This window comes from Streptomyces sp. NPDC006602, from assembly GCF_042870385.1.
Taxonomy (GTDB): Bacteria; Actinomycetota; Actinomycetes; order Streptomycetales; family Streptomycetaceae; genus Streptomyces.
Window position 1 is genome coordinate 57,341 of the sequence record NZ_JBIAHG010000019.1, and the last position, 57,332, is coordinate 114,672.

At 69.7% G+C, this 57,332-nt stretch carries 48 protein-coding genes (1 of these 48 cut by a window edge); 21 read left to right on the top strand and 27 right to left on the bottom strand.

From position 1 onward, the window contains the following. The 6 genes from ACFYO2_RS34070 to ACFYO2_RS34095 all read right to left on the bottom strand — a co-directional run. Positions 1 to 356 carry the 5' end (the start) of a transglycosylase domain-containing protein gene (locus tag ACFYO2_RS34070; protein ID WP_388356837.1) on the bottom strand. 2,089 nt of this gene lie to the left of the window's left edge, so only the first 356 of its 2,445 coding nucleotides appear in the window; the start codon lies at positions 354 to 356; its stop codon lies off the left edge, out of view. A 415-nt stretch (positions 357 to 771) separates the two neighbouring features. Further along, a complete protein-coding gene (locus ACFYO2_RS34075; protein ID WP_388356839.1) occupies positions 772 to 2,169 on the bottom strand; it encodes a glycoside hydrolase family 16 protein in 1,398 nt (465 codons plus the stop codon). Between the two features lie 371 nt (positions 2,170 to 2,540). Continuing rightward, a complete protein-coding gene (locus tag ACFYO2_RS34080; protein WP_388356840.1) occupies positions 2,541 to 3,299 on the bottom strand; it encodes an IclR family transcriptional regulator in 759 nt (252 codons plus the stop codon). Further along, positions 3,296 to 4,696, bottom strand: a complete 1,401-nt coding sequence (locus ACFYO2_RS34085) for an alpha/beta hydrolase family protein (RefSeq protein WP_388356843.1) — start codon at positions 4,694 to 4,696, stop codon at positions 3,296 to 3,298. Before ACFYO2_RS34085 ends, ACFYO2_RS34080 begins: the two co-directional genes overlap by 4 nt. Continuing rightward, complete coding sequence (locus ACFYO2_RS34090; RefSeq protein WP_388356846.1) at positions 4,693 to 6,051, bottom strand: MFS transporter; 1,359 nt, start codon at positions 6,049 to 6,051, stop codon at positions 4,693 to 4,695. Before ACFYO2_RS34090 ends, ACFYO2_RS34085 begins: the two co-directional genes overlap by 4 nt. Positions 6,052 to 6,163: 112 nt before the next feature. Next, positions 6,164 to 6,589: a MarR family winged helix-turn-helix transcriptional regulator gene (locus ACFYO2_RS34095; protein ID WP_388356849.1), complete on the bottom strand. Its 426-nt coding sequence runs from the start codon at positions 6,587 to 6,589 to the stop codon at positions 6,164 to 6,166. A gap of 276 nt (positions 6,590 to 6,865) precedes the next feature. Between ACFYO2_RS34095 and ACFYO2_RS34100 the strand changes: the two genes are divergently transcribed. The 4 genes from ACFYO2_RS34100 to ACFYO2_RS34115 all read left to right on the top strand — a co-directional run bounded on the left by ACFYO2_RS34100 (position 6,866) and on the right by ACFYO2_RS34115 (position 10,705). Further along, positions 6,866 to 7,783 carry an SDR family NAD(P)-dependent oxidoreductase gene (locus tag ACFYO2_RS34100; RefSeq protein ID WP_388356852.1) on the top strand — a complete coding sequence of 306 codons (918 nt, stop codon included), beginning with the start codon at positions 6,866 to 6,868 and terminating at the stop codon, positions 7,781 to 7,783. A 2-nt stretch (positions 7,784 to 7,785) separates the two neighbouring features. Then, complete coding sequence (locus ACFYO2_RS34105) at positions 7,786 to 8,670, top strand: amidohydrolase family protein (RefSeq protein ID WP_388356855.1); 885 nt, start codon at positions 7,786 to 7,788, stop codon at positions 8,668 to 8,670. A 10-nt stretch (positions 8,671 to 8,680) separates the two neighbouring features. Continuing rightward, positions 8,681 to 10,186 (top strand): long-chain fatty acid--CoA ligase, encoded by a 1,506-nt coding sequence (locus ACFYO2_RS34110; RefSeq protein WP_388356857.1) that lies wholly within the window; start codon positions 8,681 to 8,683, stop codon positions 10,184 to 10,186. A gap of 63 nt (positions 10,187 to 10,249) precedes the next feature. Further along, positions 10,250 to 10,705, top strand: a complete 456-nt coding sequence (locus ACFYO2_RS34115; RefSeq protein ID WP_388356860.1) for a MaoC family dehydratase — start codon at positions 10,250 to 10,252, stop codon at positions 10,703 to 10,705. A 22-nt stretch (positions 10,706 to 10,727) separates the two neighbouring features. On the opposite strand, the gene ACFYO2_RS34120 is transcribed toward ACFYO2_RS34115, so the two are convergent. The 8 genes from ACFYO2_RS34120 to ACFYO2_RS34155 form a co-directional block, all read right to left on the bottom strand. Then, positions 10,728 to 11,576, bottom strand: coding sequence for a hypothetical protein (locus ACFYO2_RS34120; RefSeq protein ID WP_388356863.1), 849 nt, complete (start codon positions 11,574 to 11,576; stop codon positions 10,728 to 10,730). Beyond that, positions 11,576 to 13,243 carry a PHP domain-containing protein gene (locus ACFYO2_RS34125; protein ID WP_388356866.1) on the bottom strand — a complete coding sequence of 556 codons (1,668 nt, stop codon included), beginning with the start codon at positions 13,241 to 13,243 and terminating at the stop codon, positions 11,576 to 11,578. Before ACFYO2_RS34125 ends, ACFYO2_RS34120 begins: the two co-directional genes overlap by 1 nt. Positions 13,244 to 13,340: 97 nt before the next feature. Continuing rightward, a complete protein-coding gene (locus tag ACFYO2_RS34130) occupies positions 13,341 to 15,185 on the bottom strand; it encodes a LamG-like jellyroll fold domain-containing protein (protein WP_388356868.1) in 1,845 nt (614 codons plus the stop codon). 54 nt (positions 15,186 to 15,239) lie between these two features. Beyond that, positions 15,240 to 18,206 (bottom strand): glycoside hydrolase family 2 TIM barrel-domain containing protein, encoded by a 2,967-nt coding sequence (locus ACFYO2_RS34135; RefSeq protein ID WP_388356871.1) that lies wholly within the window; start codon positions 18,204 to 18,206, stop codon positions 15,240 to 15,242. Continuing rightward, positions 18,206 to 19,069 (bottom strand): carbohydrate ABC transporter permease, encoded by an 864-nt coding sequence (locus ACFYO2_RS34140; protein WP_388356874.1) that lies wholly within the window; start codon positions 19,067 to 19,069, stop codon positions 18,206 to 18,208. The genes ACFYO2_RS34135 and ACFYO2_RS34140 overlap by 1 nt, the downstream gene beginning before the upstream one ends. A 15-nt stretch (positions 19,070 to 19,084) precedes the next feature. Then, positions 19,085 to 20,047, bottom strand: a complete 963-nt coding sequence (locus tag ACFYO2_RS34145; protein WP_388356877.1) for a carbohydrate ABC transporter permease — start codon at positions 20,045 to 20,047, stop codon at positions 19,085 to 19,087. Further along, entirely contained in the window at positions 20,047 to 21,333 is a 1,287-nt protein-coding gene (locus ACFYO2_RS34150) for an ABC transporter substrate-binding protein (RefSeq protein ID WP_388356880.1), read from the bottom strand. Before ACFYO2_RS34150 ends, ACFYO2_RS34145 begins: the two co-directional genes overlap by 1 nt. Before the next feature lie 55 nt (positions 21,334 to 21,388). After that, positions 21,389 to 22,444: a carbohydrate kinase family protein gene (locus ACFYO2_RS34155; RefSeq protein WP_388356883.1), complete on the bottom strand. Its 1,056-nt coding sequence runs from the start codon at positions 22,442 to 22,444 to the stop codon at positions 21,389 to 21,391. A gap of 139 nt (positions 22,445 to 22,583) precedes the next feature. Here ACFYO2_RS34155 and ACFYO2_RS34160 point away from each other — a divergent pair, with 139 nt between their 5' ends. From ACFYO2_RS34160 to ACFYO2_RS34175, 4 genes are all read left to right on the top strand, one after another. Further along, the gene (locus tag ACFYO2_RS34160; RefSeq protein WP_388357040.1) at positions 22,584 to 23,351 is read left to right on the top strand and encodes a DeoR/GlpR family DNA-binding transcription regulator; all 768 of its coding nucleotides are present in this window, start codon (positions 22,584 to 22,586) and stop codon (positions 23,349 to 23,351) included. Beyond that, the gene (locus tag ACFYO2_RS34165) at positions 23,348 to 24,685 is read left to right on the top strand and encodes a 6-phospho-beta-glucosidase (RefSeq protein ID WP_388356886.1); all 1,338 of its coding nucleotides are present in this window, start codon (positions 23,348 to 23,350) and stop codon (positions 24,683 to 24,685) included. Before ACFYO2_RS34160 ends, ACFYO2_RS34165 begins: the two co-directional genes overlap by 4 nt. A 56-nt stretch (positions 24,686 to 24,741) precedes the next feature. Next, positions 24,742 to 27,804 (top strand): alpha-mannosidase, encoded by a 3,063-nt coding sequence (locus tag ACFYO2_RS34170; protein ID WP_388356889.1) that lies wholly within the window; start codon positions 24,742 to 24,744, stop codon positions 27,802 to 27,804. A gap of 89 nt (positions 27,805 to 27,893) precedes the next feature. Beyond that, the gene (locus tag ACFYO2_RS34175; RefSeq protein WP_388356890.1) at positions 27,894 to 29,144 is read left to right on the top strand and encodes an alpha-L-fucosidase; all 1,251 of its coding nucleotides are present in this window, start codon (positions 27,894 to 27,896) and stop codon (positions 29,142 to 29,144) included. Between the two features lie 73 nt (positions 29,145 to 29,217). Here the strand turns inward: ACFYO2_RS34175 and ACFYO2_RS34180 are convergent, their stop codons facing one another. After that, complete coding sequence (locus ACFYO2_RS34180; protein ID WP_388356892.1) at positions 29,218 to 30,402, bottom strand: ATP-grasp domain-containing protein; 1,185 nt, start codon at positions 30,400 to 30,402, stop codon at positions 29,218 to 29,220. A 312-nt stretch (positions 30,403 to 30,714) separates the two neighbouring features. Between ACFYO2_RS34180 and ACFYO2_RS34185 the strand changes: the two genes are divergently transcribed. Together ACFYO2_RS34185 and ACFYO2_RS34190 are read left to right on the top strand one after the other, a co-directional pair. Next, a complete protein-coding gene (locus ACFYO2_RS34185; protein ID WP_388356895.1) occupies positions 30,715 to 31,575 on the top strand; it encodes a metallophosphoesterase family protein in 861 nt (286 codons plus the stop codon). Beyond that, positions 31,572 to 32,252: a 4'-phosphopantetheinyl transferase gene (locus ACFYO2_RS34190; RefSeq protein WP_388356897.1), complete on the top strand. Its 681-nt coding sequence runs from the start codon at positions 31,572 to 31,574 to the stop codon at positions 32,250 to 32,252. Before ACFYO2_RS34185 ends, ACFYO2_RS34190 begins: the two co-directional genes overlap by 4 nt. A gap of 34 nt (positions 32,253 to 32,286) precedes the next feature. Here the strand turns inward: ACFYO2_RS34190 and ACFYO2_RS34195 are convergent, their stop codons facing one another. After that, complete coding sequence (locus ACFYO2_RS34195; RefSeq protein ID WP_388356900.1) at positions 32,287 to 32,526, bottom strand: hypothetical protein; 240 nt, start codon at positions 32,524 to 32,526, stop codon at positions 32,287 to 32,289. A 221-nt stretch (positions 32,527 to 32,747) separates the two neighbouring features. Here ACFYO2_RS34195 and ACFYO2_RS34200 point away from each other — a divergent pair, with 221 nt between their 5' ends. Then, the gene (locus tag ACFYO2_RS34200) at positions 32,748 to 33,791 is read left to right on the top strand and encodes an alpha/beta fold hydrolase (RefSeq protein ID WP_388356902.1); all 1,044 of its coding nucleotides are present in this window, start codon (positions 32,748 to 32,750) and stop codon (positions 33,789 to 33,791) included. Between the two features lie 14 nt (positions 33,792 to 33,805). On the opposite strand, the gene ACFYO2_RS34205 is transcribed toward ACFYO2_RS34200, so the two are convergent. Both ACFYO2_RS34205 and ACFYO2_RS34210 read right to left on the bottom strand, forming a co-directional pair. Further along, positions 33,806 to 34,336, bottom strand: a complete 531-nt coding sequence (locus ACFYO2_RS34205) for a toxin-antitoxin system, toxin component (protein WP_388357043.1) — start codon at positions 34,334 to 34,336, stop codon at positions 33,806 to 33,808. 32 nt (positions 34,337 to 34,368) lie between these two features. Then, the gene (locus ACFYO2_RS34210) at positions 34,369 to 35,025 is read right to left on the bottom strand and encodes a helix-turn-helix domain-containing protein (protein ID WP_388356905.1); all 657 of its coding nucleotides are present in this window, start codon (positions 35,023 to 35,025) and stop codon (positions 34,369 to 34,371) included. A gap of 224 nt (positions 35,026 to 35,249) precedes the next feature. Between ACFYO2_RS34210 and ACFYO2_RS34215 the strand changes: the two genes are divergently transcribed. The 7 genes from ACFYO2_RS34215 (at position 35,250) to ACFYO2_RS34245 (ending at position 41,752) form a co-directional block, all read left to right on the top strand. After that, a complete protein-coding gene (locus ACFYO2_RS34215) occupies positions 35,250 to 35,924 on the top strand; it encodes a hypothetical protein (protein WP_388356907.1) in 675 nt (224 codons plus the stop codon). Positions 35,925 to 36,053: 129 nt separating this feature from the next. After that, the gene (locus ACFYO2_RS34220; RefSeq protein ID WP_388356909.1) at positions 36,054 to 37,205 is read left to right on the top strand and encodes an NAD(P)/FAD-dependent oxidoreductase; all 1,152 of its coding nucleotides are present in this window, start codon (positions 36,054 to 36,056) and stop codon (positions 37,203 to 37,205) included. Further along, positions 37,202 to 37,504 carry a (2Fe-2S)-binding protein gene (locus ACFYO2_RS34225; protein ID WP_388356912.1) on the top strand — a complete coding sequence of 101 codons (303 nt, stop codon included), beginning with the start codon at positions 37,202 to 37,204 and terminating at the stop codon, positions 37,502 to 37,504. The genes ACFYO2_RS34220 and ACFYO2_RS34225 overlap by 4 nt, the downstream gene beginning before the upstream one ends. Continuing rightward, positions 37,497 to 38,912 carry an FAD-dependent oxidoreductase gene (locus tag ACFYO2_RS34230; RefSeq protein ID WP_388356914.1) on the top strand — a complete coding sequence of 472 codons (1,416 nt, stop codon included), beginning with the start codon at positions 37,497 to 37,499 and terminating at the stop codon, positions 38,910 to 38,912. The genes ACFYO2_RS34225 and ACFYO2_RS34230 overlap by 8 nt, the downstream gene beginning before the upstream one ends. Before the next feature lie 126 nt (positions 38,913 to 39,038). Next, on the top strand, positions 39,039 to 39,935 hold the full coding sequence (locus ACFYO2_RS34235; RefSeq protein WP_388356915.1) for a dihydrodipicolinate synthase family protein: 897 nt from the start codon (positions 39,039 to 39,041) through the stop codon (positions 39,933 to 39,935). A 44-nt stretch (positions 39,936 to 39,979) separates the two neighbouring features. Then, complete coding sequence (locus ACFYO2_RS34240) at positions 39,980 to 40,981, top strand: proline racemase family protein (RefSeq protein WP_388356917.1); 1,002 nt, start codon at positions 39,980 to 39,982, stop codon at positions 40,979 to 40,981. Positions 40,982 to 41,044: 63 nt separating this feature from the next. Then, on the top strand, positions 41,045 to 41,752 hold the full coding sequence (locus ACFYO2_RS34245) for a GntR family transcriptional regulator (protein ID WP_388356919.1): 708 nt from the start codon (positions 41,045 to 41,047) through the stop codon (positions 41,750 to 41,752). On the opposite strand, the gene ACFYO2_RS34250 is transcribed toward ACFYO2_RS34245, so the two are convergent. Genes ACFYO2_RS34250 through ACFYO2_RS34265 form a run of 4 tightly spaced genes read right to left on the bottom strand, consistent with a single transcriptional unit; the run spans position 41,746 to position 45,096 of the window. Next, positions 41,746 to 42,561: an ABC transporter ATP-binding protein gene (locus ACFYO2_RS34250; RefSeq protein WP_388356921.1), complete on the bottom strand. Its 816-nt coding sequence runs from the start codon at positions 42,559 to 42,561 to the stop codon at positions 41,746 to 41,748. The genes ACFYO2_RS34245 and ACFYO2_RS34250 overlap by 7 nt on opposite strands. A 20-nt stretch (positions 42,562 to 42,581) precedes the next feature. After that, positions 42,582 to 43,361 carry an ABC transporter permease gene (locus ACFYO2_RS34255; RefSeq protein WP_388356923.1) on the bottom strand — a complete coding sequence of 260 codons (780 nt, stop codon included), beginning with the start codon at positions 43,359 to 43,361 and terminating at the stop codon, positions 42,582 to 42,584. After that, the gene (locus ACFYO2_RS34260; protein ID WP_388356924.1) at positions 43,358 to 44,131 is read right to left on the bottom strand and encodes an ABC transporter permease; all 774 of its coding nucleotides are present in this window, start codon (positions 44,129 to 44,131) and stop codon (positions 43,358 to 43,360) included. The genes ACFYO2_RS34255 and ACFYO2_RS34260 overlap by 4 nt, the downstream gene beginning before the upstream one ends. Next, on the bottom strand, positions 44,128 to 45,096 hold the full coding sequence (locus ACFYO2_RS34265; protein WP_388356927.1) for an ABC transporter substrate-binding protein: 969 nt from the start codon (positions 45,094 to 45,096) through the stop codon (positions 44,128 to 44,130). The genes ACFYO2_RS34260 and ACFYO2_RS34265 overlap by 4 nt, the downstream gene beginning before the upstream one ends. 157 nt (positions 45,097 to 45,253) lie before the next feature. On the opposite strand from ACFYO2_RS34265, the gene ACFYO2_RS34270 reads away from it, so the two are divergent. After that, the gene (locus ACFYO2_RS34270) at positions 45,254 to 46,072 is read left to right on the top strand and encodes an IclR family transcriptional regulator C-terminal domain-containing protein (RefSeq protein WP_388356930.1); all 819 of its coding nucleotides are present in this window, start codon (positions 45,254 to 45,256) and stop codon (positions 46,070 to 46,072) included. Here the strand turns inward: ACFYO2_RS34270 and ACFYO2_RS34275 are convergent. Genes ACFYO2_RS34275 through ACFYO2_RS34285 form a run of 3 tightly spaced genes read right to left on the bottom strand, consistent with a single transcriptional unit; the run spans position 46,023 to position 48,204 of the window. Beyond that, positions 46,023 to 46,958: a PDR/VanB family oxidoreductase gene (locus ACFYO2_RS34275; protein WP_388356934.1), complete on the bottom strand. Its 936-nt coding sequence runs from the start codon at positions 46,956 to 46,958 to the stop codon at positions 46,023 to 46,025. The two genes, ACFYO2_RS34270 and ACFYO2_RS34275, sit on opposite strands and share 50 nt — an antisense overlap. After that, positions 46,955 to 47,140 (bottom strand): hypothetical protein, encoded by a 186-nt coding sequence (locus ACFYO2_RS34280; protein ID WP_388356936.1) that lies wholly within the window; start codon positions 47,138 to 47,140, stop codon positions 46,955 to 46,957. Before ACFYO2_RS34280 ends, ACFYO2_RS34275 begins: the two co-directional genes overlap by 4 nt. Next, a complete protein-coding gene (locus ACFYO2_RS34285) occupies positions 47,137 to 48,204 on the bottom strand; it encodes a Rieske 2Fe-2S domain-containing protein (RefSeq protein WP_388356939.1) in 1,068 nt (355 codons plus the stop codon). Before ACFYO2_RS34285 ends, ACFYO2_RS34280 begins: the two co-directional genes overlap by 4 nt. An 824-nt stretch (positions 48,205 to 49,028) precedes the next feature. Between ACFYO2_RS34285 and ACFYO2_RS34290 the strand changes: the two genes are divergently transcribed. Then, on the top strand, positions 49,029 to 49,316 hold the full coding sequence (locus ACFYO2_RS34290; protein ID WP_388356942.1) for a hypothetical protein: 288 nt from the start codon (positions 49,029 to 49,031) through the stop codon (positions 49,314 to 49,316). A 655-nt stretch (positions 49,317 to 49,971) separates the two neighbouring features. Next, positions 49,972 to 56,163 carry a hypothetical protein gene (locus ACFYO2_RS34295; RefSeq protein WP_388356944.1) on the top strand — a complete coding sequence of 2,064 codons (6,192 nt, stop codon included), beginning with the start codon at positions 49,972 to 49,974 and terminating at the stop codon, positions 56,161 to 56,163. Positions 56,164 to 56,191: 28 nt separating this feature from the next. Here ACFYO2_RS34295 and ACFYO2_RS34300 read toward each other — a convergent pair whose 3' ends face one another. Further along, entirely contained in the window at positions 56,192 to 56,716 is a 525-nt protein-coding gene (locus ACFYO2_RS34300) for a hypothetical protein (protein ID WP_388356946.1), read from the bottom strand. A gap of 29 nt (positions 56,717 to 56,745) precedes the next feature. Further along, positions 56,746 to 57,123, bottom strand: coding sequence for a transposase (locus ACFYO2_RS34305; protein ID WP_388356947.1), 378 nt, complete (start codon positions 57,121 to 57,123; stop codon positions 56,746 to 56,748). Between the last annotated feature and the right edge of the window lie 209 nt (positions 57,124 to 57,332).

Sequence of the window (57,332 nt, forward strand, 5' to 3'; positions counted from 1 at the left end):
TTGATCGAGATCTCGGACAGGGGCAGCGCTGCGCGGTTGACCCTTCCGGTGCGGCCCATTTCGGTGCCGTCGGCGTAGTAATAGATGTTGCTCTGGCTGACGGCGGCGGCGTTGGGGCTGGGGATCTGGACGGTCACGTAGAGGGCGACGAAGGCGGTGACTCCGATCACGAGCACGGTGAGCAGGCCGCTGAGAACCATCCTCCAGGTGGGAAACACCCGGCGCCACCACGGCATCGCACGGCGCACCGCCCTGCGGTTGCGCTGTGCGGCCTTGCAGGCCTGCCTCGCGGCCCGCACCTGCTCACGCCAGGTGGGTTGCGCCGTGGTGTCCGGTTGTCTCGGCCCGTTGTTCATGCGTCCGCCCCTCTGCCTGGCACCGTCGGGTTGCGCCGTAGAGGTAACGCACCGGGGCCGGACGCGGTCGCGGCTCCGAAAAATCCGTGTACGTGCCTAGTGATGCAGCTTCTTCCCTTTTGGGACCGGATCACACCTTCGAGTAGCTGGTGACGGGATCCGCCGCCCGAGCCGTCGAGATCCACACGAGCCCCCGCCGGACAGGTCCTGCGACCAGACGGAACTCGCACACCTGCGGGCCTTGTGCATCACCAACACCGAGGACGATCCGACCGTTCTCGTCGAGCCGGCCGACGCAGGCCCTTGGCTGTGGTTCCCGGGCGTACCCGAGGCCGGTTCTGCCTGATCCCGGCGGACTGGCCGCACGACGACGCCCCACGAGGTCTTCCTCGCGGGGCATCGGTCAACGGCCCGGTCAGTGACCGAAGTCGAACCAGTTCACGTTCACGAAGTCCTGTGACTGGCCGCTGGTGAAGGTCAGATAGACGTCGTGGGTGCCCGTCACCGAGGTGATGTTGGCCGGGACCGTCCTCCAGGACTGCCAGCCGCCGGTGCCCGCGAGCGCGAAGCTGCCGATCGGGGTGCTGGTACGGCTGTCCAGGCGCACCTCGACCAGGCCGCTGACGCCGGACGCGGCGCCGCTCGCCACGCGCGCGTAGAACTGTGTGGCCGCCGTGGAGCCGAAGTCGACGCCCTTGTAGAGGGCCCAGTCTCCATTGGCGAGGGAGCCGATGTTCTGGCCGCCGCCGATGTCGGAGGTGGTCTCCGTGCTCGTGCCGGACTGGCTGTCGTACGACTCGGCCTGGATGGCGCTGTAGGCGTCACGGTTGCCGGTCGGCGGCGGTGTGGTACCTCCCCCACCGGACTGCAGCACCTGGACGTAGTCGACGGCCATCGGGACGCCGGACCGTGTGTCGCCGTCCAGGCCGCCGCCGAACGCGTCCGGGAAGGCGCCGCCCATCGCCACGTTCAGGATGATGAAGAAGCCGTGGTTGGTGGCGTTGGTCCAGGTCGTCGCGTCGACCTGACTCGCCGTCACGGTGTGGTAGTTGACGCCGTCGACGTAGAAGCGGATCGCCTCCGGGCTCACCGAGCGGTCCCACTCCATGGTGTAGGTGTGGAAGCCGGACTGACAGGTCGTGTTGGGGCACGCCGCGGAGTTGCCGATCCCGGTCGTCTCGTTGCACGGGCCGCCGGGGTTGGTGCCGCAGTGCATGGTGGCCCACACGGTGTTACGGCCCTGGACGTTCTCCATGATGTCCAGCTCGCCGACGCTCGGCCAGTTCTGGTAGTTGCCCCGGTAGGGCGCGCCCAGCATCCAGAACGCGGGCCAGTAGCCCTCCGCGGCGGTGCCGGTGACGTTCGGCATCTGGATGCGGGCCTCGACGCGCAGTTTGCCGCCCGACGGAGGCTGGAAGTCGGTGCGGTTGGTCTCGATGCGGCCCGAGGTCCAACCGCCGGCTGCGTCGCGCAGCGGGGTGATGCGCAGGTTGCCGTTGCCGTCGAGCGAGACGTTGTTCGTGCTGTTCGTCATCCTCTCGACCTCGCCGGTGCCCCAGTTGGCGGGGCCGCCGGGATACGAAGTTCCGGTCGTGTACTGCCAGTTGGAGGTGTTGACCCCGGCGCCGGCGGCACCGGTGAAGTCGTCGAGGAAGACCTGCGACCAGCCCGTCGGGGGAGTGGGCGCGGAGGCGTTCGCGGAGGGGGAGGCGACCGTGGCGGCGGCCGCCGCGAGGCCCAGCGTGCTGACGACGGCGACGAGCGCCCGACGCAACGGGCGCCGTCTGCGGGGTATGCCGGAGGAATCACTCATGGGGGTGCCTCTCGGGTACGGAAGGGGAAGCGCGGGTGCCTTGGGAGACACTTCGAGATCCGCTCAGACCGCTTTGAGAGCGCTCTCAAGGTGCGCCCAATGTGCTCCCGGCCACTCCGGTCGTCAAGAGGTGTAACAGCGAAAGTGCTTATGGCCCAGGTGAGTTAACCCGATGAAGACATGAATGTGCTAAGGCGGGCTGCTCGTCTTCCGGGCTGCGGGCTACTGGCGACCGTGGGCCTGATGTCTGCGGGCTACTGCCGACCGTCGGCCTGATGTCTGCGGGCTACTGCCGACCGTCGGCCCGATGTCTGCGGGCTACTGCATACCGTCGGCTTGATGCCCGCGGTCTGCTTTATACCGTCGACCGCCTACGCTCGGCTCTTCTGCGGCTGCCACCCCAACGCCCGCGAGATCCCGCGTGCGGCCAGCCGCACCGCCGGGATCAGCGCCGGTACCTGAGCACCCTCCTGGGGAACGACGACCGACACGGCCGCGACCAGTGTCCCGTCCGGCCCGCGTACCGGGGCGGCCACGGAGAGGGCGTCCTCGGTGACCTGGCGGTCGCTGACCGCGACGCCCGAGCGGCGTACCTCGGCCAGGACGCGGCGCAGCCGGCTGGGGTCGGTGATCGTGTGCGGGGTGTAGGAGGCGAGCGGGCGGGCGCAGTACTCCTCCTGGAGGTCCGGGTCGCCGTACGCCAGCAGGGCGAGTCCGACGCCGGTGACGTGCAGCGGCCAGCGGGCTCCGACGCGGATGTGGACGCCGACCGCCGAGCGGCCGGAGATCCACTCGATGTAGACGACCTCGGCGCCGTCGCGTACCGCCAACTGCACGTTCTCGTGCGTGGCCTCGTACAGGTCCTCCAGGTAGGGCAGGGCGACCTGCCGCAGTGCGAGGGCGCGGGGTGCGAGCGCCGCGACCTCCCACAGGCGCAGTCCGACGTGGTAGGTGCCGGACTCGTCGCGCTCCAGGGCGCCCCACTCGGTCAGCGCGCCGACGAGCCGGTGCGCCGTGGTCAGGGTCAGCCCGGCCCGCCGGCTGATGTCCGTCAGGCCCAGTGCCGGGTGTTCGTGGTCGAACGCGGCGAGGACGGACAGCAGCCGGTCGGGCGCGGAGCGGGTGGTCATGGCCGGGCGTCTCCGGGGTGGGCGAGGTCGTAGGGGCGGGGGTAGGCGGTCGGCCGGTACGCGAGGTAGCGGCCCGGGGTGGCCGGGTCCTCCTGCTGCGCGCGGGAGTTGAGGGTGGCGGGCGAGGTGTCCCAGCGGCCGGTGTCCAGTCGGTGCTCCAGGGTGTGCAGGGCGCCGACCATCTCGCCGGTGGTGAAGGTGCAGTGGCCGGGACCGTCGACGTAGGCCTGGCTGAGCAGTGGGCCCGCGCCGGCGGCGGTGGCGGCCCGCCGGTAGGCGCTCTCGGACTGTACGGGGATCAGCGCGTCGCCGGTGGTGTGGATGTTCAGCTGGGGATCGGTGAGGCGGCCCGTGAAGGTGCTGGTGTGTCGCATCCAGCGTACGGCGGCGGGGTCGGCGGAGACACGCGGCGACCGGGCGAGGGTCGTGAGGTCGTCCCGCAGCGACACGCCTGCCTCCTTGTAGAGCTCCGTCACCTCTTTGTACAGCGGGGAGCGCCCGAGCAGGGCGGTGTAGTCGACGCCGGTGTTCCAGGACGGGTTGCCGCCGGCGCGGCTCTCCGCCTCCTGCCGCCAGGAGAAGGCGGGGCGGCCCAGGAGACCGGTGACGGCCGCGTACTGGTTGGCCTGCTGCCCGTCCCAGTCGGACGGGCCGGGCTTGGTCTGTGCGGGGTCGTTGTAGCCGGGGATGTTGTGCAGGGCGGCGGTCAGGGCGATCCGGGCGCGGCCCGCCGGCGTCTGCTGGGCCGAGGCCACCTTCGAGGTGAGGGCCTTCGACGCGTCGACCGCGGACGCCTGGTCGGCGAAGTCGGTGAGCGGGATGTCGGTGTCCGGCGCGAGGAGGGTCTTCAGCGCGAACACCGGATCCAGGGTGCTGTTCCAGTTGGCGACGCCGCCCTGTACGAGCCCGCACATCGACAGCGATCCGTCGAAGCGGTCGGCGTGCCGCTCGGCCAGGGCCGTCGTCACGAGGCCGCCGTACGACCTGCCCCAGGCGAGTGTCCGCCGGGCCGGGCCGAACTTCTGCGTGAACAGGTCCAGCGTGGCGAGCTGGTCGGGCACCGCGTCGGTGACGGCCCAGCCGTTCGTCGCGTAGGAGGAGCCGATGAGGGCGTAGCCCTCGGCCAGGAGGCGGGCGGTCGTCGCCCCGCCGGAGTCCGAATCGGGCGAGTTCTGGGCCTGGTTGGGCAGGCCGGCGGGGCGGTAGCCGTGGCTGAAGAGGAGGACCGTGCCGTTCCAGTCGGCCGGTACGTCCATCAAGTAGGCCGCACCCGAAGGGAGTTTGCCTTCGATGTGGGCGTCCGTCGCGGCCTGCTGTGCCGGTTGTGCCTGTGCGGGCAGTGAGGTCGTGGCGCACAGGGCGACGGTCAGTAACGCGACGCGGGTGGGTGTCCTCATCGGGGTGACCTTTCCGGGGTGGGGGTGGTGGTGCGGGTGGGGGACGAGTCGAGCGTGTCGGTGTGGGTCTCGCGCATCCGCCAGACGGTGAGCGCGGTGATCGCCGCGCCGCCGCACAACAGCAGCGAGACGGGCGTGCTGCCGCCGCCGTTGGAGGCGAGGAGGCTGCTCGCGATCAGTGGCGAGAACCCGGCGCCGACGAGGGTGGCCGCCTGGTAGCCGAGGGAGGCGCCGGTGTAGCGGACGCGGGTGCCGAACATCTCGGTGAGCAGGGCGCCGAGCGGGCCGTACATCGTGGACTGGGCGATGCCGTGGCCGAGGACGAGGGCGAGGATCAGCAGGCCGGGGGAGCCCGAGTCGACCAGGGCCAGCACCGGGAAGGCGAGGGCGGCCGAGGCGACGGCGCCGGCCAGGACCACCGGGCGGCGGCCGATCCGGTCGGACAGCGCGGACGCGGTGGGCAGCACCAGCAGCGCGACACAGGAGGCGACCGTCACGGCGGTCAGCACCTGCGGACGGCTGTACCCGTGGTCGACCGCATACGAAATCATGAATCCGGTCAGCAAGGACTGGGCAGTGAACGCGCCGATGCCGACACTGGCGGCCAGCAGCACCGGCTTCGGCCGCCGCAGTACCTCCACGACCGGGGGCTTCGCCGACGGCTCCTGCTTCACCTCGGCGAACAGCGGGCTCTCCGCGACCTTGAGGCGGACGAACATGCCGACGGCCAGCAGCAGGATGCTCAGCAGGAACGGCACCCGCCAGCCCCAGGAGCGGAAGTCGTCGTCGGGCAGGGCGGAGACCAGCGTGACCACGCCGGCCGACAGCACGGAGCCGAGCGGGGCGCCGAGCTGGGTGAAGCTGGACCACAGGCCGCGCCGGGAGCCCTGGACGCGTTCGGCGTGTTCGACGACCATCAGGGTCGCGCCGCCCCACTCGCCGCCGATCGCGAGGCCCTGCACGACGCGCAGGGCGACCAGGAGGACGGGGGCCCAGACGCCGATCGTGTCGTACGTCGGCAGGACACCGATCAGGAAACTGCCGGCGCCCATCAGGGCCATGGTCAGCAGCATCATCGACTTGCGGCCGAGGCGGTCGCCGAAGTGGCCGAAGACGATGCCGCCGAGCGGGCGGGCCACATAGCCCGCGGCGAAGGTGCCGAAGGCCGCGATGGTGCCGACCGCGGGGTCGGCGCCGGGGAAGAACAGGTCGCCGAAGACCAGTGCGGCGACCGTGCCGTAGACGAGGAAGTCGTAGAACTCCACTGCCGTGCCGAGCAGGCCGGACAGGGCGACGCGGCGCAACTGCCGCTGGTCCGGGGACGGTTGACGTGCGGACGTGCGGGGTGGCTGCACGATGAGCTCCCTGATGCCGATGCCGTGGGGGTGTCACCGGTGGGGGACTTCACCGGTGTGCCCCGGTGAAGTTAGGCATCAATCATGCGGCCGTCAATCAGTTGCACAACATTCAGTTGAGTCCGTCCTCGGCGATCCGCAGCAGCATCGCGTGCAGCGTGTCCCGCTCCGCCGCGTCGAGCGGGCCGAGGAGTTCGTTGGTCACGCGCAGGCCGGCCTCGTCGGTGTCGCGCAGGAAGCCGCGGCCCGCCTCGGTGAGGACGACGATGCGGCTGCGGCGGTCGTCCGGGGAGGGGCGGCGCTCGGCGAAGCCCAGTTTCTCCAGGTCGTCGACCAGGCCGACGATCGCGCTCGGGTCGTATCCGAGGGTCGTGCTCAGTTCGCGCTGGAGGGCGCCCCCGGAGGTGGCGAGGAGGCGGAGCAGCGCGTAGTGGCGCAGGCGCAGGCCGGACTCCTGGAGGAAGCCGTTGAACAGCTGCCCGGAGCGCAGGCCCAGCCGGTACAGCAGATAGCCGGTGTCCGCGTGCAGCCCGCGCATCCACGGCTCGGCGGCGTCGATCGGGGCGGGGCCTGCGGCGTGGTCGGTGACATGTGGCTGGCGGGCGATGGCGGGCTCCCTGGGAGAGGCCCCGGGCGGGGCGGTTCGGCGTGCTGAGCAGTGGCTGAGTCGTTTCCGGATCGGTGCTGGGTCCAGTCTGACGTACGGGACGGGTGGCAACAACTATTGACGTCACCAATTATTGCTCTTAGCTTCGATCCAGAGCCGCACAGCCGCGGCCGCATCACCCGTGTCACGTTGTGAAGGGACCCGCCCGTGCCCAGCATCGATCTCACCGGCAAGGCCGCCGTCGTCACCGGCAGCGGCCGAGGCCTCGGCCTCGCCTACGCGCACGCCCTGGCCGCCCACGGCGCCTCCGTGGTCGTCAACGACATCGACGAGGCGGTGGCCGAGCAGGCCGTGAAGTCCATCACCGCGGCGGGCGGCACCGCCGTCGCCGAGGTGGTTCCGGTCGGCACGTCCGAGGCCGCCGACCGGCTCGTCGGCCGCGCGGTCGAGGAGTTCGGGCGCCTCGACATCCTGGTCACCAACGCGGGCATCCTGCGCGACAAGGTGCTGTGGAAGATGACCGACGAGGACTTCGACGCGGTGATCACCACTCACCTCAAGGGCACCTTCACCTGCGCCCGGGCCGCCGCCGTGCGCATGCGCGAGCAGGGCGAGGGTGGCAGCCTGATCCTGGTCGGCTCCCCGGCCGGACAGCGCGGCAACTTCGGGCAGACCAACTACGCCGCCGCCAAGGCCGGCATCGCCGCGATGGCCCGCACCTGGTCGATGGAGCTCGGCCGCGCCGGCATCACCGTCAACGCGATCGTGCCGGTCGCCGCCACCGCGATGACCGAGACGATCCCCGCCTTCGCCCCGTACATCGAGGCCATGAAGAACGGCGAGCCGCTGCCGGACTTCCTCCGCAAGGGCGAGGGCTTCGGCACCCCCGAGGACTGCGCGGCCCTCGTCCCCTTCCTCGCCTCCGAGGCCGCCCGCTCCATCACCGGCCAGGCCATCGGCATCGGCGGCGACAAAGTGGCACTCTGGTCGCATCCGCAGGAGATCAGCGCGGCCTACGCCGACGGCGGCTGGACCCCCGAGACCCTGGCCGACGCCTTCCCCACGTCGGTCGGCGCCGAGCTCCAGACGGTCGGCATCCCGGCCCCCAAGTTCCCGGAGGCCTGACCATGACGACCCTCAATGTCGAGGATCTCGTCGCGATCGACGTCCACACCCACGCGGAGGTGTCCTCCAAGGGCCACTCCTCCCTGGACGACGACCTGCACGACGCCTCCTCCGCCTACTTCAAGGTCGAGGGCAAACGGAAGCCCACGCTGGAGGAGACCGCCGCCTACTACCGGGAGCGGAAGATGGCCGCCGTGATCTTCACGGTGGACGCCGAGTCCGCAACCGGCACGGCCCCCGTCCCCAACGAGGAGGTCGCCGAGGCGGCCGCCGCCAACGCCGACGTCCTCATCCCGTTCGCCTCCATCGACCCCTTCCGGGGAAAGGCGGGGGTCAAGCAGGCCCGGCGCCTGGTCGAGGAGTACGGGGTGAAGGGCTTCAAGTTCCACCCCAGCGTCCAGGGCTTCTTCCCCAACGACCGCTCGGTGGCGTACGACCTGTACGAGGTGATCGAGGAGACCGGCACCATCGCCCTCTTCCACACCGGCCAGACCGGCATCGGCGCGGGCGTGCCCGGCGGGGGCGGGATCCGGCTCAAGTACTCGAACCCGCTGCACGTGGACGACGTGGCGGCCGACTTCCCGCACCTGAAGATCATCCTGGCGCACCCGTCCTTCCCCTGGCAGGACGAGGCCCTCGCAGTCGCCACCCACAAGCCGGGCGTGCACATCGACCTGTCCGGCTGGTCGCCGAAGTACTTCCCGCCGCAGCTGGTGCAGTACGCCAACACACTTCTGAAGGACAAGGTGCTCTTCGGCTCCGACTTCCCCCTTCTCACTCCCGACCGCTGGCTCGCCGACTTCGCGAAGCTTTCGATCAAGGACGAGGTCAAGCCGAAGATCCTCAAGGAGAACGCCGCCCGCCTGCTCGGGCTGACCAAACCGTAAGGGGTGTGACATGCGCAACGAGGGACTGGGGTCGTGGCCCGCACGCCGGGCCCGCAAGACCCCGCACCGCACCGCCCTGGTCCACGGTGAGCAGTCGACGGACTACCGCACACTGCATACACGCACCACCCGTCTGGCTCACGCCCTGCGCGCCCGCGGCATCCGACGTGGCGACCGCATCGCCTACCTCGGTCCCAACCACCCCTCCTACCTGGAGACCCTGTTCGCCGCCGGCACCCTCGGCGCGGTCTTCGTCCCCCTCAACACCCGCCTCGCCGGCCCGGAGATCGCCTACCAACTGGGCGACTCGGGCGCCAAGGCGCTCGTCTACGGCCCGTCGTTCCAGGGGCTGGTCGCCGGGCTGCCGGGCAGCACGGACGTACGGACGTACCTGGAGGTCGGCGCCGAATACGAGGAAGCGCTGGCCGCGGCCGCCGCCGACCCCATCGACGAACCCGTCGCCGCCGACGACACCTGCATCATCATGTACACCTCGGGCACCACGGGCCGCCCCAAGGGCGCGATGCTCACCCACGGCAACCTCACCTGGAACGCGATCAACGTTCTGGTCGACACCGACCTGATCACCGACGAACGCGCCCTGGTCTCCGCCCCGTTGTTCCACACGGCCGGCCTGAACATGCTCACCCTCCCGGTCCTCCTCAAGGGCGGCACCTGCGTTCTGGTCGAGGCCTTCGAGCCGGACGCCACCTTCGACCTGGTCGAACGGCACCGGATCACCTTCATGTTCGGTGTGCCGACGATGTTCGACCAGATCGCCCGGCACCCCCGCTGGAAGGACGCCGACCTGTCCTCCCTGCGGATCCTCACCTGCGGCGGCTCCCCGGTGCCGTCGCCGCTCATCGCCGCCTACCAGGAGCGGGGCCTGACCTTCCTACAGGGCTACGGCATGACGGAGGCGGCCCCCGGGACACTGTTCCTCGACGCCGAACACGCGATCGGCAAGGCGGGTTCGGCGGGCGTGCCGCACTTCTTCAGCGACGTACGGGTGGTACGGCCGGACCTGGTCCCCGTCGACATCGGCGAGACCGGCGAGGTCGTGGTCCGCGGTCCGCACGTCATGTCCGGCTACTGGGGGCTGCCCGAGGAGACGGCCGCCTCCTTCGCGGACGGCTGGTTCCGCAGCGGGGACGCCGCCCGCGTCGACGAGGACGGCTACGTCTTCATCGTCGACCGCATCAAGGACATGATCATCTCGGGCGGCGAGAACATCTACCCGGCCGAGATCGAAGACCTGCTTCTCGCCCACCCGGACATCGTCGAGTGCGCGGTCATCGGCGTGCCCGACGACAAGTGGGGCGAGGTGCCGCGGGCGGTCGTCGTGCCGCGCGAGGGCGCCTCGCCGGACCCCGACGAGGTACTGGCCTCACTCGCCGGCCGGCTCGCCAAGTACAAGATCCCGAAGTCGGTCGTCGTCGCGGACGAACTCCCGCGCACCGCCTCCGGCAAGCTCCTCAAGTCCCGGGTGCGCAAGCAGTTCGGCACCCACTCCTGAGCTTCCGACTGCCAGTCCCCCCGTTCTCCCCGTTCTCTCGTTCTCCCAGTTAAGGAAAGCCACATGGGCATCACCGTCAACGGCCTCGACGAACTGAAGAAGCTCGCCGGCAGCGACCTCGGCACGAGCGAGTGGATCGAGGTCACGCAGGAGCGCATCAACACCTTCGCCGACGCGACCGGCGACCACCAGTGGATCCACGTCGACCCTGAGAAGGCCGCGGCGGGTCCCTTCGGCGCCCCCATCGCGCACGGCTATCTCACCCTCTCCCTCTTCATCCCCCTGTTCACCGAGCTGTTGGACGTCCAGGGCGTGGCCACGAAGGTCAACTACGGCCTGAACAAGGTGCGTTTCCCCTCCCCGGTGAAGGTGGGCTCACGCATCCGGCTGGTGGGGAAGCTGGCGGAGGTCGAGGACGTGCCGGGCGGTGTGCAGATCACCGTGGACGGGACGATCGAGATGGAGGGCGGGGCCAAGCCTGCGGCGGTGCTGCAGAGCCTGTCGCGGTTCTACGCCTGAGAATTCACCGTTCCTCCGGTCATCAGCCCGTGACCTGCTGGTACGAGTAGACGGCCGTCGCCACCGCGCACACACCCGGCGGGATCATCTCCACCCGCAGGGTGCCGCTGCCGGCGAAGTAGTCGACGCCCTCCGCCTCGAACGTGCCCGTGCACACACTGCGCTGCGGCAGTGCGAACAGGCTCGTCACCGAGCCGGTGACCGGCCGCCCGTCCAGCGCCCGCGGCAGGTCGACCTGGAGGAGCGGCCGGATCTCGGGGAACAGCGTGCCGGTTGCGTCGTTCGAGGCGCACACCAGCCGGGTGTCGTTCACGAAGTCGCAGCCCTGGATGTCGCGCACCGGCTTGTCGAGTGTGATCTGCCAGGCCTCCTTCAGGTCGCCGCCCGTCGGGGGAGTGGCCGGGTTGAGCAGCGGGGCGGGGAAGACCTGGAGTCTGGTCTGCCCGCCCCACTCGCCCGACACCAGCCACTGCCCGTCGGGCGAGACGGCGGCGAAGGAGTTGTTCAGCTTCTCGCCCGGGTTGAGCTGATGGACGTACTCGTAGCGCTTCCCGGCCGGTGTGGTGACGGCGAACATCTTCGACGTGGCCGTGTCCGGGCCCTGGTAGGCGTCGAAGGTATGGCCGCGCGCGATGTCCGGGTCGCCGATGTGGTTCCAGCCCTTGATCCGCAGGTCGAGTGGGATGGAGGCCAGTCCCCGGTACAGCAGCGAGCCGTCCGCCCGGGTGGCGAGCCCCTGCCCGCCCCCGAGGGTGTCGGTGTACGCCGTGCCGGTCTCCGTCCAGTGCGGGTCACCGGCGGCCTGCGCCGTGCCCGCACCGAGCGTGAAGGCACCTAATAAGGAGAAGAGGGCGAACAGTTGACGCTTCATCAGGCACCAGCCACGTCGACGAAGATGGGATTGGAATAGAACCACGTATCGGCCCACGGGTCACCGTCTCCGGGCACGTGGGGAATCGGACCGTGCGGGTCGATGGCGGCGCCCAGATAACCCGTGCCGTTGCGGTTGCCGTCGCTGCCGCGCAGCCGGACGTAGAAGGACTCGTCGCCCGCGGTCACCGGGATACGCAGGGTGTACGTCCCCGTACGGCCGGAGACGTCCGTAGTCCGGACGACCTTGGTGTCGGGCGCCTGCCAGGTGTCCCGGTCGGTCACCGGGCCGCGCACCGCGCCCCGGATCACGTCCACGTGCGCCAACTCGGGCAGGATTCCCTGGGGGTTGGGCCGCGAGGCCGTCGTCACGGTGACGTCGAGGGTGAGCGTGTCGCCCTTGCGGACACGCAGCCGGCCGCCCAGGGTGACGCCCTGGCCGAGGTCGTGGGTCCGCTTCAGCCGTACGTCGAGGCCGTCCAACAGATGCCCGTGGTCGAGCCAGACCCGGCCCGCGCGCAGGCCGGACATCACCGCGCGGTAGCCGTAGCGGGTCACGCCCACGTGGGTGCGGCTGAACTGGCCGGGCCAGAAGTCGCCGCCCGGCTGCTCGGTGTCGGTGTTCACGGGGTCGGGGATGTGCCCGGTGTTGTCGAAGTTCTGCCCCGGCGCCCAGTCGCCGTTCTTCCAGGTGTCGAAGACGACCCGGTGCACATCGGAGTTGGTGGTGATCGTGAAGGGCTTGCCCTCGGCGAGCATCGCGTCCCACATGCCGCCGACCGTCGCCGTCATCCAGTCGAAGCCGCCGTACAGGACGTACGCGTTCTCCGGATAGCCGGGCCAGGAGTTCGCGGACGGCTTGTTGACGTACTCGCCGCGCTGCTGGCCCGAGCCGACCCAGCCCGGGATGCCGCCGCCCTGCGCACCGGGCGCTCCCTCCATGCCGATCATGATCTCGGGGGCCGCGTCCCGCCAGCCCCGCAACTCGTGCGGGGAGTCGATGCCCAGGCGCATAGGGTGGTTGGCGAAGACCAGCACGTCGTCGACGTACCCGGTGCGGCGCTGTTCGGCGAGCCACTTGATGGCCTTGACGGCGTGCGCCTCGTTGCGCGGAGTGTCCGGGTCGGTGGGGCCGCCGGCCGTGTAGTTGAGCAGCTTGCCGTCGTAGGCGAGCTCGAACTGGGTGAGCAGGTCGACCTCGTGAGGGCCCGGCGCCCCGAAGATCGTGCAGTGCTCGGCGCCCGGGATGTACCACTCCAGGCCCTGGAAGATCAGCTGGCGCGGGTTGTGGGCACGCGCCTTCAGGATCTCCTCGTGCTCCAGCTTCGCCCCGTACTGGGCGTGCCCGAAGTTGGAGTGCTCGTTGAACACCATCCAGTCGAGGCCGTACTTGGCGGCTCCCTGGGCGAGTTGATTGAACGTGTACTTCGCGTCGTGGCTGTAGACGGAGTGGACGTGGTGGTCGCCGACGAGGTAGGCGAGGCGGGGGTCCTCGCCGCCGTAGCGCTGCTCCGAGGCCGCCGCGGGGACGGCCGTCGAGCCGAGCGCGAAGGCGGCGCCGAACAGGCCGGCGCGGCACATGAGCTGACGTCGGGACAGTCCCTGTGGGTCGAGGGCGGCGGGGGAGACGGACGGATCCGCCCAACTGGGCAGCTGTTGCTCGGACATGGGGTGATCTCTCTCTCGGGGAGTCGGATAAGCGTCGAGCATGGGGGTGGGGAGGGTTTGATCAGGTGCGGGGGAGTTTGAGGATGCTTGAGGTGGTTCAGTGGTTCATGAACGCCGTGACCGGCAGCGCCCGCTCGACGATCCGGACGTCGCCGAGCCGGCCGTAGAGGATCTGATCGATGGTGCCGCCGTATTCGTAACCGCCCAGCAGCCACGGCAGCCCGACCGAGGTGAGCCCGACGGCGGGCGCGGTGGGGTTGCGGGCGACGGGGCAGCCCTGGACGTACATCGTCGTGTGGGAGCCGTCGTTGACGACGGCGACGTGCCACCACGCCTCGCGGGCCGTCTCGTCGCCCCAGTTGGTGGCGATGCCCTGCTGGTTGAGCGGGCGGACCGCCCACTGCGGGCCGGGTCCGTCCGACAGGGAGAGCGTGGCCAGCGGCTCGTCCGGGTCGTCCTCGGTCTTGCCCGCGGCGCCGCCGGTGCCGGTGCGGCTGACGAGCCCGCCCCAGGCGTTGTGGGAGGGGTCCCAGTCGGCGGGGAGGCGGTAGAAGGCCTCGATGGTGTAACCGGACTTGAAGGTCGCCGAGTTGAGGGGCGCGCCGTCGACCGTGCGCAGGTAGGCGCCCTTCAGCGGTGACTTGAAGCCGTGGAACTCCAGGCTGCCGTGGCCGGGTTGGTCCGGGTGGTGGTCCGAGGACCAGGTGAGCTTGGAGCCGCCGACGGTGACGAGGGTGAGGTCGTTGCCGCGCCCGGAGAGGTCGCGGACCGTGCCGGTCACGGTCGTTTTGTCGTCCTGCCCGTCGAAGCGCCAGTAGGCGGCCGTGCCGGGGACCAGCATCTTCGACGCGGGGCGTGCCGGGCGCGGGGGCACCGGGGCGAAGCCGGAGAAGCGGTCCGCGAAGTCGATGTCGACGGAGAACCGGTCGGCGTCGCCGCTCAGTTCGATCTCCTGCCGCTCCAGTTCGTTGAGGCCCTGTGCGGCCCGGCCGAGGATCCACGGGGAGACCGTCTCCACGTCGATGACGTTCCGGTCCAGGTCGAAGTGGTAGAGGCGGATCATCGCCGCTCCGCCGAAGTAGCGGTTCTGATAGTTCGTCAGATGCAAGTGGACCTCATGTCCGGCCGCGTTCTCGCGGATCGCGCGGCCGGCGGGCCAGTAGTGCCCATTGAGGGTGAGGAAGATCTGGTCGTGGTCCGCGATCAGCTGGTCCCACAGCTGCTGCCCGTAGGAGGAGAGCGTGTCGTCCTCGACGACCAGCTCGTGCGTCGTGAGGATCACCGGCGTCTTCGGGTGCCGGGCGATGACCTCCTCGGCCCAGGCGTACCCCTTCGCCGACAGCCGCCAGTCCAGCGCGAGCACCATCCACTCCCGGCCGGCCGCCTTGAAGAGGTGGAAGGTGTTGTAGCCGTCCGGGGAGGCACCGCCGAACGTCGGTCTGCCCTGGAACCGCTGCGGCCCGAAGGCGTCCAGATACGGTGTCGAGCCGCGCTGGTCGTCGGTCGACGACTTCACGTCGTGGTTGCCGGCCAGCACGCTGTAGCCGACGCCGCGCTGGTCCAGCAGCCCGAACGCCTCGCTGATCGCGGTGACTTCGGCCTGGGCGCCGTTCTCCGTGAGGTCGCCGAGGTGGGACAGGAAGACGATGTTCGCTGCCTCGCCGTGCTCCAGGAGGTAGCGCAGGGACGCCTCGAACGGCGCCTGGTCGATGCTGGGCCCGTCGAAGAGGTACTGCGTGTCGGGCATGACGGCGAGAGTGAAGCGGCGGCTGTCGGGGTCGGGCCGCCAACTCGCCGTAGTGGCTGCTGCTTGGGCGGCCGTCGGCAGCGCGAGAGAGGCCGTCGCGGCGGCCCCCAGCAGCGCCGTCGCCCGCAGGAATCCGCGTCTTCCGGCACCGGCCTGCGCGGCCTCGCCCCGGTTGTGCTCATGCGAAACGCACACGTGTGCTCCGTAACACTGCGTAAAAGGTGACAGAGAAGGCGTGGGGGGTTGGGTTCAGAGAGCGCGCAGGGTCCAACTCCAGCGGTGGACGCCCGGTGGGACGAGATACGACGGTGAGGTGTCGGGCCCGCACGAGGCGGTGCCCAGGCCGCGGTGGGCCGCGTCGAGATGGACCACGCAGCCCGCCCGCGGGACGAGCTCGTCGTGATGGGTCACGGCGGTCAGGTCCTCGGCGCGGTAACGGGTCACGGACACCTGCCGCGGCTCGTCCAGCGCGACCGTGAGACCGGTGGCGTCCGGCGCCGACAGCGTGAACCGCCGTACGCCGTGCCGCCCGCCGCTCTCCTGCGGACGCAGATACGGGGTGAACAACTCGTCCACGGGTACGGAGTGATGGGCCACGGGCGCGCCGAAGGCGCGGTCCGGATACGACTCCCAGGGGCCCTGCCCGTACCACTCCATGAGGTCGAGGCCGGCGACCGTCTCGAACACGGAGCCGACCCGCGCCACATCGGCGAGCCCCTCCGGCAGTTCGGCCCGCTCCTCGACGCGGATGCCGCCCTCGACCGGCGTGAACACCTGCACATGGCTCACGACGCCCGCCTCCGTCGCGTGCTCGGCGTGCACGGTGACCTGCCCCGCCGCCCGGCGTATGTCGACGACCTTGCGCACCAGTGTGTCCAGGCCCCAGGCCCGCCAGCGCAGCGCCATTCCGCCCAGCTCGTCGTTGTCGGTGGGCGCCCGCCACAGCGAGAGAACGGGTGCGGAGGCGAGCAGCGGATGCACCAGCAGCCCGTCCCCGTCGACGTCGACCTCGACGGAACGGTTCTGCACGGCCGGGGCGGACCGCTTCGGCTCAGCCGTGCGCAGCCGCACCTGCGGCAGACACACCACCGTTCCGCGCGGCGCCCACGGCTCGTCGCCGGCGGTCGTCACCCGCAGCGTCAGCCACGCCTCGCCGCCGTCCTCGGGCAGCTCGAACGGCAGCGGCACCGCCGCCGTCTCACCGGGGCGCAGCTCGGGGAGTTCGGCGGGCGCGGTGAGCGTGGCGAGATGGGGGTCCCCCCGGCCGGAGACCGGGAGAGCGCCGCCGTCCGCCAACGCCAACTCCCACTCGGCCGACAACCAGTCCAGGCCGCGGAAGTGCTGATGGTTGCCGATGACGATGCCCTCGTGCCGGAAGCACTCCAGCCGTACCGGCGCCGCGATCTCCCGGTGCTCGTACATCACGGGCTTGGGAGTGCGGTCCGGGAAGACCACGCCGTCCGCGATGAACGCGCCGTCGTGGATCCGCTCCCCGAAGTCGCCGCCGTACGCCCAGCGGTGGCCGGGCGAGGTGACACCGTTGTCATAGAGTCCGGCGCCCCCTCGCCCGACCGGTCTTCCGTCGTTCACACGCTGAAGGATGCCGTGGTCCCAGAACTCCCAGATGAAGCCGCCCTGAAGACCCGGGGTGGACTCGATTGCCGCCCAGTGGTCCGCGAGCGTGCCGTTGCTGTTGCCCATCGCATGGGAGTACTCGCACTGGATGAGCGGCTTGGTCTGCTCTCCGGACAGCGCGTGCGCCACGCAGTCCTCCAGGGCCGCGTACATCGGGCAGGCGATGTCGGAGGCGAGCTCCGGGGCGGCCCAGCCGAGCTTGGCGGCGCCCTCGTACTGGAGGGGGCGCGTCGGATCGTGCCGGCGCAACCAGCCCGCTGCCGCGTCGTGGTTCGCGCCGTAGTCGGCTTCGTTGCCCAGCGACCAGATGATGACCGAGGGATGGTTCTTGTCCCGCAGGACCATGCGGGACACCCGGTCCACGAAGGCGTTCAGATAGCGCGGGTCGTCGGCGATCTCGTGGGCGTGGTCGTGGGACTCGATGTCCGCCTCGTCCACGACGTAGAAACCGAGCTCGTCGGCGAGGTCGTACAGCGCGGGGTCGCCCGGGTAGTGCGAGGTACGGATCGCATTGAAGCCGAAACGCTTCAGCACGACCAGGTCCGCGCGCATGTCGTCGTACGACACCGTCCGCCCGGTCAGCGGATGGAAGTCGTGCCGGTTGATGCCCCGGACGAACACCCGCTCGCCGTTGACCAGCAGGTCCCGCCCGACGATCTCGACCGCCCGGAAGCCGACGCGCTGGTGCGAGGCGTCGGCGACGGTGCCGTCGGCGCGGTGCAGGCGCACGGTCAGGTCGTACAGCTCGGGTGTCTCGGCGTTCCAGGTTCGCACGTCCGGGACGGTGGTCAGCAGCCGTGCCTCGCCGAGGAATTCGGAGACGCGGTCGTCGTCGACGTCGTCCCGGTCGAACCCGGTGTCCTGCGTGAGCAGGTGACCGTCGAGTTCCCCGCTGACGTACCACCTCTCGGGCAGCGCACCGCCCGCGTCCCGCACCCGGCAGTCGACCCGCAGGTCGCCGTACCGTCCCGCCCGCACGGTCACGTCGGCGAGGTGCAGCGGATCCGTCGCGTACAGCAGCACCGACCGGGTGATACCCCCGTGCCACCACTGGTCCTGGTCCTCGATGTGCGAGGCGTCCGACCACTTCACGACCGTCAGCCGTACGACGGCCCGCTCGCCGGAGCGCACCACCTCCGTCAGGTCGAACTCGGCGGCCAGATGGGAGTCCTTGGAGATGCCGACGGGCCGCCCGTCCACGTGCACGAGGAGCACGCTCTCGGCGGCCCCGACCTGGAGCACGATCCGCCGCCCCGTCCACTCGGCGGGCACGTCCACCGCACGCTCGTACACACCCGTCGGATTGTCGGCGGGCGACAGCGGAGGGAATTCTGTATATGGCATACGGACGTTGGTGTACTGCGGAAGGTCGTCGGTGTCCTGCATGGTCCAGACACCGGGGACGTACGCCGACGACCACACGTCCGAGAGCGGCGCGTCCGGCGCCGGCAGCAGCTGGAAGCGCCAGTCACCGTCCAGCTTCAGCGCCCCGGCGCGGCGATCGACGGCGTTCATCGGCAGCCGTCGCCAGGAGGTCACCTCGGGTGCCTCCCACGGGCGGAGCGCCAGCAAGGGATCCATCAGCGGATGGCCCCCTTGCCGAGGTCGCCGATGATCTGCTTGGCGCCGATCGCGAACACGATCAGCAGCGGGATCAGGGCGAGCAGCGCGCCGGTCATCACCATGCCGTAGTCGGTGGTGCCATGGACGCCGTTGAGCTGGGACAGCGCGACCTGGAGAGTGACGTTGTCCGGATTCGTAAGGGCGATCAGCGGCCAGGCGTAGTCGTTCCACTGGGCCATGAAGGTGAAGATGCCGAGGAAGGCGAGCCCCGGGCGGACGACCGGGAGGGCGACGTGCCAGTACTGGCGCAGGAAGTTCGCCCCGTCGATCTTCGAGGCGTCCAGCAGTTCGTCGTGGATCGCGCTCTGCATGTACTGCCGCATCCAGAAGATGCCGAACGCGTTCGCCGCCGCCGGCACGATCAGCGCCGTCATCGAGCCGATCCAGCCGATCTTCGCCATGATCACGAACTGCGGGATGATCGCCATCTGCGTCGGCACCATGAAGATCGCCATCAGCACGACGAACAGCAGTCTGCGGGCCGGGAAGTCGAACTTGGCGAAGACGAACGCGGCCAGCGAGTCGAAGAACAGGACCAGGAAGGTCACCGAACACGCCACCAGCAGCGAGTTGAACATCGAGCCGAAGAAATCGATGTTGTCGAAGAGACTGCGCACGTTCTGCGGGAAGTGCGAGCCGGGCAGCAGCTTCGGTGGGTAGGAGAAGATCTCGGTCGACGTGTGCGTCGACATGATGATGGCCCAGTAGAACGGGAAGGCCGACAGCAGCAGCCCGATGACGAGGACCGCGTGCAGCGCGATGCCCCGGCGCCGGACACCCTGGATGCCCTTGGGGCGCCTTGTGCCCTGGATGGATGCCATGGTGTTCGAGCCTCCCTAGTCTTCGTCCCGGCGCTGCACCAGGCGCCAGTTGATGATCGAGAAGATGACGACGACGAGGAAGATGCCCCACGCCACGGCGGCGCCGTAGCCGAAGTCGTTGTTGTCGAAGGTCTGCTGGAAGAAGTAGAGGACCATCGTCCGGCCGGCGTGGTCCGGACCGCCGGAGAACGTCGAGTCGTTCGAGGTGTTCTGCAGCAGGACCTGCGCCTCGGTGAAGCTCTGCAGGCCGGTGACCGTGGAGACCACGAGCACGAACAGCAGGGTCGGCCGCAACAGGGGCAGCGTGATCCGGAAGAAGGTCTGCACGGGCCCGGCGCCGTCCATGCGTGCCGCCTCGTACAACTCGCCCGGGACGGTCTGCAGTCCCGCGAGGAAGATGATCGCGTTGTAGCCGACCCACTGCCAGGTCATCAGTGTCGCGATGGCGACCTTGATGCCCCACGGCGTGTTCAGCCAGGCCACCTGGTCCAGGCCGACGGCCCGCAACAAGGCGTTCACCAGGCCGAAGTTGGTGGAGAACACCGAGCCGAAGACGATCGCGATCGCCACCACCGAGGTGACGTTCGGCAGGAAGTAGGCGAACCGGTAGACGTTCTTGAAGCGGACCGCCGCGTTGAGCATCACGGCCGTGACCATCGCCAGGAAGATCATGGGGAAGGTGGCCAGCGCCCAGATGATGATCGTGTTGCCGATCGAGCTCCAGAAGTCGCTGTCGCTCACCAGGTACCGGTACTGCGACAGGCCCGCCCACTCCATCGAGCCGAGGCCGTCCCAGCGGTGGAAGGAGAGGTAGAGGGAGAAGCCGACGGGGATCAGACCGAAGGCGAGGAACAACAGATAGAACGGGGAGATCGCGGCGTACAGGTGCCAGTACTTGCGCCACCCGTTCTTCGGCCGCACGGCGGGTACGTCCGCCAGGACCACGGGCGGCTTCTCCAGCGCGGGGACGGTGGCCATCAGTAGCTCACCCCCAGGTGCTGCGCGATCCGCCGGCACTTGCTCATGGCGTCACTCCAGGCCTTCTTCGGGTCCTTGCCGAGGACGCCGACGTTCTTGATCTCGTCCTTGATGGGCTGCCCGAGCGCCACGTCGAACGGGCTGTTGTAGGCGACGACGATCTTCTGCGCGGCGGGCCCGAAGACGTCCGTCGTCACCTGGCCGCCGAAGAAGGGGTCGGGTTCACGCAGTTGCTTCAGGCCGTAGGAGGCAGGGGTCGAGGGGAAGAGGCCCGCGTCGACGTAGCCCGAGGCCTGGTTGGCCGCGTCGAGCATCCACGCGATGATCTCGAAGGCCTGCTCGGGGTCCCGGCACGCCTTGGTGACCGACAGGAAGGAGCCGCCGTTGTTGGAGGGCCGCACCGGCATGTCGGCGATCCGCCATCTGCCCTTGGTCTTCGGGTTGCCGTTCTTGATGTCGTACGTCGCCCAGGAGGCGCCGAGCTGGCTGGGCAGCTTGCCCGAATCCACCGCCGAGATCTGGTCCGGGGTGCCGGTGACCAGGTTGGAGACGATTCTGCGCCGCTTGGCCTCCACGGCCAGCGCCCAGGCCGCCCGCACATGCTCCTGGTCGCCGATGAAGTTTCGGTCCTTGTCGACGTACCGCTTGCTGCCCTGCTGCACCACGTTCTCGAAGACGCTGTTGACGTCGGTGAGCAGGGAGGCCCCCGGAATCCGCTTCCGGAGCTGCTCGCCCGCCGCGAAGAAATTCTCCCAGGTGTTGAGCTCCCGGGACACGTCGGCGGGCTCGTACGGCAGTCCCGCCTTGCGGAAGACCTCGTACTGGTAGAAGTGCGCGACCGGCCCGCAGTCGATGGGGAAGCCCACCATCGAGCCGTCGTCGGCGATGCCCTGGTCCCACTTCCAGGACAGGTACTGGCTCTTGTACTTCTCCGCGCCCAGGGTCCGCAGGTCCACGAACTGGTCCGCGTTGGGCAGGTAGGACGCCATGTCCTCGCCCTTGAGGCCGGCGATGTCGGGGACGTGGGCGCGTCCGGCCAGCGTGGTGATCAGCTTGGACCGGTAGTAGCCGCCGATCTTGACGGCCTTGAGGTCGACCGTGCTGTCGTAGCGGGCCCTGGCCTTGCCGATGACCGTGTCGCCGAGGCCGCCGTCCCAGTACCACAGGACCATGTTCCGGCCGGTCGAGCCGGTCGGAACGGCACAGCCGGACGCCAGGCCGCCCAGCGCGGTGGTGGCCGTGCCGGCCAGGCCCGCGCGCAGGAGCCCTCTTCGTGAGAGCCGCACAGCTCCCACCGCCTTTCGGATCTGTTCGGGACTTCGCTCAGGTGGGGGGACGAGGTCAGTACTGCCGTGCGGGCGGGGTGACGGGGGCGTAGCGCACCGGAGGGCCGGGGTTCTGCGGCAGCCGCTCGGCCAGGAACCCGTACGCCCGCTTCAGCTCGGGATCGGTCAGCGAGCGCCACCAGCGGTCGATGCCGTACCAGCCCGGCGCCGCCAGCGCGCCGCCGTGATGCCGTACGGACAATCCCGCGGCCAGTACGGCGAACCGGAGCCGTTCCTCCAGCGGCCAGCCGCCGAGCGAGGCCGCGACGAAGCCGGCGCCGAAGACGTCTCCGGCGCCCGTCGCGTCCAGGACGTCGATGTCGAGGGCGGGAACCTCCACGTACTCGCCGGTGGTCTGGTCCACGGCGACGGCGCCGTCGCCGCCGCGTGTCACCACGGCCACCGGAACCAGCTCGGAGAGCGTGCCGAGGGCCGCGACCGCGCTGTCGGTGCGGGTGTAGGCCATCGCCTCGGTCTCGTTGGGGAGGAAGGCGTGGCACAAGGAGAGCTGGTCGAGGAGGTCGGTGGACCACTCCTGGGTGGGGTCCCAGCCGACGTCGGCGTAGATCTGTGTGCCGTTCGCGGCGGCCTTGGCGAGCCAGGCGCGCGGTTCGGCCTCGAGGTGCACGAGGGCCGTGCGTGCCTCGGGCGGGTCGCCCATCAGGGCGTCCTGCGAGTAGGGCGGCTCCTGGCCGTGGGTGACGAGGGCCCGGTCGTGGGTGGGGGTCCCCCCGCTCGAGCGAAGCCGTGGGTGGGGGAGGGCGAGCGCGACGGTGACCGGGGTGTGCCAGCCGTCCGCGACGCGGGAGTGGGAGAGGTCGACGCCTTCCTGGCCGGCGAGGACCTCCTGGCAGTACGCGCCGTAGAAGTCGTCGCCGAAGACCGTGGCCAGGGACGTCTTCAGGCCGAAACGGGCGGCGGCGACGGCCAGGTTGGCGATGCCGCCCGGACCGCAGCCCATGCCGTCCGTCCAGATCTCCTCGCCCGGCGTCGGCGGCCTGCCCAGACCCGTGAGGACGAGGTCGTAGAAGAGCAGCCCGGTCAGCAGCACGTCGGGCCGGTCGTCGTCCACGCGCACTTCCTCTCGTCGGGAGAGCTCGTCAAAACTCTTCATTTCGTGACCGGAATCGTGCGCCGATCGGCGACATTGGTCAAGACCTCAGCAGAACTGAGCATAGAAATGATTGAAGATGACGAGTAGTGTTCACGTCGTGCTGGCAGAACGACGACATCAACTCATCCTGCGGGTCCTTCGCTCCGGCGGGCCCGCGGCCGTGACCGATCTCTCCGAGCAGCTGGGCGTGAGCCCCGCCACGGTCCGGCGCGACCTGGTCAAACTCGAGGAGGACGGACTGTTGACGCGGGTGCACGGCGGCGCCGTGGCCGACGAGGGCGACCAGCCCTTCGCCGAGGTCGCCGAGGTGCGCGTGGCCGAGAAGGACGCCATAGCCGCGCACGCCGCCGCCATGGTCGCCGACGGTCAGTCGGTGCTGCTCGACATCGGCACCACCGCCTACCGCCTGGCCCGCCAGCTGCACGGCCGCCGCCTCACCGTGATCACCAGCAACCTCGTGGTCTACGAGGAGCTCGCCGACGACGAGGGCATCGAACTGGTGCTGCTCGGCGGCATGGTCCGCCGCGAGTACCGCTCCCTGGTCGGCTTCCTCACCGAGGACAACCTGCGCCAGCTGCACGCCGACTGGCTCTTCCTCGGCACCAGTGGAGTGCGCCCCGGTGGGCAGGTGATGGACACGACGGTCGTCGAGGTGCCGGTGAAACGGGCCATGATCAAGGCCAGTGACAAGATCGTCCTGCTCGCCGACTCGGCGAAGTTCCCGGGTACCGGCATGGCGCAGGTCTGCGGTCCCGAGGACCTGGACGCGGTGGTGACGAACGCGCCGGTGAACGCGGCGACGCGGTCCTCCCTGGAGGAGGCCGGCGTCGACGTGTTCCTGGCAGGAAAGGCAGGATCAGCGTGAAGCTGACGATTCTGGGCGGCGGCGGATTCCGTGTGCCGCTCGTGTACGGGGCGCTGCTCACGGACCGCGCCGAGGGCCGGGTCACGGAAGTCGTTCTGCATGATCTGGACGACAGTCGACTGTATGCAGTCGCCCGTGTACTGGATGAGCAGGCCGCCGCCGTTCCCGACGCGCCCAAGGTGACCGCCACCACCGACCTCGACGAGGCCCTGCGCGGCGCCGACTTCATCTTCTCCGCGATCCGGGTCGGTGGCCTGGAGGGCCGGGCCGACGACGAGCGGGTCGCGCTGGCCGAGGGCGTCCTCGGGCAGGAGACGGTCGGCGCGGGCGGCATCGCCTACGGTCTGCGGACGGTCCCCGTCGCCGTCGACATCGCGCGACGCGTGGCCCGCCTCGCCCCCGACGCCTGGGTCATCAACTTCACCAACCCGGCGGGACTGGTCACCGAGGCCATGTCCCGCCACCTCGGCGACCGCGTCATCGGCATCTGCGACTCGCCGGTCGGCCTCGGCCGCCGTATCGCCCGCGTCCTCGGCGCGAACCCCCGCGAGGCCTGGATCGACTACGTCGGCCTCAATCACCTCGGCTGGGTCCGCGGCCTGCGCGTCGCCGGCCGCGACGAACTCCCGCGCCTGCTCGCCGACCCCGACCTGCTCGGCTCCTTCGAGGAGGGCAAGCTCTTCGGCGTCGACTGGCTGCAGTCCCTGGGCGCGATCCCCAACGAGTACCTGCACTACTACTACTTCAACCGGGAAGCCGTCCGCTCCTACCAGCAGGCCGAGAAGACCCGCGGCGCCTTCCTCGCCGACCAGCAGGCCCGCTTCTACGAGGAGATGAAGCGCCCCGAGGCGGCGGCCCTGACCGTGTGGGACCGCACCCGCGCCGAGCGCGAGGCCACCTACATGTCCGAGAACCGGGAGACGGCCGGCGCCGGCGAGCGCGACGCCGACGACCTGTCCGGCGGCTACGAGAAGGTGGCCCTCGCCCTGATGCGGGCCATCGCCCGCGACGAGCGCACGACCCTGATCCTCAACGTGCGCAACCAAGGCACTCTCTCCGTCCTCGACGCGGACGCCGTCATCGAGGTGCCCTGCCTGGTCGACGCCAACGGGGCGCACCCGGTCGCCGTCGCCCCGCTGCCCGACCACGCCACCGGCCTGGTCTGCTCGGTGAAGGCCGTCGAGCGCGAGGTGCTGGCCGCCGCCGAGTCCGGCTCCCGGGCGACGGCTGTGAAGGCCTTCGCGCTGCACCCGCTGGTCGACTCGGTCAACGTGGCCCGCAAGCTGGTCGAGGGCTACACAGCGGTCCATCCTGGCCTGGCGTACCTTGACTAAGCGCGTTTAGCAAGCGCTTTCCCCCTTGCTGGCTTCCCGGTTTCCTGGAGATCCTCATGCACGACGAACGCCGCCGGATCGAGGAGCGCGTCGAGCGCGTCCACACCCAGCGCATCAAGCCCGCGATCTACGCGGCCGCCGTCCCCTTCGAGGTCGAGGCCTGGCAGGCGCCGGGGGAGCCGGTCCCCTTCGCGGAGGCCGCCGCCGCGCCCTATGAGCCCTTCGCGATGGACACCCCCTGGGGTCCGCCCTGGGGCACCACCTGGTTCCGGATGAGCGGGCAGGTCCCGGACGAGTGGGCCGGAAAGCGCGTCGAGGCGGTCATCGACCTCGGCTTCGTGGGGGACTGGCCCGGCAACCAGGCCGAGGCGCTGGTCCACCTCACGGACGGAACGCCGCTGAAGGCGGTCAATCCGCTCAACCAGTACGTGCCGATCGCCAACCCCGCGACGGGCGGCGAGGTGATCGACTACCTGGTCGAAGCGGCCTCCAATCCCGACATTCTCGCCAACAACTTCTCGGCCCCGACCCCGCTCGGCGACGTCCTGACGGCGGGCGACAAGCCGCTGTACACCTTCCAGCGCGCCGACCTCGCCGTCCTCGACGAGGAGGTCTGGCACCTCGACCTGGACCTCCAGGTGCTGACCGAGCTGATGGTCCACCTCCCCGAGCACGAACCGCGCCGGCACGAGATCATGCACGCCCTGGACCGGGCCATGGACACCCTCGACCTGGACGACGTCTCCGGCAGCGCCACCGCCGTCCGCGAGGTGCTCGCGCCCGTCCTGGCCAGGCCCGCCCACGCCAGCGCCCACACGATCTCCGGCGTCGGCCACGCCCACATCGACTCCGCCTGGCTGTGGCCGATCCGCGAGACCAAGCGCAAGACGTCCCGCACCTTCTCCAACGTGACGTCCCTGGCCGACGAGTACGAGGACTTCATCTTCGCCTGCTCGCAGGCCCAGCAGTACGAGTGGGTGCGCGACAACTACCCGCACGTGTGGGCCCGCATCCAGGACTCGGTGAAGAAGGGTCAGTGGGCCCCGGTCGGCGGCATGTGGGTCGAGGCCGACGGCAACCTGCCCGGCGGCGAGGCCATCGCCCGCCAGCTCATCCACGGCAAGCGGTTCTTCATCGAGCACTTCGGCGTCGAGACCAAGGGCGTGTGGCTGCCGGACTCCTTCGGCTACACCGCCGCCTACCCGCAGCTCGCCAAGCTCGCCGGCAACGAGTGGTTCCTCACTCAGAAGATCTCCTGGAACCAGACCAACAAGTTCCCCCACCACACCTTCTGGTGGGAGGGCATCGACGGCACCCGCGTCTTCACCCACTTCCCGCCGGTCGACACCTACAACGCCCGCTTCAGCGGCGAGGAGATGGACCGCGCGGTGCGCAACTACCGTGAGAAGGGCGGCGGTTCGCGCTCCCTCGCGCCGTTCGGCTGGGGCGACGGCGGTGGCGGCCCCACCCGCGAGATCATGGAACGGGCGCGCAGGCTCGCCGACCTGGAGGGCTCGCCCAAGGTCGTCATCGAGCACCCCGACGCCTTCTTCGCCAAGGCCCGCGAGGAGTACCAGGAGGCCCCGGTCTGGAACGGCGAGCTCTACCTGGAGCTGCACCGCGCCACCTACACCTCCCAGGCCCGCACCAAGCAGGGCAACCGCCGCAGCGAACACAAGCTCCGCGAGGCCGAGCTGTGGGCGACGACGGCCGCGCTGCACGCGCCGGGCTACGCGTACCCGTACGACAAGCTCGACCGGCTGTGGAAGACGGTCCTCCTGCACCAGTTCCACGACATCCTGCCCGGCTCGTCGATCGCGTGGGTGCACCGGGAGGCGGAGGCCGAATACGCGCGGGTGGCCGAGGAGCTGGAGACGCTGACGGCGGAGGCGGTCGCGGCGCTGGGCGCCGGCGGCACCCGCGTGTTCAACACCAGCCCCTGCGACCGCGCGGAGGTCCTCCGCACGGCCGACGGCACACCGGTGTACGTGGAGGTGCCCGCGAGCGGCAGCGCGCCCCTGTCCGACGCCAGGCCCGGTCAGCCGGTGAAGGCGGAAGGGCTGGTCCTCGACAACGGTCTGGTGCGTGTACAGGTTGCGGAAGACGGCACACTGGCTTCTGTATGCGATCTACGGTCGAACCGTGAAGTGCTCGCCGACAAGGGCAACCTGCTCCGCCTGCACACCGACCTCCCGAACTACTGGGACGCATGGGACATCGACAAGCACTACAAGAACCGCTACACCGATCTCCTGTCCCCCGACTCCGTCGAACTCGTCTCGGCCGACCCCCTGCTCGGCGCGATCCGCGTCACCCGGTCCTTCGGCAAGGGCTCGACGCTCACGCAGACCATCACCGTCCGCGCCGACAGCCCCCGCATCGACTTCGAGACCGAGATCGACTGGCACGAGACCGAGAAGATCCTCAAGGCGGGTTTCCCGGTGGACGTCCGGGCGGCGCACTCCTCCGCGGAGATCCAGTTCGGCCACGTCCAGCGGCCCACCCACACCAACACCAGCTGGGAGGCGGCCCGCTTCGAGGTCTCCGGCCACCGCTGGGTGCACATCGGCGAACCCGGCTACGGCGTCGCGGTCATCAACGACTCGACGTACGGACACGACGTCTCCCGCACGGTCCGCGAGGACGGCGGAACGACGACCACGGTCGCCCTCAGCCTCGTGCGCGCCCCGCGCATCCCGGACCCCGAGGCCGACCAGGGCCTGCACCGGTTCAGGTACTCCCTGCTCCCGGGCGCCACGATCGGCGACGCGGTCGCCGAGGGCTACGCCCTCAACCTGCCGCTGCGCGTGGCCGACGCGGCAGGCGCCCCGCAGCCGGTGGTGTCCGTGGACGGCGAGGGCGTGACCATCGAGGCGGTCAAGCTCGCCGACGACGAGTCCGGCGACGTGGTCGTGCGGTTGTACGAGTCGCGCGGCGGCCGCGCCCAGGGCGTCCTGCGCACCGGATTCCCGCTCGCCGGCGCCCAGGTCACCGACCTGCTGGAGCGGCCCCTGCCCGACGAGGCCGCGGAGATCGACGGCGACGGAGCGGTCGTAGTCTCGCTGCGCCCCTTCCAGGTCCTGACGCTCCGCCTGCAGCGCGGCGCCAGGAGCCGGTAGAGCCGGTAGACACCGGCCCCCGGGGCGGGCACGCTCGCCGCGCGCCCGCCCCCTTCCCGAAGTGACCTTGTTCTGCGAGGAGTTCAGCCGTGCCCATGCAGCCGTGGTTCACCGACGCAAAGTTGGGGATCTTCGTCCACTGGGGGATCTACGCCGTCGACGGCGTCCAGGAATCGTGGTCGTTCTACGACGACATCGTGCCGCACGAGCAGTACATGTCCCAGCTCGACCGCTTCACCGCAGCCAACTACGACCCGCGCGCCTGGGCCGAGCTCTTCGCCCGGGCAGGCGCCCGATACGCCGTCCTCACCAGCCGCCACCACGACGGCGTCGCCCTGTGGGACACCGCGTACGGCGACCTCAACCTCGGCCGCGACCACATCGGCCCCTACGCCGACGCCCTGCGCGAGAAGGGCCTCAAGGTCGGCCTGTACTACTCCCACTCCGACTGGAACCACCCCGACTACGCCAGCACCCGCAAGCCGGGCCGCCCGCCGGAACAGGAGGACAACCGCTACTCCGAGGTCGCGGCCGAGTTCGAGGACCTCGATGCCTGGGAGCGGTTCATCGCCTACCGCGACGGCCAGATCCGCGAGCTGGCCTCCCGCTACCGGCCCGACCTGATGTGGTTCGACGGCGAGTGGGACCGCAGCGAGGAGCAGTGGCGCATCAAGGAACTCGCGGCGCTCATCCGCTCGTACTCGCCCGACGTCGTCTTCAACGCCCGCATGCTCAGCGAGGGCGACTACGCCACCCCCGAACAGGGCGCCCCCATCGAACCGCCCGACGGGCCCTGGGAGCTGTGCCTGACGATCAACGACTCGTGGGGCTACCAGCACCACGACCACAACCACAAGTCGCTCACCCAGCTGATCCGCTACTTCACCGAGACCATCGGCGGGGGCGGCAACCTCCTCCTCGACGTCGGCCCGATGGAGGACGGCACCATCCCCGAGCCGCAGGTCGAGCGCCTCGAAGGCCTGGGGGAGTGGATCCGCAAACACTCCGAGGCCGTGTACGGCACGGTGCGCGGGCTGCCGGCCGGGCACCACTACGGGCCCAGCACCCTCTCGGCCGACCGCCGCACCCTCTACCTCACCCTCTACGACATCCCGCGTGCCGAGATCGGCGTACGCGGCCTCGTCACGCCGGTCCGCGGGGTCACCGTCCTCGGCACCGGCACCGAGCTCGCCCACCGGGTGGTCGGCGGACTCCACGAGGCCGTCGGCGTGCTGTGGATCGACCCGCCCACCGCGGCCGACCTCGATCCGCACGCCACCGTCCTGGCCCTCGAGCTGGACGGGGAGGTGGAACTGTATCGGGGGTCGGGCCGCTTCTGAGGCGGACTTCCCCCGGTCCGCAGCCGCGCCGCCGCGTTCGCGGTCGGCGCGGGTGAGTGCGTGACGGGAGCGGCTAGGCCGGTGCGATGGCCGAAGCGGAAGCCGAAGCCGTCGCGGACGCCGTGGTGTCGGTCTCCGCGGTGATCGGCTCCGCCGGCTGTGAGGCCGGGGCGGGGGTCGTCGGCAGCGGGTCCGGCACCTCCGCGCGCTGCTGCGGGAGGGACACCGGACGCAACTGGCGCGGGCCCGACACCACCGTGTAGTCCTGACCCAGGAACGGCGGCATGATCTCGCCCGGATCCTCGCCCAGCGCCAACTGCACAGCCGCCCACGGGGCGTTGACCCCGCACAGCGCCAGCTGGTGCAGTCCGCCCGCCGGGCGTGTGTTGACGTCCATCAGGACCGGCGTCTCACCGAACATCCGGAACTGGATGTTGGACAGATAGTGCAGACCGAAGCCCTCCGCGATCCGCCGCGCCGGCTCCAGCCACTGCTCGGCGAGCGTGAACCCGCGGCGGCGGCCGTTCTTGGTGCGGCCGATGGCCAGCCGGATCCGGTTGTCGGGGCCGGTGAGACAGTCCACCGACACCTCCGGCTGCTCCAGCCGCGGCATGACCAGCCAGTCGACCTGCTCCTCCCCGTCCTCCGCGGCCTGATCGAGGGCCTCCAGCACCAGATCCAGCGGCACGTACGGGCTCGGGAAGCCGTTGAGGTGCATGAGTGAGAAGGGGGCGCGCGTGATCACACGGAAGCCCACCCCGCCCGCACCGGACGCCGGCTTGAAGCACGCCTTGTAGCCGCCCGCCTCCAACTCCTCGACAGCGGCGACGAGTTCGTCGGCGTTGCGGACCCGCCACCACGGCGGCACCGGCGCGCCGATCGCCTGGACCGCCTCGTAGGCGATCACCTTGTCGTGGAAGACCGCCACGGCTTCGGGCGGCGGGGCCAGCAGGGCCGTACCCACCGCCTCGAAGTCGGCGCGGTGCGTCACGATCGCCGACTGGTGCAGCCGGGGCACGAAGACGTCGATGCCGCGCCGCGCACACTGGTCGAGCGCGTACTCGACGTACGCGGCCGGGGACAGGCCCTCCGGCTCCAGGTCTGCGGTGTCGGCCGCGGCCAGTACGGGGGAGTCCGCGTCGCCGTGCGTTGCATGGATCTCGACGGCGCGGTCGCTGGGATTTCGCCGCAGCTGATCCATGAAGAACACGTTCTCCGCGTACGTGCGGTTGAGCCAGACGCGTACGCGAGAGACCATGCAGGCCGCCTTTCACGGTTCGCGGGCAGGGCGGAGCACGCCCGTGCCCGGGCAGGGTGGTTGGAGGAACACCAAACCGCCCCGTGCGAAGGGCGTTCATGAGCGGTGGTGTTGGGGCGATCATACGGCTTTGCAGGGGTGCCGCGTGCAACGTGCGTGTTACGGATTTCCCGATCATGCTTACTCCCGTGGTGGGGGGCATGATCGCGTGTCACGCGCCGCGCCGGAAGATCGGTCGACCCGATGCCGCCTTGTCCTTCGAAGGGCCACTGTGTTCTCGTGGTCCTCTTGAGGTGCTCGGAGGGGGCGGAAGTGACGTCGACGGTCGGCGGTGCCGGACAGCTGCTGGCCATCAGCGATCTGCACATCGGGTACGAGGAGAACCGCGCGCTCGTCGAGAACATGCGCCCCGAGACGGACGAGGACTGGCTCCTGGTGGCCGGCGACGTCTCGGAGACCGTGTCCGACATCCGCTGGGCCCTGGAAACCCTCGCCGGCCGCTTCCGAAAGGTCCTGTGGGCCCCCGGCAACCACGAACTGTGGACCCACCCCAAGGACCCCGTCACCCTGCGCGGAGTCGCCCGCTACGACCACCTCGTCGCCCTGTGCCGGGAACTCGGCGTCACGACACCCGAGGACCCCTACCCCGTGTGGCAGGGCCCGGGCGGCCCGGTCGTCGTGGCACCGCTGTTCCTCCTGTACGACTACTCCTTCCTGCCGGCCGGCTGCGTGACCAAGGACCAGGGGCTGGAGTACGCGCACGGCACGGGCATCGTGTGCAACGACGAGTACCTGCTGCACCCCGACCCCTACCCGTCCCGCGAGGCCTGGTGCCGCGCCCGGGTCGCCGAGACCGAACGCAGGCTCGCCGCCCTGCCCGACGACCTGCCCACCATCCTCGTCAACCACTACCCGCTGGACCGGCACCCCACCGAGGTCCTGTGGCACCCCGAGTTCGCCATGTGGTGCGGCACCACCCGCACCGCCGACTGGCACCGCAGGTTCCGCGTCGAGACCATGGTCTACGGCCATCTCCACATCCCCCGCACCACCTGGCACGAGGGCGTCCGCTTCGAGGAGGTGTCCGTCGGATACCCCCGCGAATGGCGCAAACGCCAGGAGCCGCCGGGGCGACTGCGGCGGATCGTGCCGAGGGAGGCCGGGGCGCGATGATCGAGGAACTCCTGCCGGCCACGGTGGTGGCCGTGGAGGCGTACGCCCACGACGAACCCGTGAACACGCGCCTGTACCCCGAGGAAGAGGCCGTCCTGACCCAGGCGGTGCCCAAGAGGCGCCGCGAGTTCACCGCCGTACGCGGCTGCGCCCGCCGGGCCATGGAGAAGCTCGGCGTGCCACCGCAGCCCGTCCTGCCCGGGGAACGCGGCGCACCGCGTTGGCCGGCCGGCCTCACCGGCAGCATGACCCACTGCGACGGATACTGCGCCGCCGCCCTGGTCCGCGCCACCGACCTCGCCTCAGTGGGCATCGACGCCGAACCCGACGGCCCGCTGCCCGACGGCGTCCTGCACTCGGTGTCGCTGCCCGCGGAACGCGACCGGCTGCTGCGGCTCGCCCAGGACCACCCCGGCACACACTGGGACCGGCTCCTGTTCAGCGCCAAGGAGTCCGTCTACAAGGCATGGTTCCCCCTCACCGGGCAGTGGCTGGACTTCAGCGAGGCCGACATCGAGATCCTCGTCGCCCCCGGCGAGCGGCTCGGCGGCACCCTCCGCGCCGAACTCCTCGTACCGGGACCGACGGTGGGCGGGCGACGGCTCGGACACTTCGAGGGCCGCTGGACCGCACGGCAGGGGCTGGTGGCGACGGCGGTCGCCGTGCGGCACGCCTGACGGACGCGGTGCGACACGGCTGACACGTCCTGCGCTACGCGTCGGGTGGGCACCAGGTGTGCAACAGCCGGAAGAACGCCTCCTCGTTGCCCACCAGGCCCGCCCGGGCCAGGGCCTCTTCCGCCTCGGCGAGGACGGCGGGCGGAACCACGGGTGGCCGGGCGGCCCGCGGCGGGCCGGGCGCCACGTCGAAAGCCGCGCGCACGGTGTGCAGCAGCCGCAGATAGGCCTGTACGGCGGTGCGCTCGCGGTCGGTCAGTACGGCGGTGGGCATCGGGCGGCTCCCCCATGTCGGCGTCGTCGGTCGTGCGCCCCCGGACGGCGGCGCACATCCAGCTTGCCGTCCACCACTGACAATCCGGCCGCCGTACGCGTCGGTTCGCCCGCTTAGCGGAGGCGAAACCTCCCCGAAATCCCCGGAGGGAATGGCCCTTTACGCTGACCTGAAGGGCTTTCGGCCGCCAGGCCGCGGCCAAGGGAACGGGAGGCGAGCGCGTGGTCGACGCCCCGCGACGTCACCCCGCGCGCACCGTACGGCTGCGCTCGGTGGGCGACACAGAACTCGAACTGCAGTACCGCGTCGTGCACGGCTACCGCCGTGCCTTCCGCATGGCCGGCAAGGGGCCGGCGCTGGTGCTCATCCACGGCATCGGGGACTCCTCCGCCACCTGGGCCGAACTCATCCCCGACCTCGCCCGCACCCACACCGTCATCGCCCCCGATCTCCTCGGCCACGGCCACTCCGACAAGCCCCGCGCCGACTACTCGGTGGCCGCCTACGCCAACGGCGTGCGCGACCTGCTCACCACCCTCGGCATCGAGTCCGCGACCCTCGTCGGACACTCCCTCGGCGGCGGCGTGGCCATGCAGTTCGCCTACCAGTTCCCCGAGCGCACCGAACGGCTCATCCTGGTCAGCGCGGGTGGCGTCGGCCGCGAGGTCACCCCCGTCCTGCGGCTGGTGTCCCTGCCCGGTGCCCACCTCATGCTGGCCGGCCTCCGCCTGCCCGGCATGCGTCTCCAAGTGGGCCTCGCGGTCCGCCTGATGAAGCTCCTCGACACCGACCTCGGCCAGGACGCCCCCGAGTTGCTCACCCTCGTGGACGCGCTGCCCGACGAAACCTCCCGCAACGCCTTCATCCGCACCCTGCGCGCGGTCGTCGACTGGCGCGGACAGGTCGTGACCATGCTCGACCGCTGCTACCTGACCGAGGGCATGCCCACCATGCTCCTGTGGGGCGACCGGGACAGCGTGGTGCCCGTGCGGCACGCCTACGGGGCCCACGAGGCGATGCCGGGCAGCCGACTGGAGATCTTCGAACAGGCCGGCCATTTCCCGTTCCACACCGACCCGGCCCGCTTCGTCGCCCTCGTGGAGGAGTTCACCGCCGGTACGGAACCCGCCCACTGGAGCCGCGACCACTGGCGCGACCTGCTGTGCTCGGGGCGACCTGGGACGTCAGCGGGGCGGCCGGACTCCGCCCGCAACCGGGCCGTGGAGCGGGATATGCGGGAGGCCAGCGAACGCAGTGCCACATGAGTGGCCTCGGGGCGTCAGCCCTGCGATCCCAGGTAGCCGAGCGACGCCTCGATCCGCCCCGCCAGATGATCGCGCTGCACCGGCCCCCGCAGTGACGAACCTGCCAGCCAGGCACGGCACTTGCTGGCGAGGAGCAGGCCGAAGCGTTCGGCCTGCTTCTCGTCGGTCTGGTCGAACCGGCTGCGGGCGGCGACCTTCAGGACCGTCGCCTGCAGGTCCGCGTCGTCGCACAGTAAGCGGGCCGCGACCGCCGCGCCCTCGACGTGGTGGCTGCAGTGCCCGGCGTTCATGTGCCACAGCTCATGGCCGAGAATCACCAACTGGTGGTCGGGCGCGGTGCGTTCCTCGATCACCACGAGGTCCTGGTCGGCCATGTCGAGCCACAGCCCGCTGGCCGTGCCGGGCGGGAAGGCGGAGGTACGGAAGTGGACCGGGCGGCCGCGCCGTCTGCTCATCGCGCCGCACAGGGCGCCGTACAGGTCCGCGGGCCGTGCCGGTGCGGGAAGGGTCAGCTCCGCCACCAGCTCGCCGCACAGGCGGCGCATTTCCTTACCGATGCCCACAGTTCTCCCCCGGGTCACGACTCGGGCCGCTTGACGCTTTCCAAGAGCATGTCCAGCCACTCCGCCACCTTGTCGCGGTGCTGGTCGGTGGGCAGCTGTGCGGCCCGCCAGGCGATCCCGCGGACGCCGTGGTCCTGCAACAGCCGCTCCAGCGGATCGTCGGCGGCCGCGGCCGCCTGTCGCTCACGGTCGGCGAGCTTCTGCAGGAGCTCCTGCTCGGTGCGCTGCAGGGTGCCCGCCAGCGCCTCGGGGTCTTCGGCCGTGAGGAACCCGGCGTGCACCCGGAAGAAGCGCTGGATGGCGTCGCAGTGCTCCATGGTGGGACGCCGGTCGCCGTTGATGAGCGCTCCGGCCTGCTGCCGGGACATGCCGGCGCCGTCGGCGATCTCCTGCTGGGTGTACTTGCGGCCGTTCGGCTTGAGCCGGGTGCGGCGCAGCAGGTCCAGGCGTTGCAGGAACCGCGCCTGCACATCGGGCTCGCCGGCGGGCCGGCCGCTCAGCAGGGCTTTGACCACGGGCTCGGTCACGCCGGAGGCGACGGACAGCCGTCCGGTGTCGAAGACCTCCGCGTGCGGCACGCCGAGCCGGTCCGCGAGCGCGGTGACGCGGACTACGACGGCCGGCAGTACCGTCGACGCCACGTCGCCCGGGCCCTCGAAGCCTTCCGACACCGACAGATCTCCTACGTTTCTCACTGGCTTCTCACAAGCGGTTGCCGTGAACTTCCCGGAGAGTAGCGGGTTGTTCGAACTTACATCCAGGTCTCGCCACAACTGTGGCCAATTTCAGCCGTCAACAGGCACGGAATGCCACGATAGTTGACACGCCTTGCGTCGGGGCACCAGGATCAACAAGGCCGCGAGAAGGCCGCATAGGCAAGAGGGGTGACCTCCCGATGGCGTATCAGGCAGGTGGGCAGCGGTCGGTACCGCGGCCAGTCCCCGAGAGTCTTGAGGCCCAGGCGTATCTCCAGGACTACGCCACCCTCCTGGAGTCCGTTCCCTTTCCCTCCGTCGTCCTCGACCATCGCTGGGACGTCGTCCTGGCCAACACGGCTTTCGCGTCACTTTTCCGTGGCGTGGGCCCTCACCCGACAGCGATGCCGGGCGACAACTTCCTGAGGTTCGTGCTCTTCCACCCGGACGCGCACACCGTCCTCGGTGAGCACGAGTCACGCTGGTGCCTGCCGATGCTGGCGCACTTCGCCGCCGCCGTGGAGCGGCACGGCCACGACCACGGCCTGCAGTCGATCCGCCGGGACATCGCCCAGGACCCCATCATGGAGGCCGCCTACCGGCAGGGCCTGCCGCACTGGATCCGCGCGGTCGGCGAGCGGGCGGTCGAGCATGACGGCGCGGTCCGTCCGCTGAAGCATCCCGACCCGCGCTGGGGCGCCACCGAGTGCCGGGTCGTCGACGAGACGCCCAGGACCCTGGCCGACATGGGCTACACCCGGCTGACGCTGGTTCTGCGCCCCGCCCGCCGCCCGGCGGCCCCGGCGCGACGGGCGGTGCGCCCGCGCCGTACGGCAGGTCACCATCTCAGCGTGGTGCCCGCCCCCGAGGTCTGACAGGCACCGTCGGCGTTCAGGTCGCCGACGGCGCCTCGTCAAAGGCGACTTTCTGTTCTGTCTTCTGCTGCCACTCACTTGTGCCGCGGTGCCGTTCTCAGCCAGGGAGGTATGTGACATAGTACTGACGTGAGCGAGCGACTGACCTGCGATGTCGTGGTCGTCGGAGCCGGGATGGTCGGCGCCGCCTGCGCGCTGTACGCGGCCCGGGCCGGCCTCGACGTCACCGTCGTCGACCGCGGACCGGTGGCCGGCGGCACGACCGGCGGCGGCGAGGGCAACCTGCTGGTCTCCGACAAGGAACCGGGTCCGGAACTGGACCTCGCCCTGCTGTCCGGCCGTCTGTGGGCCGAACTCGCCGACCAGTTCGGTCAGTTCGTCGAGTACGAGGCCAAGGGGGGTGTCGTCGTGGCCTCTTCGCCCGACTCACTCGCCGCACTGGAGCGTCTCGCGGCACAGCAGCGCGCCGTCGGAGTCGTCGCCGAACCTGTCGAAGGCGACGCGCTGTACGACCTCGAACCCCATCTCGCGCCGGGGCTTCCGGGCGCCGTCCACTACCCCCAGGACTGCCAGGTGATGCCCGCCCTGGCCGCCGCCCACCTGGTCCGCGCGTCGGGCGCCCGGCTGCTCACCGGCCGTACCGTGACCGAGGTACTGCGCACCCCGGACGGTGCTGTGCGTGGAGTGCGTACCGGCCGAGGGGACATCCACGCGCCCGCCGTCGTCAACGCGGCCGGCACCTGGGGATCCGAACTGGCCGCCCTGGCCGGGACGGCCCTCCCCGTCCTCCCGCGCCGAGGCTTCGTCCTCGTCACCGAACCGCTGCCGCGCATGGTCCACCACAAGGTGTACGCCGCCGACTACGTGGCCGACGTGGCCAGCGACTCGGCCGCGCTGCAGACCTCGCCGGTCGTCGAGGGCACGGCGGCCGGGCCGATCCTGATCGGCGCGAGCCGGGAACGGGTCGGCTTCGACCGGACGTTCTCGCTGCCGCCCGTACGCGCCCTGGCGGCCGGCGCGACCCTGCTGTTCCCCTTCCTGTCGGACGTCCGCGCCCTGCGCGCCTACCTCGGCTTCCGCCCCTACATGCCCGACCACCTGCCCGCCATCGGCCCCGACCCCCGCGCCCCCGGGCTGTACCACGCCTGCGGGCACGAGGGCGCGGGCATCGGCCTCGCCACCGGCACCGGGCAATTGATCGCGCAGGCGTTGACCGCGAAGACCCCCGAACTGGACCTGACGCCGTTCAGACCCGACCGCTTCACCGAGGAGGCCGCATGAGCTCCCCCCTGGACCTGGCCGGAGCCCGGCCGGGCCCCGCCTTCACGGTCACCCTCGACGGCCGTGCGATCGAGGCACTGCCCGGCCGGACGGTCGCCGCCGCGCTCTGGGCGGCCGGCGTCACCTCCTGGCGCACCACCCGCGGCGAGGGCCGCCCGCGCGGCATCTTCTGCGGGATCGGTGTCTGCTTCGACTGCCTGGTCACCGTCAACGACCGCCCGAACCAGCGTGCTTGCCTGGTGACCTTGCATCCGGGTGACGCCATCCGTACGCAGGAGGGGACGGGCCACGATGACTGAGCGGGCACGGGAGGCAGTCGTACCGCATCTCGCGGTGATCGGCGCGGGACCCGCGGGTCTCGCCGCCACCGTCGCCGCGGCGGCTCACGGGGTACGCGTCACGCTGCTCGACTCGGCCGCGGAGGCGGGCGGGCAGTTCTACCGTCAGCCGGCGAGCGAACTGCGCGCCGCCCGCCCGCAGGCCCTGCATCACCGGTGGCGGACCTGGGAACGACTGAGGGACGGCTTGCGCACCGGCGTGAAGACCGGCGCTGTGACCCATTTGACGGACCATCACGTCTGGTTCGTCGAGCGACACGACAAGGGCTTCACCGTGCACGCCCTGCTCGGCCCCGAGCAGGTGGACCCGGTCGAGGTACGTGCCGACGCCGTCCTCCTCGCCACCGGCGGCTACGAGAAGGTGCTGCCGTTCCCCGGCTGGACCCTCCCCGGCGTCGTCACCGCGGGCGGCGCCCAGGCCTTGCTCAAGGGTGCCCTCGTGGTGTCCGGCCGTACCGCGGTCGTCGCCGGGACCGGGCCGCTGCTGCTGCCCGTGGCGACCGGCCTCGCCGCGGCCGGGGTGGAGGTGGCCGCGCTCGTCGAGTCCGCCGATCCCAGAGCGTTCGTACGGCGGACCCGCGCACTGGCCGCCCAGCCGGCCAAGGTCGCCGAAGGCGCCCGATACGCGGCCCGGTTGCTGCGCAGCCGGGTGCGGCTCCTCGTGGGGCACGCCGTCGTCGAGGCGCACGGCAGCGAGCGGCTGGAGGCGGTCACCGTCGCCGCACTCGATGTCGGAGGACGCGTGCGGCCGGGCACCGGGCGCCGTATCCCCTGTGACACCCTCGCCGTCGGCCACGGCATGCTGCCGCACACCGACCTCGCGGAAACACTGGGATGCCGCCTCGACGGGCCGAACGTCCATGTCGACGACGAACAACGCACCGGCGTCCCGGGCGTCTGGGCGGCGGGCGAGACCACCGGCATCGGCGGCGCGGCCCTCTCCCTCGCCGAGGGACACATCGCCGGACGCTCCGTCGCGGCCCGCCTGCACGACACCGCACCCGACCCGCGCACATGGGCGGCCGCGGCCAAGGCCCGTACCCGACTGCGGGCCTTCTTCGCCGCGCTCGACGGCGTGTACGCGCCACCCGCGCACTGGACCGAGCAGGTCACGGACGACACCGTCGTCTGCCGCTGCGAGGAGGTCACCGGCGGCGCGATCCGCGAGGCCGTCACGGAACTCGGCGCCGGTGACCTGCGCACCGTGAAGCTGCTGACGCGGGCCGGGATGGGCTGGTGCCAGGGCCGGATGTGCGGGCCCGCGGTCGCGGGGCTCGCCGGGTGCGAGTTCACGCCGTCCCGGCGGCCGTTCGCGCGCCCGGTGCCGCTCGGTGTGCTGGCCCACGCCGGAGAGTCCGAGGAGGACTGAGCGCCTTCGTCCCGTCAGCTGCTTCCAGATCAGTTCCAGATCATCATCAGTCAGTCAGTTCCAGACCCGTTCCAGACTCGTTGACCGACCAGTAAAATGTCACACCCTATTGAGATGGGGCACCGGATGACCCTCACCGAATCCCGACCCTGGCGCGGCGTCCTCGTCGCCACCGCCCTCCCGCTGAACGGCGACCTCTCCGTCGACCACGGCAGGTTCGCCGAGCACTGCGCCTGGCTGGTCGAGAACGGCTGCGACGGCGTCGTACCGAACGGCTCGCTCGGCGAGTACCAGGTCCTCACCCCCGAGGAACGGGCCAAGGTCGTCGAGACGGCCGTCGCCGCCATCGGCGGTGAGCGTGTCATGCCCGGGGTCGCCGCCTACGGCTCCGCCGAGGCCCGCCGCTGGGCCGAGCAGGCGCGCGACGCGGGCTGCGCGGCCGTGATGCTGCTGCCGCCCAACGCCTACCGTGCCGACGAACGCTCCGTCCTCGCCCACTACGCCGAGGTCGCCGAGGCGGGCGTGCCGATCGTCGCCTACAACAACCCCATCGACACCAAGGTCGACCTGGTGCCCGAACTGCTCGCCGAGTTGCACGGCGAGGGGTACATCCACGCCGTCAAGGAGTTCTCCGGCGACGTCCGCCGCGCCTACCGGCTCGCCGAACTCGCCCCGGAACTGGACCTGTTGATCGGCGCCGACGACGTGCTGCTGGAGCTCGCGATCGCGGGTGCCAAGGGCTGGGTCGCGGGTTACCCCAACGCGCTGCCCGCCGCGAGCGTCGAGCTCTACCGCGCGGCCGTCGGCGGCGACCTGGGCACGGCCAAGAAGCTGTACGAGCAGCTGCACCCGCTGCTGCGCTGGGACTCGAAGGTCGAGTTCGTGCAGGCCATCAAACTGTCCATGGACATCGTCGGCCGCCACGGCGGACCCGTGCGCCCGCCGCGCGTGCCACTGCTGCCCGAGCAGGAGGCCGCCGTCCGCACGGCCACCGAGAAGGCGGTCGCGGCCGGACTCGCGTAAGCAGTCCCCCCCCATCGGATTCGAGCAGGTTCATCAGGAGCGTCATGCGCAGCAAACTCGTCCTGCACGCCGTCGACTCGCACACCGAGGGCATGCCCACCCGCGTGATCACCGGCGGCATCGGCACCATCCCCGGCGCGACCATGAACGAGCGGCGCCTGTACTTCCGTGAGCACCGCGACGACGTCAAGCAGCTCCTGATGAACGAGCCGCGCGGCCACGCGGCGATGAGCGGCGCCATCCTCCAGCCGCCCACCCGCCCCGACTGCGACTGGGGCGTCGTCTACATCGAGGTCTCGGGTTATCTGCCCATGTGCGGGCACGGCACGATCGGCGTGGCGACCGTGCTCGTGGAGACCGGCATGGTCGAGGTCGTCGAGCCGGTCACCACGATCCGGCTCGACACCCCGGCCGGAGTGGTCGTCGCCGAGGTGGCGGTTCAGGACGGCGCCGCGAAGGCGGTCACCCTCAGGAACGTCCCGTCCTTCTCCGTCGCCCTCGACCGCAAGATCACCCTCGCCGACGGGCGCACGGTGACATACGACATGGCGTACGGCGGCAACTTCTACGCCATCCTGCCGCTGGAGCAGTTCGGGCTGCCCTTCGACCGGGCCCGCAAGGACGACATCCTCGAGGCCGGCCTGTCCCTCATGGAGGCGATCAACGCCGAGGAGGAACCCGTCCATCCCGAGGACCCGTCCATCCGCGGCTGTCACCACGTCCACCTGATCGCCCCCGGCGCCACCGCCCGCCACTCCCGGCACGCCATGGCGATCCACCCCGGCTGGTTCGACCGCTCACCCTGCGGCACCGGCACCAGCGCCCGCATGGCCCAGCTCCACGCGCGCGGCGAACTGCCCCTGAACACCGAGTTCGTGAACGAGTCCTTCATCGGTACGCACTTCACCGGCCGTCTCCTCGGCACCACCGAGGTCGCGGGCCGCCCGGCCGTCCTGCCCAGCTTCACCGGCCGGGCCTGGATCACCGGCACCGCCCAGTACCTGCTCGACCCGACCGACCCGTTCCCGGCCGGATTCGTCCTCTAGACGCTCTGGACGTCGAGGACAATGACCGGTAACACGTGACATTGCACCACTAGGAGAACCCCCATGCCCGCCGCCCAGCGCACCAGCGCCCCGTCCGCCGCTGCCCCCGCCCTGCCCACGCTGGGCGGCAAGAAGAGCAGCTACCGCGAGCGAGTCGCCGACGCGCTGCGGGCCGCGTTGATCGCCGGTGAGCTGCGGCCCGGCGACGTGTACTCGGCGCCCGCGCTCGCCGCCCGCTTCGGCGTCTCCGCGACGCCGGTGCGCGAGGCCATGCTGGACCTGGTCAAGGAGGGCCTCGTCGACACCGTGCCCAACAAGGGCTTCCGGGTCACGGCCGTCTCCGAGAGGCAGCTCGACGAGTACACGCACATCCGCGCGCTCGTCGAGATCCCCACGGTGGTGGAGCTGGCCCATGCCGCCGACCCGGTCTCGCTGGAGGCGCTGCGCCCGGCCGCCCGGGAGATCGTCCACGCCGCGGTGGCCGGTGACCTCATCGCGTACGTCGAGGCCGACACCCGCTTCCACCTCGGCCTGCTGGCCCTCGCGGGCAACGCGCACCTCGTCGAGGTCGTCGGCGACCTGCGGGGGCGCTCCCGGCTGTACGGCCTCACCGCGCTGCTGGAAGGGGGCCGCCTGCTGGCCTCCGCCGAGGAACACCTCGAACTCCTCGACGCGCTGCTGGCGCGTGACCAGGACGCGGTACGCGAGGTCATGACCCGTCATCTCGGCCATGTCCGCGGGCTGTGGGCGGCCCGCGGCCCAGTTCAGTGAGGTGACGGAGGCGCATCCGCCTTGGCGGTGACCTCCCCGCGCTTCGCCGCCTGGATCTGCTCGTACACATGGGTCCGCAGCTCGGCGAAGCGAGGGGCCACCCGGGTGTGCAACTGGTCTCGCTCGTCCGGCAGGTCGACCTTGATCTGTTCCTGCACCACGGTGGGGGAGGAGGACAGGACGACCACCCGCTGGCCCAGGTAGATGGCCTCGTCGATGTCGTGGGTGACGAACAGGATCGTGATCCCGCGCTCCCGCCACAGCCCGCGTACGAGGTCCTCCAGGTCGGCGCGGGTCTGCGCGTCGACCGCGGCGAACGGCTCGTCCATCAGCAGGACCTGGGGCTCGTACGCCAGCGCGCGGGCGATGGCGACCCGCTGCTGCATACCGCCGGACAGCTGCCAGGGGTAGGCGTCGGCGGCGTCCGCGAGGCCGACCGACTCCAGCGCGTCCGCCACCAGCTCCCGACGCCGTGCCTTGGTCACGTCCTTCTGCTTCAGGGGGAGTTCGACGTTCTGGGCGACCCGCATCCAGGGGAACAGGCTGCGTCCGTACTCCTGGAAGACGAACGCCATCCCGGGCGGCGGGCCGTTCACCTTGCGTCCCTCCAGCAGTACTTCGCCGCCCGTCGGCGTCAGCAGTCCGCCCATGCACTTCAGCAGGGTGGTCTTGCCGCAGCCCGACGGGCCGACGAGGCAGACGAGTTCGCCCGCCTCGACGGTGAAAATCAGGTCGCGTACGGCTTCCACGCGGCGGCCGGACCCCTCGTAGACCTTGTTCAGGCCGGATACGGCGAGAAGCGGGTGCATGGACCGCCCTTTCACGAGACTCACGGGGACCGCCGGGCCGAGGCGCGCAGGCCGTGGTACCAGGCCAGCGCCCGCCGCTCGACCAGCTGGAAGACGACGGAGAGCAGGAAGCCGAGCAGGCCGAGGACGAGGATCCCGGTCCACATGTCGGGGATCGCGAAACTGCGCTGGAACTGGACGACGGTGAAGCCGATGCCATTGCTGGCCGCGACCATCTCGCTGATGACCATGAGGATGATGCCGATGGACAGGGCCTGGCGCAGGCCCGCGAAGATCTGTGGGCTCGCCGAGCGCAGCACCAGGTGCGTGAGGCGCGAGGGCCCCTTGATGCCGTACGAGCGTGCCGTCTCGGCCATCACCGGGTCGACCGCGCGGACGCCCTCGACCGTGTTGAGCAGGACGGGCCACACGCAGCCGCTCGCGATGACGGTGACCTTCATGGTGTTGTCGATGCCCGCGAACAGCGTGATGACCGGCACGAGCACCGGCGGCGGCACGGCCCGAAGGAACTCCAGGACCGGTTCGCACACCGCACGGACCCGCCGGTAGGAGCCGATGACCAAGCCGGCCGCCACGCCCACCACGGCCGCGAGGGCGTAACCGCCCGTCAGCCGCAGCACGCTGGGCAGGACGTCGTCCTCGAGACGCCGGGCGGTCCACACGTCCGGGAAGGTCTGCATGATCGTGCGCAAAGGCGGCCAGAACACGTCCGTACTGTTGTCGGACGCGAGCCACCAGACCGCGACGAGCAGCGCGGGCAGGGCGAGCACGAAGAACAGCCGCAGCAGGACGCGCCTCACACCATCACCTCCCCGCGCACCGACTGGTGCCAGGCCAGGGCCCGTCGCTCCACGGTACGCGCGCCCACGTTGATGAGCAGCCCCAGCAGACCGGTGACCACGATCAGCGCGTACATCTCGGGCACCGCCTGCGAGTTCTGCGCGACCGCGATCCGCGCGCCCAGCCCCGGTGCCCCGATGACGAGTTCGGCGGTGATGGCGAGGATCAGGGCGACGGCGGCGGCCAGCCGGACGCCGGTCATGACGTACGGCAGCGCGCTCGGCCACAGCACGTGCCGGATCCGCGCCCAGGTGCCGAGGCCGTAGGAGCGGGCCGTCTCCTCGGCGACCGGGTCGACGTCCTGGACGCCGTACAGGGTCTGGATGAGGATCTGCCAGAAGGAGGCGTAGACGACGAGCAGGAGCACCGAGCGCAGTTCGGTGCCGTACAGCAGCACCGCCAGGGGGATCAACGCGACCGAGGGGATGGGGCGCAGGAACTCGATCGTGGAGGCCGTCGCCTCGCGCAGATACGGGACCACCGAGATCACCACCCCGGCGACGATGCCCGCGCAGGCCGCGATCGCCAGCCCGAGCGCCCAGCCGGTGAGGGTGTCGCCGAGCGCCGACCAGAAGGCGCTGTCGGCGAGTTCGTCCGCGAAGGCTTCGGCGATGCGGCTGGTCGGCGGGAAGTACTCCTCCTTGACGAGGCCGATCCGCGGCACCGCCTCGCCCAGGGCGAGGAAGGCCGCGAGTCCGGCGGCGCCGAGGGCCGCGTTCTCACCCTTCACGGCAGCAGCGCGTCCACGTCGGGGGTCTTCTTGAACAGACCGTCCTGTTCGCCGAGCTTCGCCAGCGCCTCGATGGACGCCCGGTTGGGATCGGCCGGCCACTTCGGGAGAGTCACCTGCGCCAGCACCGACGCCGGGATCTTCGTGTACGTCGTGATGATCTCGCGGGCCTCGTCGGGGTGGGCCTCGGCGTACGCGAGGGACTCGGCGGTGGCCTCCTGGAACTTCTTCACCACGTCCGGGTTCTGCTGCTGGTACCGCGTCGACGTGAAGTACAGCGCGACCGTGGTGTCCTCGGCCACGTCCACGATGGGCGTGGCGATCACCACGCCGCCCTGGCTCTTGACGGTCGCCTGCGCGGGCTCGACCACACTCGCGGCGTCGATCTGTCCGCTGTCGAGGGCCGCGGGCATCTGGTCGAAGGCGAGCTCGACGAAGTTCACCTTGTCGGGGTCGCCGCCCGCCTTGCGCACCGACTCGCGCACCGCGGTCTCGTTGATGTTCTTCAGGGTGTTGATGGCGACCTTCTTGCCCTCAAGCTCCTTGGGGGACTTGATCGGGCTGCCCTTCTTCACCATGAGGGCGCTGAAGTCCTTGCCCTGCACGCCAGTTGATGCGATGCCGTTGGCAACCGCCTTGACGGGCACGCCGGTCGACTGGGCGACCAGCAGCGAGGTCACGTTGGAGAACCCGAACTGGAACTGTCCGCTGGCGACTCCGGGCACGATCGCCGCACCGCCCTGGGCGGTGGAGAGCGACAGCTTCAGGCCGCGCTTGCTGTAGAAACCCTTCTTCTGGCCCAGATAGATCGGCGCGACGTCGACGATGGGGATGAGCCCCAGCTTGACGGTGGTGGTGCCGCCGGACGACGCGCTCGCGTCCGACGAACCGCCGTCGGACGAGCCACAGGCCGTTGCGGCGAGCAGTAAAGCGCCGGTGGTGAGACCGGCGAACAGACGACGCATGGCTCCTCCTGTGCAGACATCGGTGCAGCGGTGTTCCGACAGGTTGTGCGCAGACCGCACAGTAGTGCGCAGGTCTGCCCAGCGGGAAGGTAGAGCTCGCAACGAATCAGGGTCAATGGGTTGACCGACAGAATTGTTGACAGTGCTGGAGGCCCAGATGCCCGAGCCGGTTCGCGCAACGCACTTCGTCAGGTCCTTCGAACACGGCCTCGCCGTCATCCGCGCCTTCGACGCCGAGCATCCGGAGCGCACGCTCAGCGAGGTCGCCCGTACCTGCGAGCTGACCCGCGCGGCCGCCCGCCGGCTGCTGCTGACCCTCGTCGACCTCGGCTACGTCCACCAGGACGGCCGCACGTTCCGGCTCACCCCGCGTGTGCTGGAGCTCGGCTACGCGTACCTGTCGAGCTTCTCGCTGCCGCAGATCGCCGAACCGCATCTGGAGCAACTGGTCGAGCGCACAAGGGAGTCGTCGTCCCTGTGCGTGCTCGACGACGACGTCGTCGTGTACGTGGCCCGGGTGCCCGCGCGCCGCATCATGGCCGCGGCGATCACCGTCGGCACCCGCTTCCCCGCCCACGTCACCTCGGTGGGCCGGGTGCTGCTCGCCCATCTGCCGGACGACGACCTTCAGGAGCGGCTCGCCCGCGCCGACCTGCGTCCGCTGACCGCCCGCACCATCGTGTCGGCGAAGGCACTGCGGGCGGAGCTCGCCCGGGTGCGCCGGCAGGGATACGCCCTCGTCGACCAGGAGTTGGAGGAGGGACTGCGCTCGATCGCCGCCCCGGTGCGGGACCGGGGCGGCGAGGTGGTGGCGGCGGTGAACATCCCGGTGCACGCCAGCCGCAACTCCCTGGCGTCGGTACGCCGGGACCTGCTGCCGCACCTGCTGGCGGCGGTCGCCGGGATCGAGACCGACCTCGGGCTGTCTACAGGTCGAGGACGAGCCGCTTCCCCCGGCACCGGGACACACAGATGAGCATGGTCTCCCCGGCCTCCCGTTCCTCGTCCGTGAGGACCGAGTCCCGGTGGTCCGGGGTGCCTTCGAGTACGTCGGTCTCGCAGGTTCCGCAGGTGCCCTCGGTGCAGGAGAACAGCACCTCGACGCCCGCGGCGCGTACGGTGTCGAGCACGGACACATCCTTCGGGACGGTGAGGGTACGGCCGCTCTGCGCCAGCTCGACCTCGAACTCGGTGTTCTCGCCGGTCTCTTGGTCCTTGGGCTGGAACCGCTCGACATGCAGCACCCCGGCCGGGCACCGCGCCTCCACCGCGTCCAGGAGCGGCCCGGGACCGCAGCAGTAGACGAGCGTGCCCTCGGGGACGTCGTCGAGCACCGAACCCAGGTCCAGCAGGCCCGTCTCGTCCTGAGGAGCGATCGTGACCCGGTCCCCGTAACGGCCCAACTCCTCGGTGAACGCCATGGATTCACGGCTGCGCCCGCCGTAGAGCAGCGTCCACTCGGCGCCCGCCGCCTCCGCCGCCGCCAGCATCGGCAGGATCGGCGTGATGCCGATGCCGCCGGCGACGAAGCGGTAGCGGGGCGCGGTTCGCAGAGCGAAGTGGTTCCGGGGCCCGCGCACCCGCACCTTGTCGCCCTGCCCCAACTGCGTGTGCACATGGGCGGATCCACCCCGCCCGTCCGGCTCGCGCAGTACGGCGATCCGCCAGGCGTCCCGGTCGGCCGGGTCACCGCACAGCGAGTACTGGCGCTCCAGCTCCGGCCCGAGCACGACGTCGATGTGGGCGCCGGGCTCCCAGGCCGGAAGCGGTTCGCCCAGCGGATGGCGCAGGGTGAGGGCGAGCACGCCGTCGGCCGCGGACTCCAGCCGGTCGACGACGAGTTCGGCTTCGTACAGGGTCATGAGCTGTTTCCTCGCGGCTCGTTTCCTTGCGGCTCGTGGCCTTGCGGGTGGGCGAGCATCCACTCCCACATCTCGATGGGGTCCTGCGAGGTGTGCTCGCGGCCGCAGTGGCAGGTGCCGTGCAGGATGTCGGTGCCCGGCAGCCAGTCGATGCGGTAGACCTCGCCCGTCGGGCTGGTCACTGGACCTTCTCCATGGGCTTGGCGCCCTCCTCGACCAGCCGGGCGAGGATACGGCGGGCGGCGAGGCCGCCGGTGTCGATGTTGATGCTCAGCTCCTGGTAGCCGGTGCGCTCGGTGCCGAGCGTCTCCTGGAGCAGGTTGAGCGCGTCGACGTCCTGCATCACCACGGTGTGGTTGTTGCCCCGCAGGAACTCCGTGACCTCGGGGTCCTCGGTCGCCCAGTCGCGCGAGACCATCCAGAAGTCGTACACCTTGCCGTCGGCGGACGGCGTGATGGCGTACGTGATCTCGGTGTGGAAGCCGTTCGGGTCGCTGCCGTCCGCCTCGGGAACCACACCGACCGGCGCGATCCGGCTGTGCAGCAGGTACAGGCAGGGCGCGTGGTACTCGATGTCCTGCCAGCGGGTGATCCGGCCCTGGATGCCGGTGGACTTGGCGTAGAACGGCGGGCACTCGGCGTCGTCCATGTGCCGGCTCACCCGTACGATTCCGGCGCCCTCGTCGACCTCGGTGGTGATCGGCGTCTCGGCGACCTCGGGGGTGCCGATGTAGCCGCCGTGCAGATACGTCTCGTGGGACAGGTCGAGGAGGTTGTCCACCAGCAGCCCGTAGTCGGCGTCGATCGGCTCCATGCCGCGCACGGTGACCCAGCCGGGGGAGTCGAGGTGGCGGGCGCGCGGGATGGTCTGCGGGTCGGCGAGCGCCGGGTCGCCGATCCACACCCAGACCAGCAAGTCCTGCTCGACGACCGGGTAGGAGGTGACGCGGGCGGTGCGCGGGACGCGTTTCTGCCCCGGCACGTACACGCAGGCGCCCGTCCGGTCGTAGGTGAAGCCGTGGTAGCCGCAGACGATGCGGTCGCCGTCGAGGCCGCTCTTGGAGAGCGGGTAGCGCCGGTGCACGCACCGGTCGTGCAGCGCGACGGGCGTCCCCTCCTCCTCGGTCCGGTAGAACACGATCGGCTCGCCGAGGATCGTGCGGCCGAGCAACTCCTCGCGCCCGACCTCGTGGCTGTAGGCGGCGACGTACCACTGGTTCCTGGCGAAACTCGTCATGTGCGGCATGGCTGCGGCTCCCGTCGTTGGGTGATGGCGACATCGTCCGGAAGGGCGTCACTGCGCCGCAATACCTCTTCCGCCTCACGGAAGCAGATCGGTAAAAGGCCTGTTCAGGGTATGTACTCCCTCGTGGGGTTGAGTCGGGATGGGCTCGGGCCAACACGCGGCACTGTGTCTGCATCCCTGGGCTGCGTGTCCGCTTCAGGGTTGTCGACTTGCGAGGTTGATCCTAATTGGGGCTCTCGTGGTGATTAAGTTTCCGCAATTCGCTGGTACAGCGGCAGAAGTTGCGTCATCGCTGATCAGGTGTGCGTGTCGCCGTGAAATGAAGCCGTGGGGTCGAATCCGGGTCGAATTCGCCGCTCTTTGGGCCCTGTAGCACATAAGTGCAGGCCAAAGGGGTGGCGGACCTATGTAAAGCGGTTGTTTGAACCTGCCGGGCCAGGAGTAGCCCGGCTTGAGCTCGGGCCGTGGCCGTTTGTGATGGAGTGTCAGGTGGGTTGCGGCGCAGGCGAGAAGCCCGTTCATCGCGGACTTGGGTGCCGTTGCAAGAGCGTGGGTCGGTCAAATGCCGTTCTCGGCGGGAGTCCAGTCGAGCGGGGCGCGGGTGACGCGTCGGCCCACCTCGCGGGCGCCGATGTCGACGCTGGTGAGGGAGAGGTGGCGGATCTTGGCGAGGGCGCAGTTGTCGAAGATCGCCAGCGGCAGGTGCGCGGGGACGGGAGAGCAACATGACCTCGTTCATCCCGTTGGATTCGACCATCAACGGCCCCGTCCAGCAGGTGTTCGATATCGTCACCTAGGTCCGGTTCTGGCCCAAGTAGCCTGTGTTGACCAGGTCCGTCACCGGGACCATCGACCGTCCGTTCCTCCCTGGCGATGAGTTCACCGAGTTCATCCGGACCGCGGACGGCACGGTGGAACTCGCCTGGAGGGTGGCGGAGCACGAGCGTGGCAAGCGAGTCACGATCGAGCTCGTGGACCTGCCCGGCTCCATCTCGTACACCTTCGAGGATGTCCCTAAGAACACCCTCTTCCGCCGAGTCGTCAACAACACGGACGAGGCACCGAGCGGGGTGGTGACCGCAGACACAGAGACCGCTCCCGTGGCGAACTGAAGGGGTGGTGTCCCGCTTCGTGGTGTAGCCGATCAAGGTGCCGGAATCCGCAGGTCGGGGGCGGTGGCTCCGCCGGGCCGGACATTCAACTCGCCCCAGCAGGGCGCCTCGTGGACCGCCGCCTCTGCGGAGATCGTCAGGGGCGTCGTACCGGAACGCGCAATGCTTGATCCCCTACACCACGACGCGGGACACGACCCCTGAAGGCCCTCGTGGAGGGCATCTTCGCTCAGGAGAAGAAGGGCCCGTACTTCCCGCAAAGCCGTCCACGGGAGCAACCCCGCGTCGGCGGGGACGATGGAGGTGAATTGCGGGAGTCACGGCAACTCCTCGCCCGGGCGGCTCATGCCGGCCACCCGGCAGTCATCGAGAACTTGGAAATCCTTACAGCCCGGTAGCCTCAGCCCCCTGGCGTGGTCCGATCCCTGGCCGTGGAGTACTGACTGCCGCGAGACGGGTGCATCCGCACCGGCCTCCGAATCCGTACGGCGGCGCCCATCAAGCCGTAACGGCGTATCCATCCTCGGATGCGGCCTCGGGCTGCCTGGACTGTTCTGCTGTGCGAAGGATGTGGCCCTCGGGCCATACTTGGAGCCTAGGGCAATGCGGGCAGGGGGTTCTGTTGCAGCCGAGTAGGGGTGAGGTAGCGGCCGTCGTGGGCTTCGGCGGGCAATACGGGTTGGCCGCTCGCGTGGTGCTTGCCAAACTCCCGACGCTGGAATGGATCCGGGTGGCGGATCCAGAGGCTGGTGTGGCTGATGATTTCCAATTCAAATCGGGGCTGCGACGCCACGCATTGCAGGTGAAGTGGTCGCAGCCTGCCGGGTCGTTCACATGGGCTGACCTGACGAGTGGAGAAGGCGAAAAGCAGGGCTTGCTGACACAACTCGCGGCCGCATGGGTGCGGTTGCGGACGGCCTCACCGGAGCCCCTGACCGTCCACCTATGCACGAACAATCATGCGTCGAAGACGCAAGCTAAAGGGACGGGCCCGATTGCTCGCGCCAGGGCCACCGGCCCCCGCAGTCTGGCGACATTTGTGGCGCGCTCTTTTGACCCGGTACGCCTTGAGATCGCGCGAGGAACGGTGCAGTGGGCGGATCTGGCCATCCTCCCGGAAGTTGTCGAGTGGGCGCCGGTCTGGGAGACGCTTCGAACCCTCACGAAGCTGACCGACGACGATTTCGTTGCCTTCGTCGGCGATCTGGAACTGAGGTTCGGTCTCGTGCTCGGCGATCCTCTGCTGCGTCCTGATCACGAACCGGTCGACGGTGAGGTCGCGCATCTGGCGCACACGCTTGAGGAGATCGTGCGGGACCCTGCTCAGCCGGTGGAGTTGAGCCGTGACCAGCTGATGGAGCGCCTGGGCTGGCAGGACCGGTTGCGGTACCGCCACCCCCACCAGTTCCCGGTCCCGACGGTGTACACGACGAACGAGGTGGCCCGCCAGGCTCTGGAGGGACGGCTGCAGCATCTGTCGGGCGGCTACCTGGCCCTCGTCGGCCCAGCCGGCTCAGGCAAGTCAACACTGCTGGCCAGCCTGAAGATACAAGGACACGTGGCGCGCTACTACGCCTTCGTGCCCGACGCACCCGACCCGCTCAGCAGTAGGGGAGAAGCGGACAGCTTCCTGCACGACGTCTCGCTTGCTCTGCAGGAAAGTGGTCTGTATCGCCGGGGAATCGGTAACGACCTGCGCACCCAGCGCCTCGTGCTGAGCGACCAGCTTGACCAGGCCGGCCAACGGTGGAGGACGCGCGGCGAGCGGACCATCGTTGTGGTGGACGGACTCGATCACATCCCGCGAGAGCAGAACCCGACGCGTTCCCTGCTGGAAGAGCTTCCCAACCCGGCGGCGCTGCCCGATGGGGTTTTCATTATCCTCGGCACCCAGACCACGAGCATTCTTCCGTCCAGGGTGCGGACAGCTCTGGAGCAGGAGGGCCGTATCGCGCTCCTGCCACCGCTGGCCGCTGAGGAAATCGAGTACCTGACCAAGGCAGCTGGCCATGGAAGCTGGTTGCATTCCGGTCAGATGACGAAGGTCGTCGACGCCAGTGAAGGGCATCCCCTCGCTCTCACCTACCTCTTGCAGGAGCTCAGCGCGCTGGAAGCCAGTGAGCCCGACGAAGGGGTGCGACGTCAACTGGCCGACGGCCTACTCGCAGACGCATCACGCTACGGTGGCGATGTCGCCGCGCGCTATCGCGGATACTCCCAGGCTGTGCAGGAAGATCAGCAAGTTCTCGACTTGCTGGGTATGGTCGCACGCCTGCGCGTACCGGTGAACCTGCGGTGGCTCTCGGCCTGGGCGGACCAGCGTGCAGTTTCTGCTTTTGCCGACCAAGCCGCGACGTTTTTCCACACGGTCGGTGATGACTGGCGCTTCATCCATAACAGCTTCCGGCGCTTTCTCGCAGACGCCACGGCTCACGTCGCCGGCATGGCCGCGGAGGTGCGCGAACGCGGCTTCCATAGGCAACTTGCGGACGTGTGCGCCAACTCCGGGCCTGAGTGGAGCCTGTATCAAGACGAAGCAGCCGCGCACCTCTTCCTGGCCGGTCAGTACGACCGCGTTCTGGCGCTTGCTGCGCCGCAGAAGCTGCGCCAGTCCCTGATCGACTTGCGGCCCCTGGCCACGGTTAGAGATCACGCGCTGCTGGCGCTGCGCTCCGCCAGCCTGCTGGACGATTCGCAGGCCTTCGTGCACACGCTGGCGTTCCTCAGCGAACTACGGCTGCGTGAGATGGTGTTGGAGAGGGAGCCGCTTGCGGAAGCGGTGCACGCCTTTGACTCACGGCTGGCCCTGGACCACATCGCCCGGGGCGGACGACTGCGGATCACGCGGAAGGCGGCCCTTGCCCATGCCGTGACCTTTGCCAACTGCGGCAACGTGGATGCGGTCCAGAGAGTCCTGCGTGCCTGCGGTGGCCTGGCCGGAATCGCAGGCGAGGAAGACCCGTCGCCGGAGGCCGTCGCCGATTGGGCCGAAGCGACATGGAACCTCTCCGGTCTCGACGCGGTGCTGGTCGCACTCGACCACCAACTTCCCCACCCTCCAGGCGACGCGGATGAGCTGGCGCTCAGCACCGAACGACCTGAAGAGCCCGCAGGCGTCGAGGAGGCGGAATCCTCACGACGGGCGCTGCTCCGCGAGCAACAGGACCGGCTGGAGCGCGAGGCGAGCACGATCAGCTGTCGCAGCTTCGCTCATGCCCGTTGCTTCGATCTCCTCGTTGAGACCCGTGACCAGGTGGCTCTCGACGCCTTGACGGCCGTGATCGATGCCGAAGCCACACCCAGTTGGCGCGCACGAGCACGCTACATGCGGGCCCAAGCTGCCTCAGAAGACCAAGCGCAAGCCGATCTCCTGCGATGGGCGCGCGAAATCATCGCCATCAACGCGGAAGAAGGGGATGCAGACGAGGAGGACGATGAGGAGCTGCCGGCCAACGGCTCCGCCCCTGCTGTACATCTCAGCATCCGGATCGCCGCCGCCGAACTGCTCGTCCGAAACGGTTTCAACAGCGCGCCCGAAATCGATGAACTCGTGCCCCCTGGCACGGCCGTTGCCTGGCCATCCACCGTGTCCGGGCAAGAAGGCCTCGAACCCTTCCGGACACTGATCGGGCTCAACAGACTCCGGTACGTCCACCCCGATCCGACACTGCCAGACCCCATGCCGACCTCGGACTGGACATCGCGGGAAGCTGGCAACGAGCGTTTCCGGCGAGCACTGCGTGTCCTGGCCCAGTTGGAGGGCCAGCGACTTGCTGCCTCCGCCGGTCTCGGAGACCCGCCCGATGTGCCGGCACAGGCGGATCCCATCATCCGCCTTCTCGAAGTCCCCTCCGAGGACACCCGTGACTGGACAGGCTGGTACATCGTTCGCGACGCTGCCCTGGGTCTCTTCGGCAGAATAGTGGACCTCGCGGCCAAACAACACGGCAGCGCTGGCCTGCAACGCCTGCTCTCGCGATTCGACACCGCCTGGGCGAGCGAAGAACGGGCCGGCTACTGGGCACCCCAGCGCCAACAAGCGGTCATTGAGGCCGCCCTCAAAGCTCACGCCGACGCCACTTCGTGGGCCGTGGAACAACTCCAACGGCTCGATGCTCTGATCAACGACTGGTCATCCGACCCACACGACCGGGTGTCACTGTGGCTGGCACAAGCGCGAGTCTGGGCGCTCGCCGGCGATGAACAGGCAGCCCGACACGCGACTCGCTGCGCTGTCGACACATCGCTCGGCATCGACGCCAGCGATCATGACCGGCAACTGGTCGAGTGGTTCGACTGGCTGGTCACCGCCGCAGATGAAGGAGACATGTCTCCCACGCAGTTCACCGCGACGGTCCTCACATACGCCTCTCGTATCTCCGCTGCCGACGCAGGCCATCACGCCTCAGGCGCAGCGGAAAAACTCATCGCCTCAACCTTTCCCCGTGATCCCTCTCTGGCCTGTGACTTGGCTGAGTGGCTGTGCACCGTGGGAGCGCTCGCCGAAACCGACGCCGTCCAAGCCGTGGTGCTGGCCGCGTGCCGCCACCCAGATATTCCCGTCCCGGACAGCACGGCCGTCGCGGTCCATCTGCTGTTCCCGATCATGCCCGAGCCGACTGAGGAAATCGCCAAAGCCGTACACGCTCGCAGGACGGAGAGCTCTGGAGGCGACGCTGTGTCGGCCCTGGAGCGAGCCCAGCAGCTCTGGGCCGTCGAGGAATTGAATCGCGACGCAGCCGAACAGACAGTTGGCCAAGAGGCCATCGAAGAGGCGCCTGCAGATACTGCAGACGCTCCACCGTCCGTCCAAACCCTGGGCAGCCTGCTCACCGTTCTTCGAACCGCGCCAACAGCAGCAACCTCCCCGCCGGAGGGCTGGGACCTAGCCGTCGAGCATGCAACCGCCACCATTACGTCCACGACTCCGGCTCAGGCCCGTGCTCTGCTGGAACAGGCCGGGCGTCTGCGCCTGTCAGGATCAGCCCTGGGCAGACTCGCGGCACTGGCTGCACAATCGGGCGAATCCGGCGCAGCCGCAGACGCCCTCAAAGACGCGCTCAGCCGTACCCCGGCGTATGGATGGCTGCGCCACTACGACGGGGGAACCCGGCTGGCCGTCCTCCACACCGCCCTCCGCTACCGGCACCCCGCCCTCGTGCAACTCGCCCGACAAGACCTCGCCAACGCCTTCCTCACCGGCTCCCTGTCCGCGCAGTTGTCGCCCGACGACATCCGAGACATCACCCAACTGGTCACAGAACCCGGAACCGTCGCCCGAGCTTGGCCCGACGTTGAGGCCTACCTCGATGAGGTAGCGCCCGCTGCTATCGACACCACGGACATCCCCGCTGCTCCAGCAGCAGCCATCTCAGCTGTCGAGGCGCTGGCACGATGGGTCGGGCTGTATCTCGGCCACCCGGTTCGCTCTCTCGATTTCGGCGCACGACGGGCCCTTCAGTTGCTGGGCACCCGCCACCAGCACGTGATCCAGACCATCCTCGCCGCAAACATCTCGCGAGGAGGATGGGCATGTGAAGCTGCCCTGCTCACCTTGATCACTACGCCCAAAGACGAACGGGCAGACGATGTGTCCGCCGAACTCGTTGCCGCGCTGCAGGTCGCTGCCACTGGGGCCGACGCCATCTCCCGAGACCTCGCCCGCCGTTTCGCCCGGCAGCACGACATTGAGCTGGAGAATCCGCCGCACCGAGCCCGTCCTGCCGCATACGGCCTGGCCCTTCCTCCTCTTCCAGAACGCACAGTTCCAGAAGAGGACCGGCACGGTACCCCGCACCTGGACGCTCACAATCCACGTCACATGCTCGGCCCGTTCGACCTTGCTCTTCAGATGCTCTCCGAGGCCTCCGGGCTGGAAGACTCGGCGGTACTCCACCGGGCCGCCCAGATTGCCAGGTCCAACGCCGATCGCTGGACTGCGGGAGGTCACCACGCTCTCGCACAGCGTCTCACCTCACGCCGTCAGCGCCACAGCTATCGCCCGTGGGCGTATATGGCGGGCCGCCGAGCTCTTGGAACCGTCCTTGGTGAGCTCCTTGACGCCGACACGCTGGGGGACGCTCCGGCACTTCACGCGTACTCCTTCGGCTTGATCGACGAGCAAATGGTCACCGTTAGACCCCGGCCTCTCCCCGGATGGCTGCCGCCGATCTGGAGACCGGAAGGAACCTCCTCCTACGACGTGGATAACTGGTGCGCCGAAGCAGGGCCGGCTGTGGATGAGTACGCGCGCGCATACGCTGCGGCCAAACCGTACGTACTGGCTGAACGCGGTCAATGGTGCAGCTTGGAATGGGGAAGGCCGGAAGAGGAACGCAGAGTCCACACGACGCACGGCAACGCGCTCGGTGCCGCCTTCTACCTTCCCAAGCGTCGGGCCTGGGAAGCATTCCATGCTGAATTCGCCCGGTACCCGGCCGGTCGAGGTCTTGACTGGGCGGACAAGGAGCTGGTTGTCCACGGTTACGAAGACTGGACGGACACCCAACACAGAGACTGGCTCGCGCTCCATCCAGCCGTCGGTGCCGAACTTGGATGGAAGCATGACCCATGCGAACTCTTCACATGGAGGGGAGAGGACGGCCACTGGCGTGCACGCACGGTGCTTCTGGTCCGAGGAAATCTCAGCCACCAACCACGACGGCACACGACCTGCACCGAGACCTGGCAGGTTCAATTGAGCGAAACCGGCTACGCCGAACTCAACACGGCATTTCCGAAACTGAAGCGAACCCTGACAACGACCCGAACTCTGCCTGCCAGCAGACGGAAGCGCCGCCCAGAAGAGACTGAGACAAGCCGCAAGGAACTGGTCGCAGACGTCTGACTGATTCCTGATATGTAGCAGGTTCTTGTCAAGGGGCATGGGTAGGCGGCCCCTCCCCGTTGAGAGGGGTGTGGGGGCTGGGGGGCGGACCGGGGTGTGCGTGTCGTGGCGTCGACGCGCGGTCAGCCTGATATGCGCGGGTTGAGTACCGCATGACCGGTTGTGCGTCGGGAACGGACCGCTCGCCGCCGGTAGCGGCCAGGAATTCAGCGCCCAGGATCGGGCCCATGCCGGGCAAGCTGGTGATCACATCGAAGGCGGAGTGCTCGCGAAACCGGGCCTCGATGCGCTTGTCGATCTCGGCAACCTGCTGGTTGAGGGTCATCACCTCTTTGGCCAGCGTGTGTACCAGCTGTGCGGCCAGCTTCTCGCCGGGCAGGCTCGTGCGTTGACGCTCGGCGGTCTGAACTGCGGCCTCAGCCAGCTGGTCGGCCCGAAGTACTCGTCGGTTGCGGAGCCAGGTCTCCAGCCGTTTGCGGCCGATCCGGCGGATGGCCGCTGGAGTTTGGTAGCCGGTCAGCAAGGTGAGGGGCCCGGTGTTGGTCAGGTCCAATGCCCGCTCGAGCCCTGGAAAGACGCCGGTCAGCTGGGCGAGGAGGCGATTGACGGTGCGGGTGCGGTCGGCGACCCGATCGGTGCGGCGGCCGGTGAGGATCTTGAGACGGTCTCGTCGCCCGGGTGCAAGAGGTGCAGATCGTGTCGGACGCGGATCTGGTTGGCGATAACAGCGGCGTCCTTGGCGTCGGTCTTGCCCTCGCCGCGGTAGCTCTCGCTGGCGCGGTTGATGGCTCGGCTAGAGATGCAGTGCACGGCCTGGTCGTGGTTGCGAAGGATCGCGATGCCTAGAGCGGCCCCGCCATCGGCCACATCGATACCCCAGGTCGCCTCGTCGCTTAAGGCCAGGACGTCAGCCAGGAGTTCGAGCAGGGCGGAGTGGGCGCGTGAAGTCGCTGCGGCCAACCGTGTGGGCCCAGTTTCGCCACAACGCCCCCACATGCCCTCATTGCTGGGAGTGATGCATTCCTCAAGCACCCATCCCTGGGGGACCATGAGCCAGAACGTCACGCCGAGCCGCTCGGCGAGCCGGGACCGGTGCGAGCCGCCATGGCCTGCGCTGCCAAACGGAGGTGTTCAGCGGGCGGATTCTGTACTCGGCACCGGTCCGCAGT

Bases quoted from the DNA above. Each gene is read 5' to 3' on its own strand.
- ACFYO2_RS34075 (WP_388356839.1), bottom strand. From the start codon at position 2,169: ATGAGTGATTCCTCCGGCATACCCCGCAGACGGCGCCCGTTGCGTCGG.
- ACFYO2_RS34080 (WP_388356840.1), bottom strand. From the start codon at position 3,299: ATGACCACCCGCTCCGCGCCCGACCGGCTGCTGTCCGTCCTCGCCGCG.
- ACFYO2_RS34085 (WP_388356843.1), bottom strand. From the start codon at position 4,696: ATGAGGACACCCACCCGCGTCGCGTTACTGACCGTCGCCCTGTGCGCC.
- ACFYO2_RS34095 (WP_388356849.1), bottom strand. From the start codon at position 6,589: ATGCGCGGGCTGCACGCGGACACCGGCTATCTGCTGTACCGGCTGGGC.
- ACFYO2_RS34105 (WP_388356855.1), top strand. From the start codon at position 7,786: ATGACGACCCTCAATGTCGAGGATCTCGTCGCGATCGACGTCCACACC.
- ACFYO2_RS34110 (WP_388356857.1), top strand. From the start codon at position 8,681: ATGCGCAACGAGGGACTGGGGTCGTGGCCCGCACGCCGGGCCCGCAAG.
- ACFYO2_RS34115 (WP_388356860.1), top strand. From the start codon at position 10,250: ATGGGCATCACCGTCAACGGCCTCGACGAACTGAAGAAGCTCGCCGGC.
- ACFYO2_RS34120 (WP_388356863.1), bottom strand. From the start codon at position 11,576: ATGAAGCGTCAACTGTTCGCCCTCTTCTCCTTATTAGGTGCCTTCACG.
- ACFYO2_RS34125 (WP_388356866.1), bottom strand. From the start codon at position 13,243: ATGTCCGAGCAACAGCTGCCCAGTTGGGCGGATCCGTCCGTCTCCCCC.
- ACFYO2_RS34135 (WP_388356871.1), bottom strand. From the start codon at position 18,206: ATGGATCCCTTGCTGGCGCTCCGCCCGTGGGAGGCACCCGAGGTGACC.
- ACFYO2_RS34140 (WP_388356874.1), bottom strand. From the start codon at position 19,069: ATGGCATCCATCCAGGGCACAAGGCGCCCCAAGGGCATCCAGGGTGTC.
- ACFYO2_RS34145 (WP_388356877.1), bottom strand. From the start codon at position 20,047: ATGGCCACCGTCCCCGCGCTGGAGAAGCCGCCCGTGGTCCTGGCGGAC.
- ACFYO2_RS34170 (WP_388356889.1), top strand. From the start codon at position 24,742: ATGCACGACGAACGCCGCCGGATCGAGGAGCGCGTCGAGCGCGTCCAC.
- ACFYO2_RS34180 (WP_388356892.1), bottom strand. From the start codon at position 30,402: ATGGTCTCTCGCGTACGCGTCTGGCTCAACCGCACGTACGCGGAGAAC.
- ACFYO2_RS34190 (WP_388356897.1), top strand. From the start codon at position 31,572: ATGATCGAGGAACTCCTGCCGGCCACGGTGGTGGCCGTGGAGGCGTAC.
- ACFYO2_RS34195 (WP_388356900.1), bottom strand. From the start codon at position 32,526: ATGCCCACCGCCGTACTGACCGACCGCGAGCGCACCGCCGTACAGGCC.
- ACFYO2_RS34205 (WP_388357043.1), bottom strand. From the start codon at position 34,336: ATGCGCCGCCTGTGCGGCGAGCTGGTGGCGGAGCTGACCCTTCCCGCA.
- ACFYO2_RS34215 (WP_388356907.1), top strand. From the start codon at position 35,250: ATGGCGTATCAGGCAGGTGGGCAGCGGTCGGTACCGCGGCCAGTCCCC.
- ACFYO2_RS34225 (WP_388356912.1), top strand. From the start codon at position 37,202: ATGAGCTCCCCCCTGGACCTGGCCGGAGCCCGGCCGGGCCCCGCCTTC.
- ACFYO2_RS34230 (WP_388356914.1), top strand. From the start codon at position 37,497: ATGACTGAGCGGGCACGGGAGGCAGTCGTACCGCATCTCGCGGTGATC.
- ACFYO2_RS34235 (WP_388356915.1), top strand. From the start codon at position 39,039: ATGACCCTCACCGAATCCCGACCCTGGCGCGGCGTCCTCGTCGCCACC.
- ACFYO2_RS34240 (WP_388356917.1), top strand. From the start codon at position 39,980: ATGCGCAGCAAACTCGTCCTGCACGCCGTCGACTCGCACACCGAGGGC.
- ACFYO2_RS34245 (WP_388356919.1), top strand. From the start codon at position 41,045: ATGCCCGCCGCCCAGCGCACCAGCGCCCCGTCCGCCGCTGCCCCCGCC.
- ACFYO2_RS34250 (WP_388356921.1), bottom strand. From the start codon at position 42,561: ATGCACCCGCTTCTCGCCGTATCCGGCCTGAACAAGGTCTACGAGGGG.
- ACFYO2_RS34265 (WP_388356927.1), bottom strand. From the start codon at position 45,096: ATGCGTCGTCTGTTCGCCGGTCTCACCACCGGCGCTTTACTGCTCGCC.
- ACFYO2_RS34270 (WP_388356930.1), top strand. From the start codon at position 45,254: ATGCCCGAGCCGGTTCGCGCAACGCACTTCGTCAGGTCCTTCGAACAC.
- ACFYO2_RS34275 (WP_388356934.1), bottom strand. From the start codon at position 46,958: ATGACCCTGTACGAAGCCGAACTCGTCGTCGACCGGCTGGAGTCCGCG.
- ACFYO2_RS34285 (WP_388356939.1), bottom strand. From the start codon at position 48,204: ATGCCGCACATGACGAGTTTCGCCAGGAACCAGTGGTACGTCGCCGCC.